This is a genomic window from Bacillus sp. FJAT-29937 (assembly GCF_001509555.1).
Classification (GTDB): Bacteria; Bacillota; Bacilli; order Bacillales; family Cytobacillaceae; genus Cytobacillus.
On sequence record NZ_LMAS01000013.1, the window covers coordinates 1 to 56,826 of the forward strand.

Consider the following 56,826-nt stretch of genomic DNA (forward strand, 5'->3'; position numbering starts at 1 on the left):
GATTACCTTTTAATTATTTGTTAATCCCTCTGACGTAAACAGTATACATCATGCATTATGTACATTTTATATTTTGTACATTTATATGTAGATACTTGCAACGATTCCTTCTCCATCATAAAGAGTAACTTTATCCCAAATTTTTTGAAACGTACGATAGAAGGGGATTAGCTGTACAAGCTTGGTGCTCGTTTCATCCGGTTGAAGAGGGAAAGAACAATGTTTAAACAGTTCAGCCAATTTCTTTTTTCTTGAAAGATAATCTAATTCCTTTAATGACTTCCCTTTAATTTCCAGGATGTCGAAAATTAACAGATGGCACGGTGAAGTGTTTGCTTTTTCAGAAATTCTTCTCTCAGACCTCATTCTTCCTCTAACTTGAATTTGTCCAAAATGAGCCTTATATGCATTTTCTAGAAAAACGAGTTCACCATCTAATGTAATGGGGAGAAAGGGACGGAATATATCTAAATTTGTCTCAAGAAAAGATTTAATTTCCGGAAAAATCTCCAGTAATGACTTCCCATTTCTGCTCTCTAAGGACATTTCATTCTGACTCCAATGTAAGATGGCTCGAAATCCATCATATTTCACCTCATAAAGCCAATCCTTTCCTTGTGGGGCTTCAAAAGATAAACTAGGCAGCATTGGTTTGATCATGATAGAACATCCTTTCCTCACAACTAAACATGTTAATGATTATAGAATTTCCCTTTTGTGTGGAAAAAATTAAATTGTCGTTGGTTTCAGCAGAACTTGTCCTTGATGTACGAAGTAATCACCAGCGCAGAGAAATGAAGCCAACGACATTTACATTCTATTCACTACTCCATTTCCAGAAGTTTAAGGGAATGAGTTGCTGTATTTCACACAAATTAAAGAAAAAGAAGAATGGAGTTTACTTATGCATACAATGTGGAAAGGAAGTATCAGCTTCGGTCTAGTCAATATCCCAATTAAGCTCCACACAGCAACAGAGGATAAAGATGTTAAGCTTCGGACTCTTCATAAAGAATGTCATTCACCAATCAAATACGAAAAAAAATGCACGGTCTGTGATGTGGAAGTAAAGAATGAGGACATCGTTAAAGCATTTGAGTATACAAAAGGGAAGTTTGTCGTTCTTGAGGACGATGATTTGGAAAAGCTAAAGAAGGAAAATGAAGATAAAGCCGTGGAAATTATGGACTTTGTCATGATGGAACAAATAGATCCTATCTATTATGATAGAACCTATTATATGTCTCCAGGTGATGGGGGAGGTAAAGCCTATTCTTTACTCAGAAAGGCTTTAGAAGACTCTGGAAAAGTTGGACTGGCGAAAATTATCATCCGTTCTAAGGAACAGCTTGCTGTTATTCGGGTTTATGAAAAAACGCTTGTCATGGAAACGATTCATTATCCGGATGAAGTTCGAAAGGCCGAGGATGTTCCAAATGTGCCAGCAGAGGATAAAGTAACGAAAAAGGAAATTGATACGGCCATTCTCCTAATTGATCAACTAACAACAGAATTTGAACCGGAAAAATATACGGACGAGTACCGAACTGCTTTACTGGAACTGATTGAATCGAAGCGTACTGGAAAAGAAATAGTTACCCCAACAGAAAAAGAGCCAGTGGCAAATGTTACAGATTTAATGGCGGCCTTACAAGCATCGATTGATAAAACAAAGCCTAAAAAACCAGCAGCCAAGAAAAAACGTGCGGCGACAAAAGCAAAAAAAGAAGCTTAATATTACACCTCACCGATTTTGTATTTACAAAATCGGTTTTTTATCGCAAATTAATTGTTTTTGCTAATATAGTAATAATAAGGAAAAAAGCTGCGGATTATTAAAATAGGGAGAGATGGAAAGTGGAAAAGTATATATTATCTCTAGACCAGGGAACGACAAGCTCCCGCGCGATTATTTTTGACCAAAAGGGTGCTGTTGTCCATATTGCGCAAAAAGAATTTAAACAATACTTTCCAAACCCGGGATGGGTTGAACATAATCCAAATGAAATATGGGGGTCCATTCTGGCGGTTATTGCTGCGGTTCTTTCAGAATCAAGAATAAGACCTGAACAAATTGCTGGAATCGGCATTACGAATCAGAGGGAAACGACTGTAGTATGGAATAAAGAAACAGGAAATCCCGTATATAATGCCATTGTGTGGCAATCTAGACAGACTAGTGATATTTGTGAACAATTACAAGCTAATGGATATAATGATCTTTTCCGTGAAAAGACAGGTTTATTAATTGATGCGTATTTTTCAGGCACAAAGGTTAAATGGATATTGGATCATGTTGAGGGTGCAAAGGAAGATGCTAAGCAAGGGAAATTATTGTTTGGCACAATGGATACATGGATTATCTGGAAGCTTACAGGCGGGAAATGCCATGTAACTGATTTTTCGAATGCTTCACGGACATTAATGTTTAATATATATGATTTAAAATGGGATGAGGAATTGCTCCGAATTCTTGATATACCAGATTGTATGCTTCCGGAAGTTAAGCCATCTTCTGAAATATATGGGCATACAGCGGACACCCACTTTTTTGGCAGAGAGGTGCCGGTTGCTGGCATCGCTGGGGATCAGCAGGCAGCCCTCTTCGGACAGGCTTGTTTTGAAAAAGGCATGGCAAAAAATACGTACGGCACAGGCTGCTTTATGTTAATGAATACAGGTGAAAAAGCTGTTCGTTCTGAGCATGGACTGCTAACAACGATTGCTTGGGGCTTAAATGGAAAAGTGGAATATGCTTTAGAAGGGAGTATTTTTGTTGCGGGGTCTGCCATCCAATGGCTTAGAGATGGGCTAAGACTGCTTAAAAATGCTAAAGATAGTGAGAAATATGCGAAAAAAGTAGTATCAACTGATGGGGTATATGTAGTTCCTGCTTTTGTTGGTCTTGGCACTCCTTACTGGGACAGCGATGTTCGCGGGGCCGTATTTGGTTTAACTAGGGGAACAACGAAAGAACATTTCATCCGCGCGACTTTAGAATCTCTTGCTTATCAAACAAAAGATGTCTTATCCGCTATGGAAGCTGATTCGGGCATTAATTTAAAAAAACTGCGTGTAGATGGAGGAGTGGTGAAAAACAATTTTCTAATGGAGTTTCAATCAAATATATTAAATGTTCCGGTCGACCGTCCAATCATTAATGAAACGACTGCACTCGGTGTAGCGTATCTAGCAGGACTTGCAGTAGGCTTCTGGAAAAGCCAGGAAGAAATCGCTGAGAAATGGGTGATTGATTGTTCCTTTAACCCCAATATGCATGAAGAGAATCGGAATCATCTATATAACGGCTGGAAGAAAGCAGTTCATGCGGCGATGGCTTTTAAATAATTTTTCGTACATCCTCTCCTTGTAGGCAACTTAACTGAATTTTGAAATGGAGGATGAAATATTAATGTTCTCAAATAAAAACCGAACCGAAATAATTAACAAACTGCAAAAGGATCCATTTGATGTTTTAATCATTGGCGGGGGAATTACCGGTGCGGGGATCGCCTTTGATGCCTCTTCAAGAGGGATGAAGACCGCTTTAGTTGACATGCAGGATTTTGCTTCGGGTACATCGAGCCGCTCAACAAAGCTTGTACATGGCGGTCTTCGCTATTTGAAAAACTTTGAGGTTAAACTCGTTGCAGAAGTTGGAAAGGAGCGAGCCATTGTTTATGAGAACGGCCCACATGTCACAACACCTGAATGGATGCTTCTGCCGATTTATCAAGATGGGACATTCGGTCGGCTAAGCACTTCAATAGGTCTTAGAGTTTATGATTATTTAGCAGGTGTAAGCAGTGATGAGAGAAGAACGATGCTGAATGTCCAAGAAACGATTGAAAAAGTCCCTCTTATTAAAAAGGAAGGTCTTCAGGGAGCTGGATATTACGTAGAATATCGCACGGACGATGCTCGCTTAACAATTGAAGTGATGAAAGCAGCCTATGAAAAAGGGGCCGTGCCAATAAATTATATGAAAGCTTACAAGCTTCTTTATAAAAACAGTGAAGTAGAAGGCATACTTGCAGTTGATCAGTTAACCGGAGATGAGTACGAGATTAAAGCACATACAATTGTCAATGCCTCAGGGCCGTGGGTTGACTTTATTAGGGATATGGATGGTTCAAAAATAGGAAAGTCAATGCAGCTGACGAAAGGCGTCCATATTGTTGTTGATCAATCTAAATTGCCTTTAAAACAGGCTGTTTATTTTGATACGCCAGATAAGCGCATGATTTTTGCGATTCCGAGAAATGGAAAATCTTATGTAGGGACGACTGATACTTTTTATAATCAGGATCCTCAAAATCCGAAAATAACGAAAGAAGACAGAGAATATCTCATTCATGCAATTACCGATATGTTTCCAGATGCAAGGGTAAGTGAAACAGATATTGAATCAAGCTGGGCGGGAGTTCGGCCATTAATTTCGGTAGAGGGGAAGGATCCTTCGGAAATCTCGAGGAAAGACGAAATTTGGGAAGCTCCATCTGGTCTCATTACAATTGCAGGCGGTAAATTAACAGGATACCGCAAAATGGCAGAAACCGTAGTTAATTTACTTGCAAGAAACTTAAAAGAGAAAAGTAACCTGGAATTTACGCGCTGTTTGACAAAGACTTTGCCTATTTCTGGCGGGGATGTGGGAGGTTCTAGGAATTATAATTCCTTCATCGAAAAATTATCTCGGGATGGGATAGAAATCGGATTAACACAAGGTGAGGCTTTCCATCTCGTTTCCATGTATGGGTCTAATACTCCAATTTTATTTAACATGATTGAAGCCAACAGCAATGAAGCAGAAAAATATGAAATGCCGCTTACTTTATGGGTTAAGCTGAAATATGCGCTTGATTATGAAATGGCTGCGACCCCTTCCGACTTTTTTACAAGAAGAACAGGTGACCTGCTCTTTGATATAAATTCGGTAAGGAACTATCAAAAGCTGGTAAATGATTATATGTCCGATTACTTTGACTGGAGCGAAGAGCGGAAACAACAATTTAATAGGGAGCTGGAGCAGGAATTAAACGATGCAACAAATCCCTAGGAATAAAAAGGGCTCATCAAACGATGGGCTTTTTCTCTTTAATATTTCTGTATTTAAAAGTTAGTTGACATACCGCGTTTATCCTGATAAGATTAATTCTTGCTTATTTGAGGTTTACTCGTAGAGTAGTGAATATTGATGTAACCCAATACATCATTCGTTTGTTTAAGGTTCGGAATAAAAAATTAAAATTGATCAATTAGCAGCTTATTTTGCAATTTCTTCTTAAATCTTCTTCTGAATACCCGAAACATCTCACTTCAGTTTTAAATTCTACAAAATGAAAAATCACAATTATTTTATTAATCTCGATAATGAACTGATTTTCTTTAATCCTAATTCCCACTGGCACGGTCTTGGAGCCGTAAGGATGGAAGAGAGGTAGGGCTTTCATTGTTTTAGGTGCTATACTAAGATTATGCGCTGAATCATAGCATAGTAAAGCCTCGAATAGGCCAAATAGTGTAATAAATGAATTTTATCCTTTTGTTATTGACAATATTAGGTTCCTCATTTATTATAAAGTTAACGCTGTAATGTTCGTTATATATATTTTGGATAAGTGGTCGTAGCTGCAATAAATTGTGGACGATTTTATTCCTCATTTATTGTGGCTGTGATCTTTTTATGTTAAAGCCTATATATTAAAGACTTATAGTGAAACAAATTTTTGGAGGTAATAACATGAACACAGGTAAAGTTAAATGGTTTAACGCAGAAAAAGGATTTGGATTCATCGAGTCTTCAGAAGGTCAAGACGTATTCGTACACTTCTCAGCTATCCAAACTGATGGCTTCAAAACTTTAGAAGAAGGCCAAGCTGTAACTTTCGAAATCGTTGAAGGTAACCGTGGACCACAAGCTTCTAACGTAAACAAAGCATAATATTGCTTGAAATGGAGTGGTGCATGTCATTCATGCATCACTTTTTGCTGTCTAGCGAAAGCGCCTACCCACTCGAGGTCGGGCTGGGCAAGGCGCTTTTGCTTTTCTATTTACGTTATTTTTTCTCCACTTTGTATATTCTTCATCCATTCCTCAAAAGAGAATCCATCCAACTTGCTTTTTAGGAATAATACTTTTCCTCATTTAATTGGAAAATACTATAAAGATCATTTTTTACAATGGGAAAATAAATTCTCATTCTAAAAATGTAAAAAAGAGATGCAAACTGGAAAACCTATTAACGTAGTTATTGATTAATATATCTGATTTAAAAAAGCAAACAGTGTAATGACAATAAGGAGGAACAAATATTTTGACAACATTCTCAGATTTTAACTTAAGTAATGAAATAGTAAAAGCATTATCAAATATGGGCTTCGAGGAACCAACACCTATTCAGGCCCAAGCAATACCGATTGGTTTAGAGGGCAAAGACATGATTGGACAGGCCCAAACTGGAACAGGAAAAACGACTGCATTCGGTGTTCCGCTTCTAGAACAAATCAATATTGAAGAAGGCATTCAAGGCCTAGTTCTTGCTCCTACTCGTGAGTTAGCAGTTCAAGTAGCAGAGGAATTAAACCGTATTGGTCAAGTAAAAGGTGTAAAAACTTTACCAATATATGGCGGCCAGGATATTAATCGCCAAATTCGTGCATTAAAAAATAGACCGCAAATCATTGCTGCTACTCCTGGAAGACTGATTGACCATATTGAAAGAAAAACGATTCGTCTTAGTAATATTAAAATGGTTGTCCTAGATGAAGCAGATGAAATGTTAAATATGGGCTTTATTGAAGATATTGAAAGAATTTTAGGTGAAATTAAAGGGGAGCGTCAAACCCTTCTATTCTCTGCGACAATGCCAAGAAGAATTCAATCACTTGCAGAAAAGTTCATGAAGGATCCGGAATTAGTAAAAATTAAAGCAAAAGAAATGACTGTAAAAAATATCGAACAGCATTACATGGAAGTTCATGAGAAACAGAAATTTGATGTGCTATGCAGTCTTCTTGATATTCAATCTCCTGAGCTTGCAATTGTATTCGGACGGACAAAAAAGCGTGTAGATGAAGTAGTTGAAGGATTAATTAAACGCGGCTATTCAGCAGAAGGAATTCATGGGGATATTCCGCAAGCGAAACGCGATCAAGTCATTCGCCGTTTTAAAGAGCAAACGATTGATATTATGGTTGCTACAGATGTGGCAGCAAGGGGTCTTGATATTAGCGGTGTTTCCCACGTGTATAACTTTGATATCCCGCAGGATCCTGAGAGCTATGTTCATCGTATTGGACGAACTGGCCGTGCCGGCAATAAAGGACTTGCAGTAACGTTTGTCTCTCCAAGAGAAATTGATCATTTGAAGATTATTGAAAGTGTAACTAAGAGCAAAATGATGAAGACCCCAGTCCCATCATTTAAGGACGTTCTTGCAGGAAATCAGCAGGCTACCATTAATCGCCTAATGGCTGTTATTGAGAAAAATGACCATAATGATTATAAACGTGCCGCTGAAAATTTACTCGAAGACACGGACTCTGTTTCATTATTAGCAGCAGCGTTAAAGTTATTAACTAAGGACATTGATGTGACTCCAGTTAAATTAACTGCTGTTGAACCAATTCGTGTAAGAAAACCGCGAACAGACAGAGGCGGCGATAGAAAACGCTATAGTGACAGAGGCAGAAGCTCAGGAAGTGCTGGAAGAGACAGAAGAGACGGCAGGGAAAGAAGAAGAAACCGTACAACGAATAAATAGTCAGCAGGGTATGATCGTCCGTTATTCTGCGATAAATCGGTAAATCTTTATTTTTCCATGTATTTCTTCTAGCGAAATTGGTTAAAATCCTAAATAATTGCCCATAATAAGTTTTGCAGGGTAATATATATTCTGTCACTGATTGATATTTAGGAGGATTAAAATGGCAACAGGTAAAGTAAAATGGTTTAACGCAGAAAAAGGTTTTGGTTTTATTGAGGTTGAAGGTGGAGAGGATGTATTTGTACACTATTCAGCTATCCAAAGTGAAGGCTTCAAAAGTCTTGATGAAGGCCAAGAAGTTAATTTTGACATAGAAGAGGGACAACGCGGACCTCAAGCAGTGAACGTAACTAAAGCATAATAAATGTAAAAGAGCCATATTATTTATAGGCTCTTTTATTATTTTTTTGTCTTTTGCAAGTTAATTGGTCATAATAAAATGGATACTGATAAAAGGGGGAAGAGCTGTGAAGGAATTTACTGTTCAATTTCATAAGGAAGATCAAGTTGAAGCGATGAAGGTTCAGAAATTAAGTGAAGACGATTTTGAAAGATTAACCGAGGGTGGAACAAGACATTTATTTGAATTGGACACCAATATTGGATTCTTTATTTTCTTTGATGCTATTGATAGCAGCGGCAAAGAATCGTATATGGTCCTTCAATACGAGGAAGAGAATGAAGACCCAAGTGCATGCTATGCTTTTGAACTAAAGGACTTTTACCAATTTGCTGCATTGCACTTAAATGATTTAGAGTTCCAGGAAGAGAATGAGAGCGATGATGACGAGGAAGAATATAGTCCAATCCATCATTTAGCGCATTTAATGTATCATATTGCTGAAGACGGAAAAGATATTCAACTATAAAAAAGTTTGAGAGCAGGGGCATATCCTGCTCTCATTGCTTAAAGATCTTCTGCTTCTATGTAATGATCCGTGCAAAACTTTGAGATTAGTTTCTCTTCTTCCTCTTCTAAAGCAAAGTCTAATATTTGCCCGGAACTTAAAAAGTGATAATTTAAAATGCGAAAATCATCTTCTTTCTTATAAAATAAAACTCGAAGCTGTAAGCCATTCTCATCGTATAAATCATCATCTTCATCAACGGCAATATCTAAAAAGAATTCATAACGTTCACCTAATAATATTCCTGTAGGGTCTTTTAGCTGCTCTACAGTATAACTTGAAATTTCCATCAGGTTTCACCCTTTCTTCATCAAACCTAAATCTGGTTAACGAGAACATTATACACCTTGCCCGATAAAAAGAAATAGTATTACTATTTTTTAAAAAAAGTTTCTACATTCTAAATTTTAAACTAATACTTGTTATTAAATGTTTAAAAAAGTATGTTAATTGTTCTTTTGACTGCCAAGGAAATTTATGTTATAATAATTAAAGAGCTTAATGAATATATAAAGTTTCCCATAATTCACTTGTTATGTAGAGTTGGTAAGTATTTCCCCTTTATTTAACAGGTGTTTTTATTTTTAGGGAAAAATAGGGGTCTACCCTTTGGGAGGTGCCTTAATATGGCAATGGGATTTGGGAGAAAAAACACAGAAGAAATCAAAATGGAAGAAGTAAAGGTTTGGGAATGCACATCAGATTCATGTAATGCTTGGGTCCGTGATAATTTTAAGAGCAGTCAGCAGCCTTCTTGTCCAATTTGTAAGAGTGAAATGAAAGAGGCAATAAGGGAGCTTCAAGTAGTGAATAATAATAGTATTTATTCCAATAATTAATATAATGGAGGGCGATCTTTGATCGTCCTCTTTCTTTTTGTATAGGTTATCCTAACATGAACAAAATAATGGAAAGAATATAATTTGGAAGTGAAGTGGCATTGGCAAACTCCATTTGGTATTTTTCATTAGTTTTCATAGGCCTAATCATCTTCATGTTTACATATTGGAATTCGAATCATTTTCGAAAAGATTTAGCTGTTTATTTTTTTGCTGCCGGTCTTTCGTTCATTGGAGAATTTGTCGTGCTTATTCTTCTGAATTCATACCATTATTATCCTCATGTTTTCAAGGAGAAATGGACCGATGATATATTTGGATCGTTAATTTCTCAAGGAGTTATTATTCCGATTGTGCTAATGGCGATAGCGGCATTTCGGTTAAAGACAAAATGGGTTATACTGATTATTTCGCTTATTGCATTTATTGAAGAATTGTTTTTACGGCTTCATATTTATGAGCATAATTGGTGGAAAACATGGTATACGATTGTTTTACTTTTGTTAGCTGCCTATATTATGAAATGGTGGAGAAGGAAATTAAATGACCCTTCCACTCTTATAAAATTTTTAACAATCTATATGTTATTTACAATAATTCTTCATACGAAAACCTTTTTATTATTAACTGTTTTCAAATTAAGCTGGTATTCCGTTGGTTTATTTGAATCGGTGTATAAAGATCATACTATCTTAAAAATTATCATTGATATCACTATGGCAATCCCGTTAACGGCTATCGTTCTCTTTTCATATAAGTATTTAACGTTGATTGGGCTTTTGGTTTTTTTGATCATTTTTGATTTTGTCCAAATTAAAATGGGTTTTCTTCATGTTGTTGATTACAATGTTGTCATTGGGATCGCTTTCATCAAACTGTTCACAGTATTTATTGTAAAAAGGACGAAGGATTACCTTTTTCCAATGGAAAAGGATTATATTTAATAGGCATAATTTTCACCTTCCAACAAAAAATATAATGATTAATAAGAAGGAGTGATTACAGTGGATAGTAATCGGGTAAAACAAATCCTTTCATCATCAGCAGATATTGAAGTCACATACAATGGGGCATCTGTGTGGATTGATCAGTTAAATGAAGATGGAAAGACAGCTACTGTACATTTAAGAGGGCCGCTTGAAGAAAGATCGATTGTAGATATTACAGAACTTCAAGAACAGTAAAAGACAACCACCCTAGGGTGGTTGTCTAGTTATTGCCGCCTATTCAATATTTTAAAAAACTTTAACATGTGGCAGCAGTTTCTGAAACAAAATCAATTTCAAAGCCGAGATCTTTTAACATTTGATGATCCGCTGAACCTTCCTGTCCTGCAGTTGTTAAATAATCTCCAACAAAAATAGAATTTGCCGGGTACAGTCCAAAAGGCTGAAGGCTTCTCAAATTAACCTCACGCCCGCCAGAAATGCGAATTTCCTTAGTTGGATTAATAAATCGCATTAAACACAATACTTTCAAGCAGTATCTAGGATTGAGTTCTTTCGTTCCTTCAAGCGGAGTTCCGTCTATAGCATGAAGAAAGTTAACAGGGATGGAGTCTGCATCTAGGGACCTTAAGCTTCTGGCCATTGACACGACATCTTCTTTCGTTTCGCGCATGCCGATAATAACACCCGAGCAAGGAGAAATTCCGTATTCTTTCACTAATTCAACGGTGTTCACCCGGTCTTCATATGTATGGGAAGTAGTTATGGATTCGTGATGATTTTCGGATGTGTTAATATTATGATTATAGCGGTCCACGCCGGCTTCTTTAAGCAAGGAAGCCTGTTCTGGCTTCAATAATCCAAGACATGCACATACGGTAAGGTTGTATTTATCTTTAATTTCTTTAACGGCGGAAACGACTTGGTCAATTTCTTTATTGCTCGGACCTCTTCCGCTGGCAACGATGCAATAAGTTCCAACATTCATATTAAATGCTTGTTCAGCACCTTTAACAATGGATTCCTTATCCATCATCCGATATTTTTCAATTGGTGCAGTTGATACGCTTGACTGTGAACAATAGCCGCAATTTTCAGGGCAAAGCCCAGATTTTGTATTTATGATCATATTAAGCTTTACTTTATTTCCATAATAATGGTGGCGGATTTTATAAGAACTTTGTAATAGATCTAGAAGTTCTTCATCAGGGCAATTTAATATGCTAACAGCTTCTTCATTTGTAAGCTCATATCCTTCCAATACTTGTTCAGCAAGATTCCTCCAGTTCCTCATTAATTCTCCTCCTTATGATTATGAAGCCCGTTGAATTTTTCTAAATTGGCTGCGGGCAAAAACTTTATGCTCAAGACGATTTGCCATGATCCCAGCACAAATGGCGAGAACAATATCCTTCGGCAATGGCACAACCATCCACAACCAAGCCATTTTATAAGTAAATCCATCTGGAGCAGCTGCCCAAAGCTTATAGGCAAAATACATCCAGTTTGTACCAATAACATAATTAATAACCATACCAATTAAGGCTGCAGTGATATAAATCGGGAGACTCTTTTTCGCTTCGATGATTTTTCCAGTAATATAGGCTGTAAGAATGTAAGAGAGAATAAAGCCAAAGGTAGGGCTAATTAAGGAAGACATACCACCGCCAAATTTAGCAAATACTGGCGCACCTGCGAGACCAACAAACATATAAACGGCCATTGTAATGGCTCCTAGTCGGCTGCCTAAGATAGCTCCAGATAAAATGGCAACAAATGTTTGCAACGTGATTGGTACACCGCCAATAACCATAAAGGGAACAAATGTAGTAATATTCGCACCTACACACATCAAAGCTACAAACATTCCAGCAAGCGTTAAATCAATCGTTCTTAATTTCTTTTTCATTTCCCCATCCTCCAAAGATTGTTAGTAAATATAAATAAAGGATAATGGCTAACGTAAGTATATGTCAACCTATTTTATTTTAAGTTAACATATAAATATTAAGATTAAAATATAGTGATTGTCAGATTTGTAAACGGATGTTCATCTTCTGTTCATATTAGGAGCTTAATATAGGAAAAAGCGGGGAAGCGATGTATATTATTAAATAGGCTTTGATTAGAAGAATACGGATAAAATGTAAATAGGAGAGGAAAACGATGAATTATAGCAAAGTATTATTACGATTATCAGCACTATTTGGCTTTATCGGCGCTTTTTTAGGGTCACATATGGCGGGAGCAGGGGATTATGCTTTTAGACCAATACATGCCCATATACTTGTTGTTGGATGGTTAACACTATTCGCATGGGCGGTATACTATAAAGTGTTTTCACCGAAAATTGGGATCCTTGCAAAGTTTCATGTATATACTGCTATTATCGGTTCTATCGGCTTAACAGGCGGGATGGCACTTTATATTTTTAAACCAGCCTTTCTTCCAAGTGCGGTCAACACGATTTTCTATATTGTTGGAGGGTCCATCCTTTTGCTTAGTTTCTTATTATTTTTATTAGTAACCTTTACAAAGGATGAAAAACAGGGAAAGGCAAGCTAATAGCAGCTTGCCTTTTAAATTGATTTGTCAAGAAATAATAGTGCATAATTTTGACTATTTTATGAATTATATCATTGAAGGGTGCGAATATTTGATTTATAATTATTATAAAATAATTGAAAATCGTATACGTAAACGATAATGAAAAGGTGGGAGAGGGATGGTTCGTATAGCAATAGCGGGCATTGTGGGCTTTATTTTAATTTTCATTGAGGCTTATATTGTTATGGCATTAAAAGGGTATTATTCCATTGAGTTTGGCGGCATGACACCTTTCATATCTGTTTGGGCAATGAATGCATTTCTTGTTTTTACAATCCTCACACATCTTAAGCTGTGGTATGAAAATAGGGAATCAGCAAATAGAGAAGCTTCAGTAGATAGATAATCAAAGCTAAGCAGATAGTGTCCAATAGGGGCATTTTTTTTTGCTTATAAAAAAATCCGCGAATTAATTATTCTGAAATAGGAAACAGTAGAAATTCTACACTATAAAAATACTGAATTTTTAAAGTTCTTCCTTTACATTATGGAAGAAATGGTGTTAAATTATAATATTATTTAGGAAAATTAAATAATATTAATCAACTAAAATATGTATAAATTTTAAAAAGAATTATGGAGGGATTATACGTGGCAGATCTACGCAGTAATATGATTAAACAAGGATTTGATCGTGCGCCTCACAGAAGCTTGCTTCGTGCAGCAGGTGTAAAAGAAGAGGACTTTGGAAAGCCGTTTATTGCGGTAGTCAATTCATATATTGATATAGTACCAGGACATATTCATTTGCAAGAGTTCGGAAAAATTGTGAAAGATGCTATCCGCGAAGCTGGCGGGGTGCCGTTTGAAATGAACACAATCGGTGTCGATGATGGGATTGCAATGGGACATATCGGAATGAGATATTCATTGCCAAGCCGCGAAATCATTGCTGATTCTGTTGAAACTGTTGTTGCGGCGCATTGGTTCGATGGCATGGTATGTATTCCAAACTGTGACAAAATTACACCTGGAATGATGATGGCAGCGCTGCGCCTCAATATCCCTACAATCTTCGTCAGCGGCGGTCCGATGAAGGCTGGAACGGATAGTGCCGGCAATCCGCTTGACTTAACATCTGTATTTGAAGGGGTAGGGGCTTTCCAATCCGGTAAAATTGATGAAGCAAGATTGCTCGAAATTGAGCAGCTAGCCTGTCCAACTTGCGGATCTTGCTCAGGGATGTTTACGGCAAACTCTATGAACTGTTTAGCAGAAGGGCTTGGCCTTGCACTTCCTGGTAATGGTACGATTCTAGCTGTCGCAGAGGAACGTAAAGAATTTGTTAAACAATCTGCTAAGCAATTAATGGAGCTAATCGAAAAAGATATTAAACCTCGTGATATCGTAACAATCGATGCAATCGATAACGCATTCGCTTTGGATATGGCGATGGGCGGTTCTACTAATACAGTTCTTCATACCCTTGCCTTAGCACATGAAGCTGAAATTGAGTATTCATTAGAGCGTATCAATGAAATTGCAACCCGTGTACCGCATTTAGCGAAAATCGCGCCTGCCTCAGACTATCATATTGAAGATGTGCATAATGCAGGCGGGGTTAGCGCTATTATCAATGAGCTTCTTAAGAAGCCAGATGCCTTTAATGGTGATTGTTTAACTGTATCAGGAAAAGCAATTCGCGAAAATGTTGCCGGCAGTGATATTTTAGACAAGAATGTGATTAGGCCATTAGATAATCCACATTCAGAGCAGGGCGGACTTGCTGTTTTATTCGGAAACTTAGCTCCGGACGGTTCGATTATTAAAGTCGGTGCGGTTGATGAGTCAGTTGGTGGCTATCACAGGGGGCCAGCGATTTGCTTTGATTCTCAAGAAGACGCACTTTCTGGAATCATTACCGGGAAAGTACAGGAAGGACATGTCGTAGTCATTCGCTATGAAGGCCCTAAAGGTGGTCCTGGTATGCCGGAAATGCTTGCACCTACTTCTCAAATTGTAGGAAGAGGACTTGGAGCAAAGGTTGGATTAATTACAGATGGACGTTTCTCAGGTGCATCGAGAGGAATTTCAATCGGCCATATTTCTCCTGAAGCAGCAGAGGGAGGACCAATCGCATTTGTAGAAGATGGCGATATCATTGAGCTTGATTTAAAGAAACGCACGATCCAGCTGGAAATTTCTGATGAGGAAATGGAAAGACGAAAAGCAAACTGGAAGGGCTTTGAATCGAAAGTGAAAAAAGGCTACTTAGCAAGATATTCGAAGCTCGTGACATCAGCCAATACTGGCGGAGTTATGAAATATTAAGAACATACTAAGACCTATAAATAGTCATTTAAGACTTTTTATAGGTCTTTTTTTGGTCTTATGTAATAGTGATTTCATCTTAATAGCTTGTTAAATCTAAAATTAACACCTACATGACACTTTCGCCATTATCATAATTGAATTGCCAGAAGATCCCAAACTTATCTGTTACTTGTCCGTAGCATTTGCTCCAGAAGGTTTCCTGAAGCTCCATGACTACTTTTCCGCCTTCTTTTATTTTGTTGAATTGAGATTTCACGTCGTCAAGATTCGTGCTGACGACAGCGAGGCTAATATTATTTCCTTCAATAAAAGGCATACCTGGAAAAACATCTGAAAACATAATATTGCTGCCATGAATGTTTAATCTTGCATGCATAACAAGATTTTTTGCTTCCTCAGGAAGTGGATATTCTGGATTTGGAGGGGCCTCACCAAACGTCATAATTTTTGGTTGTTCAGTTCCAAAAACATTAGCATAAAATTCAACTACTTCTCGGGTATTTCCATTAAAGTTAAGATATACATCAACAGCCATCTGCAACACTCCTTGTATTTTTTTGACATTGCTAAATATTTCTATTACATTTTATCATTTATCAATGCATTATCAAATTTTCAAGTCGATCCATAAATAAATCAACGAACTTTTTGCATTTCGTTAGATCCTGTTCTTGAGGCAATAATTCAACCTTTAAAGTGACCGATAACTCTGTTTTTACTTTTAATAGGTCTCTAAACATATCAACTGCTCCACAGTAGTGAGGGTAAAAACTGTCTCCTGTCCCGAATACGCCAGTTATCATGTATCTTCTGTCGACTTTTTCAAACTCCCGATAAAGGGGTATCATTTCATTAGGGATTTCCCCATTACCCCAGGTGTAGGTACCAACAACAAATGCATCAAATTGATCTAACCGATTACAGTCAAATTGTTCAATGTTATATAGATCAACATTTACGTTTCTTTGCATGAACTGCTCATATATTAATAATGCCAATTCATTTGTATTTCCGCTAATCGAGGTATAAATTAAGCCAATTCTCATAGCTCATCAAAACCGTTGTCTTGAGAAACCTTTGTGTACGTACGAGACTTTTGTTCAAAGAAATCGGACTTCGTTTCATTCATCATATCATCGCTAAAAACATGGATCCAAGGCATCGGATTTTCCCGTCCCTCATACAGGTTTTCAAGGCCTAATTGCCTAAGCCGTTTATTCGCTAGATATTCAACATAGCCTTCAAATTCATCTAAATCGATTCCTTGAATATCCTTCAATATATAATGAGCCCATTCCTTTTCGAGCTGGACTGCCTTTTGAATCGTCTCATACACATATTGAATATTCTCCTGGGTATTCAATTCAGGATTTTCAGTAAGAAGAATACGAATAAATTGTGCAATGAAGTAGGCATGCTGCATTTCATCCCGTTGAATATAACTAATCATGGAACTCGTTTTTAGCATTTTTTGCTGACGGGCTAGATGATAGAAAAAGGCAAAGCCCGCATAGAAATATATGCCCTCTAAATTAATTGAATTGATTCCAAGCGCGAATAAATTTTGCAATGTTGGATTGTGCCTAAAAGTTTCGTAGGATTCAAGTATTAGCTGATTCCGCTTGCGTACAATTGGATCATCCTTTGCTTCGTCAAAGCGGGCAATTTGTTCACTAATAGGGATGAGAGAACTCAGAATATAAGAATATGATTCATTATGAACCGCCTCCTGCTGCGAAATGACAGCAAATATCGCTTTAAAGCTTGGGTCTGTAACATAATCCATTACTTGTGTCATCATAGGCGTTTGTAAGCTATCAAGTGAAGCCAGCTGCGTGTTAATTCGTAAAAAAACATCTTGTTCAGTTGTGCTTAAGGAATCCCACTGTTTAATATCATCCTGCATATTTATTTCCCCGGCCTTCCAAAAGTTGGCTAATAAAGTTTGATACATTCGATACATTTGTGGATATCTAATGTCGTTCCAATTTAGGATCCCTGATGCTTGACCGTTTATTAGACTAGTAGATTTATTTGGGAACTCAGGATTTAGCAATTTTATTTTTGATAATAATTGTTGGTGTGCCATGGAATCGCTCCTTTTGAAAATGGTTTTCATTTTATTAAGGCTAGTCGCCAATATATCCGGAAAGTCGCTGATATAACGGAAAAATCGTTTCGTTGATATATTAACTATGGCAAGCTTCACAATCAGCAATTTCTGTTTGTGAAGTGCTGCGAACATAATAGGTCGTTTTTAAACCGTGCTTCCAGGCTTCTAAATGAAGCTGCAATAAATCTCTTGCTTTTATATCGTGGCGAACATAAAGGTTGAAGCTAATGGACTGATCGATATGCCGCTGCCTTGCTGCGTTCTGCTTGATGCTCCATAATTGGTTTAACTCGTGTCTCACACGGCGATAATAGTTGTAAGTATTATGATCTAAATCAGGTGCGGTCACTTTGAATTTGAAGTTTTTCTTTTCCTCCGCATATTCAATCGCATAAAGAGGATCGATTCCATCTGTGGAGCCCCCAATTTTTGCTGTTGAAGAGTTCGGAGCAACAGCCATCATCCAGCCATTTCTGACACCGTTATTTCGGATATCTTCTTGTAAATCCTTCCATCGATCAGATGAATAATCTTTCCGTTTAAAATACTCTCCTGAATGCCACTCAGAGCCATGAAATAATTTGTATGCGCCTTTTTCTTTTGCAAGCTCCATTGAAGCATGTATTGTAAAATAGGCGATATCCTCATAAAGGTCATTTGCATACTCAACCGCCTCGTCAGATTCCCAATGGATCCCCTTTATAGCTAGGAGATGGTGCCAGCCAAAGGTTCCTAATCCAACTGCCCGGTATTTTTGGTTCGTCCATTTTGCTTGACCTACTGAAATTTGATTAATATCAATTGTGTTATCGAGCATTCTCATTTGAATTTGGATGAGGCGTTCAAGCACGCCTGCTTTAACTGCATTTGGCAAATGAATAGAAGATAAGTTACATACAACAAAATCCCCAGGCTTGCGAACGATAATAATATTTCCATCCTCGTCTTGATATTCATTCTGAATAACAGTTGCTGACATGTTCTGCATAATTTCTGTACACAAATTGCTGCTATAAACGGAAGTTCTCCCATTTCCTTTTACATGTTTATTCGGATTTTGGCGGTTTACCTCATCTCTATAGAACATATAAGGTGTGCCCGCTTCCAATTGGGATACCATGATTCTAGCCATAACATCCATTGCACGGTAATTCTTCCTAGGCAGAAGAGGGTGATTTACTGCCTCCTCATATTTTTCTGTGAAAAGTTTCTTATCGGATTCATCATAAAAGTCCTCAAGTCCTAATGGGTTCCCATTCTCGTCCTTCCAGCCCATTATCTGCTTAACTTGATGTGGGCAGAACGTATGCCATTCGCCAATGCTTCTGCCTGTTCCGTCCACTTCTTCAAGTTTCTTCATGAATAGGTCAGGTATCGCGACTCCTGTAAATATGTCATGGGCTTTCCTGCGCTCATCTCCGTTATTTGTCTTTATATCTAAAAATCCATTCATAATATCTTTGTGGAAGACATCTAAATAGATCGCAATGGCTCCTTGTCTTTGCCCCAATTGATCGACACTGACAGCCGTATCATTAACAAGTCGAATCCAAGGAATAACACCGGATGAATTGCCCTTAAATTGCTTAATGTCTGACCCTAAAGCTCTAACTTTTCCATAGTAAATGCCAATTCCGCCGCCATCCTTGCTTAATCTGGCAATATCCCAATTATTCAAATAGATACTGTCCAATGAATCATCTACTGTATCAATGAAACAGGAGGATAGCTGGCCATAGCTTTTTCCTGCATTAGCAAGTGTTGGAGTGGCAACAGTCATGTATAGATTACTTAAAGCCCAATAAGCTTCCTTGACTAAAGACATTCGTTTTGCCTTATCTTCGTTTTTCATTAAAGTCATAGCAATAATCATGAATCGTTCCTGCGGCAGTTCATAAATATTTTTCTCATAATCTTTTGCAAGATAACGGTCAGCAAGGAGGAACAGACCAATATAGTTAAATAGATAATCTTTTTCAGGATCAATCAATATATCTAATTGATCTATTTCTTCCTTAGAATAGAAAGCCAGTAAATCTTCTGAATAAATCCCAATACTAGTCAGTTTCTTTATGAGGCTATAAAAATCCCCATATTTTACATTCATTTTATATCCTCTATTTTTCGATGCTTCTGCATACAATTCATTTAAGTATAGATGAGCCGCCAGAAAGGTCCAGTTTGGTTCGTCCATTGAGATTTTGTTTAATGAATAGTGAAGTGTATGCCGATTTACGGCTGCATCGTTTTGCTTTAGTTCTTCCAATTGCTGTATAAGTGGGTCAACGTCAATCTTATATAAGATTGAAGCTCTGTTTAACTCTTCTAAAACTGATTCCAAATTTGTATGAACATATGTATCCATATTCATATCCCCTTTACTTGTTTTTTTCAATAAAAAACCCATCGCTCTTTTAGAGGATGGGTAAAGTAAAACGCTGATATGATAATAGAATATATAAATAATCTATCAAAATACCCTCGTTTTACCTTCCCAACTCCCGAAGAAGATAACACGTTATAAATATGGCAGGTCTCCTGACTTGTGCTTTAGCCTACTTTAAGTCCTTCCCATCTTAAAAAAGACAGTGGTTTCTACTTATTTCGATAGCACTTACAGTTGCGGGAACAGCTCTGGATTTTCACCAGATTCCCTATTAAGTCCATAAAGGACACCATATTTATTGGTTTATCACTGTATATTGTGTTAGTGAATAAAAAAAACACTATATATATGTAACTTTTTCGATTATAAGCTAAACACTAGATTTTGACAACCTTTAAAAAATAGAGAAATATGTCGATTGAAAAAATTTAAAAGAAATTGATTGAATTTGCTAACGAAGGATCAAATGAAAATGCTAGGGCTGTTTAAATCGCCCTAGCAAGTTTGCTTAGCAATTATTGCCTTTATTAACATGCAGTGGAGGCGGGACAAGCCAGCCTTTTTCCTTATTCAGCCTTAATACTTTAGCTCCTAATGCAGCTTTTTGCATATGGAATTGACCGAACATCATGGCGACATCCTCACGAATTGATTTGCCAATGACCTGACTGCAAAGGACTAAACCTGAAGCAAGATCAGCAGAAAGTGCAGCAGCAATTTCAGGATCTTGCATTCTTGCACCAGGAGGTATGTCCTCCAAACATGCCTCAGGTCTTTCAGGAGGTGCTGGCGGCAAACCGACCCCATTTTCCTTTAGAATTTCTTCAATCTGTTTCTTATCCTGCTTCGTTATTTCTAAAGCTTCATGTAATAACTTTTTTAGATCATCATCGCCAGTATGATTGATCATCGTTTGATATCCAGCTACTTTTCCATTGGCCACTAATAATGAAGACCAAATATCAAATACTTCCCCGTAATGTAAAGGCTCATCTTTTGGATTTCCACTTAGAATGCCCATTGTTAACCTCCTCAAACTTGTAGATAATTTATTCATTTTGGTGCCACCTTTCAATAAGCGCACAAAATTAGTATGCGCATTTGCTTTATAAATATTTGCTAGTTGGTAAGGTACAAATCAAAATTCCTTAATTGAATAGGATAGGATGTATACATTTGGGTATTTCAAGTTTCCTAAAGAATAAATAATTCAATTGGGAAAATAATAAAATTGAAATCTTCTTTAATACTCATACTGGAGGGCATTCTATATGTCAGTTATGGTTTACCAAACTTTTGAGATAAAACAGGACAAATTTAAGGACGGGTTAGATAACTTACTTGAGATTAAGAAATACAGAAATGAAAATTATAATCACAAAGTAGAAATCTTAACACCAATCACGGGAAAGGACCATACATACGCTGTTATTTCAACTTACGAAGGCCTAGCAGAAATGGAGTTGCAGAACAAAAAGATGTTCGATGATGAAGAGTATTTAAAATTGATTGGTCAATTCTTTTTAGAGGATATTATTCAAGGCAGCATGAATACACAATTTTTTAGAACGATGAATGATAAACCAGAACCGAAAGAGAAAAAGAAATAATTATTATTTGACCATAAACTAAAAAGGAGATGATGTTGTGAAGCATTCAAAAGCATTTCTGTTAAAGTTTATTTCATGTTTAGTCCTGTTTTATATTATTCTTGGCCTATTTTATGGCATGTCCTTTGGAATGGTATTCTTAATTTCATTAGCATTAGGGGCATCCTCTTATGTTCTTGGCGACTTTCTTGTGTTGCCTAGATCTAATAATTTCATTGCGACAATCACCGATTTTGTTCTTGCTTTCTTTGTGATTTGGTCTTTAAGTATCAGTTTGACGCTTAGAGAAAATATTGTGATTATGTCTCTCGTTGCTGCAGCGGGTGTGGCCCTTTTTGAAATTCTCTTTCATAGATATATGGCCAATCAGATCATTACAAATATGAAAACTAGTCCTGTACATTCAAGACAGCTTCAGTACCAAACAGAAGCTTCAGAAGAACTAACTCCTTCTAAATCTGAATTACATATGGATAAGAATCATCATAGTTCTGAGGATGAATAGCCTCCTTGGATTTAAATCTGCTGATTTAATCGGAGGGAAATACATTGAACAGGGGGATGACTGGTATTATTGAATTTTGTCCAAATATTTGGCCCGAGGAACCAGTACCAGAGGATCAGAAGGATTGCCTTGACTGCAAACTTTATATGCATGGAACAAGGATGGTGTGGGGGGAGGGGAATCCGGATGCTCCTATTATGATTATCCTTGATAATCCCGGAGCACGAGAAGATCGTGAAGGGAACCCATATGTTTGCGGAACTAGGTTTACATTACAAAAAGCGGCTAACGAGGCAGGCATACCGCCTAGTAATTTATTTGTAACGTATATTTTAAAAAGAAGACCAGTCCGTGCCTATAATAAAGAGGAAGCTAGGAATTCTTGTATCCAGCATTTAAGAGTGCAGTTAGCAGAAAAGAAGCCAAATTTTATTTTTTGTTTAGGAAATATTGCAGTCCAATCATTTTTTGAAAATCCTGAAGCAGAAGTGAAAAAGCTCCGAGGCTCCTGGCACAATGTACATGGAATCCCGACAGCTGTTGCTTATCATCCACTTGCCATCAGAAGAAGGCCAAATTTATGGCCATTATTTATGAGTGACTGGGAGATGCTGGCACAACGATTTCATCACTAGGATGACAGTTTATTAATAAAAAGCCAAACGATATTTCATATTGAAATACAGGGTTTGGCTTTTTATATATCATTAATTAACATCTTATCTTATGAAACGTCACTGAAATATGCATAATCAGCAGATAGGTGATTAGTAGTGCAATAAACACCGAATGCTCAATAGAAAAGGCGACTATCTCAGATAGTCACTTTTCTATTGATCAGTCCAATTAGGCAATCTTTAACAGTAATTGAGCTAATAGGTTAATAGAAGCTTGAACTACTACATCTACCTGTACCTCTGTTTGGTTTACAATAACTTCTCCAGAATCCTCAATGACAATTGTTTGTTTCTGCATTTGACTAACATCTAGAGACTGAGCAACTTTTTGTAATTGCTTAATATTATTGTCTGAGTTACTGCCCAATACAACAATTGCCGCTTCGATCGCAGCTTGCAGTGCTGCTTGTACTAGAACTAATCCTTGAACCTCCGTTTGTGTAACCGTAACTGTATGAGAGTTACGGACGACTAAACCTTGATATTCTGACTGGTCTACATTTGTGGTATTTCTAACATTTTGTCTGCTTCTTTCTGACATTAATAATTTCTCCCTTCATGGTAAGTTCCTTAACAAGTTATTCATGAGGGGACAAAAAGTATGGACAAACTGCCTGATACAATAGTGGAATTTTGGATAATCAATTTCATAGCCCTTCATCTCAGCGTAATTGGATTGTATTAGAAAAAAACCGTAACATCTCTTAATTTAATCTTCTTCTCCAAACTAAGTCATGAAATAGGAAAATAAGAAATAATTGCTTATAATAATAGTTAATAAAGTATTTACAATATTCAATTTCAAACAAAGTGTCGATTTATTAAAGAATATTAAGGTGGCGTTAATGGTGAAAATTGTGATTGCACCAGACTCATTTAAAGGGAGCTTAACTGCTTTAGAAGCGGCGAAGGCAATGGAAAGAGGAATAAAAAGGGTAAATCCACATATTAATACGGTTTTAGTTCCAGTTGCGGATGGTGGGGAGGGAACGATGGCAAGCCTTGTTGCAGCATCAGCGGGAAGAATTGTAGGTTTTCAAGTTATGGGACCACTGCTTACACACGTTCAAGCTGCTTATGGAGTGTTAGGAGACGAGGAAACATGTGTCATTGAAATGGCTAGTGCTTCAGGAATAGGTCTCCTAAATCAAGAAGAGCTTAATCCTATGAAAACGACGACCATTGGAACTGGTCAACTTATAAAAAAAGCTTTAGATGACGGATACAGAAGGTTTATTTTAGCTATCGGAGGAAGCGCGACTAATGATGGCGGGTTAGGTATGCTTCAAGCTCTAGGAATGAAGTTTCTCGATGCTAATGGAGAGCCAGTCGGATATGGGGGATCAGAACTATTAAGGATTGTTGATATTGATGTTCAAGAATTTGATTCACGAATTGCAAATTGTGAATTTTTGATTGCGACTGATGTTCAAAATCCATTAGTAGGGGAAAATGGAGCAACTCATGTGTTTGGACCGCAAAAAGGCGCTACACCTGAAATGGTTGAAATTCTAGATAATAACTTAAGGCATTGGGCAGATTTAGTTGAACAAGAAACGGGAATAAGTCTCCATGACAAACCAGGAGCCGGAGCTGCAGGTGGCATAGGCGGAGCTTTTCAAGCCTTTTTTCCATCTAAAACAAAGCGCGGCATTGACATTGTCATCGAATATTCTAGGCTTGTTAAACATTTAGAAGGCGCCGATTGTGTATTTACCGGTGAAGGTCAGATTGATTTCCAAACCGCCTCTGGGAAGACACCTATGGGCGTGGCTGAAGCAGCTAAATCGAAAGGAATCCCTGTTTTTGCTCTGACCGGGTCCATTGGCCGTGGAATTGAGGTTTTGTATGAACACGGTATTACAAGTGTTCATAGTATTATTAATTCCCCTATGACACTCCAGAAAGCCATTGAGGGCGCTGCTATTTTACTCCAGCAAACAGCTGAACAAGTGATGCGGACTTATATGGCAGCCAAAAGATGACCATGATTTTTCTTCGCCTAATTGGAAATAATAACTTTATCATTCAATCATAGATTATTTTTTCAGATGAAGGCATCTCGAATGAAGGAGTTATGAAATATGCAATCTTTCTTATCCGAAGAACGTTATTCCCCAACATATAATTGGTTAGTGATGTCCAAAAGCCCTTATTTAAAAAAGAATGAGCAGAGTCCTGTAAATTGGTTAGAGTGGTCAACAGAAGGATTTGATAAAGCGCAAAGGGAAGGGAAGCTGGTGTTGATCAGTATTGGGGATCATCATTGCCATTTGAGTGCGGACATGGAACAGGAGTCGCAGAAAGATGGGGAGACAGTCCAGCTTTTAAATGATAAGTTTGTTTGCATGATGGTTGACAAGGAAGAGCGTCCGGATATTGCTTCTTTATATTTGAGCAAGTGTCAGAAGCTGGAGGGAAAAGGGAAGGGCCCGCTAAATATTTTTTTAAATTCGGATCAGGAAATTCTTTATGCTGCGATGTATTTACCGAAGGAAAGTCTTGTTGATGGCATAATAGGATTTAAAGAATTAATCACCCAGGTGTATGATCAACATGTCATAAATCGTGATTAGAAACAAATATATAGGGAATTTAGTAACAATTGCAGCTCTTGCCTTCATGCAAGAGCCTTTTTTTGCAAAAAAAATTCCGCCCTTGCTGGAGCGGATAAAAAAGAGACCTTGGATCAAATAAGAATTAATTCATAGTGGAAACAATATATAGTATTTGCGTGAATATAATAATACTATATATTGTTAGAAAGATTCTACCACATTTATTTTTTTAGAGCAAATTATTTATTATATTATTGGATATTTTCGTCCTGCCATACTAAAAATTTAATTTTCGGAATGAATTGAAAAAGAATGAGAGATTATGTAATCTAATAGTAAGGAGAATTGTAGTGAAAATTTAATAGTTTTGTAATGAAATAGTGAAAATTGACAACTTTTCTTAATATAAAACTACGTAGGACCTATACTTTTACAAGAAGAATAGAGATGGAAAGGTGAACATCATGAGGAGTAAACGGAAAAGAACAACAACATTTTCAAAAGGAAAGTTACTAATTTCACTAATGATTTGTATGACATTCGTTTTTACAACGGGCAGTACAAACTATCATAGTGAAGCATTGGCTGTTTCTAGTTTATCACAGCCGATTAATATTATGTATTCCTTACTTACAAAGAGTCATTTTGATCATACGGATGAGATGAATGGGTATGTAAATAATAAAATTCAAGCTTTTTACATATTAAAGAAAAAAATGGATCAAGAACAAGAAGTGAGAAATAATCCAGAAAATCATGCCCTAGTAAAAAATGATAAAATTAATGCAGAAACTAATCTAAAAGATAACGGTTCTTCAAAACAAGAAAACTCCCAAATAAAGAAGCAAAATGAACAAAAAGTTATATATTTAACCTTTGATGATGGACCTTCCGCCTTTACATCAGACATACTTCAAACAATGAATACATTTGACATGAAAGGCACTTTTTTTATGCTTGAGCCTAATATGAGAAAGTATCCGGAAGAATTGCAAGCTATTATCGATAACGGTCACGTCCCCGCATTACACGGCGTTTCACATAATGTCTCCAAAATCTATCGGTCGGAAAAGACAGTAGTAGATGAAATGACAAAAGCGCAGGCAACTTTAATGAAAATGACGGGTACAGGAACATCTTTAATTAGAACACCATATGGTTCCGCACCATATATGAAACCTTCCTATTTGAAAGCCGTGGAAGCAGCCGGATTTCAACTTTGGGATTGGACCGTAGATAGTGAAGATTGGAAATACCGCAATGGTGAATATGTTGAAAGAGTTATTCAACAAATCGAAAATTTCAAACATAAAGATCGACCTATTGTCATTTTACTGCATGATAGAAAATCAACAGCAGAGCATTTGCCCTCTTTGCTTACCTATTTACAAACAAACGGGTATAAAGCAGAGATATTGAATGAGCAGCTTTCTGCTTTTCACTTTTAATAAAAGCTGGACAATTAATCCGGCTTTTTTTTATGTCCAAAAAAGAGTTAAATGATTTCCATGTCATAAAAGTCTCGAATCTCCGATAAGCTTTTATGAATGAACTGTCATAAGGGGGAGATTGTTTGGCTGCTGGCTACGAAAAGGCTGCAAAATTTGAGCATGGATTTTGGCTGCAAGTATTAGGAGATCATGCAAGGTTTATCCATGATTCCCTTGCACCGTCGGAAAAAGAACTTATTCATGAAGCTAATTATTTTATTCATGTTTTTGATCAGCTCCTTGGAAGAGTAGGAGCAGAGAATTTACAGGATTTAAGCATGAAGGCAGATGAAGAAGCCAAAAAAATCAGGCAGTTTAAGCTGACTATACTCGAGCGCCATCTCGTTGGAAAAGTAAAGATTCATCTCGGGCCGACTTTTATGAATCATATGGTGAATGAGGTAGATGAGTATCTGCTTCAGTTAACGTATTTGAAAAACGGGGAGGCGCCGCCTGTATTTCATGAGCTGCATCACCATTTGCTATGGCTTTTAGATGCTGCGGGGCATGCAGGGGCAATATCAGATGGTATGGAACTTCCGGAAAAAGCGATCAATAAATTGAGTGATGAGTTTGCAAAGGATTTTGAAGCCTTTTATTTAAAGGCTGTTGAATTGACGGGATTTCTTCGCACAAACCTTTCCGAATTTCCTGCATTGAAAAAATTTAATAAAGATGTGTCATTAGAAATGAAGGTATTTATGAACTTTTTAAATGAAATTGAAGAGTTAAGATTAAATAAAGAGGCATTGGGAACATTCTCTGCTTTAATGGCAGACCATATGTTCAGAGAAGAATGCTATTATTTAACAAAGCTTGCAGAATCAACACAGGCAGAAAAACCTGATTGTAATCCTGGTAAGCCTAGATTGAAGGAATAGAAAAGTGAAACACCACCTTTTTGGTGGTCATTTTTTTGTAGATATTTAAAGATTTACTTAATTCTAGTTAGAAAGCATCATTTTTACAAATATAGAACATACGTTCTTTTTCCGGGACAAGTTTGTGTTATAATAGAGAAGCAATAGGGAGTTTTCTCAAGGGTGGTCGGCTAACCCCGTTTGAAAGGGGGTGATGCCTATGACAGTTTTCGAAACGATTATGATTATGATTTCATTTTCAAGTCTAATCCTTGCTGTCTTATCTTTTAACCACAAAAAATAGACCTCCCTTGACCTGATAATTGAGGAGAGGTCTAGTCTTTGGACTGGCCGCCGCTCAGGGAACGACAAACTATTGCGGATGACCGTGGGTGCTCCAACACCTGCGGTCATTCATTTAAATGTTATTTACAACTATAGGATAACATATGCGATTAAGAAAGTCATCCCGAAGTTCTGTACTTAAGCATCTTCCTCATCTGGCTTTATTGCCATAAATGTGGCAATGATGGCTATGACAGTAAGGCCGCTTAAGAAATAAAATAGTATCTTTTCGGTATGTTCTAAAAATAAAGCCACAGCAGGCGGACCTGCGGCAACTCCAATAAATCTCATTGAACTAAATATGGATGTAATGGTTCCTCTTTCTTCCTTTTCAATTCCACATGTTATTAAGGCATCTAAACAGGGAAGTGCTACACCTATTCCGATCCCGCCAAAGGTAAATAATATAAGCATGAACCATAATCCATTGGAAAAACTTAAAATGCCAACGGAAACGGCGGTCAATACAGTCCCTCCAAAAATGATCCATTTCATTAAAACTTTATTTTCCTTTATTATTTTTCCGGTTACAAAAGAGGCAATACATAATGCCCCTAATGGCAGAGCAAGAAACAACCCCTTCTTAATATTTATGATGTCATATTTTTTCTCGAGCACATCAGATAAGTAAAACAAAACTCCAAATAATACAAACATCATAATGACGCCAATGACAAAGATGGCATTTAGCCACTTTCCATTGTGTGTAAATGTATTTTTGATATTTTCTAAAAATTGCTTAAATGGAACGGGCTCCTCGCGTTCTCTAGGTGTTTTGACTAAAAGCCATACAAGCAATATTGCAAGTGTACAAAATACTGGAAAGGCAAAGAATGGGAGAAACCAAAAAAAACTAGCTAGAAAAGCTCCAAGTATTGGACTAAGTACTTTACCAAATGTGTTTGAAGTTTCGATTACACCGAGCGAACTGCTAACTTCATCATCGTTTTTAAACATATCTCCAATGAGTGGCATGACAATGGGAGCTGCTCCCGCTGCACCAACTCCTTGTAAAGCACGGCCGCAAAGTATGAGCCAATAAGCATCATTAGCCTTCCAAGCTGCCCATCCAGAAATAAGACCTCCGATTCCGGCAATTAGGAGGCTTGGGATTATAACCTTTTTCCGTCCTATATAGTCTGATAATCCTCCAGCAATCGGGATTAGGATGATGGCAACAATTGAATAAACGGTCAGTATCAAACTAGTTTGCAATGAGGAAATTTTAAGGTTTTTCTCCATTGCAGGCAGGACAGGAATTAGCATGGAATTTCCTAGTGTCATTACAAGAGGAATAGAAGCGAGCGAAAGAACAGCCCACTTTTTGTTATGGACGTTGCCTTTAGACTTTTTCTTAGCCTTTTGGCCTCCAATTTCTAATTTTTCAACATGCTCCATTGAACATACCATCCCCTTAATCATCATACCTAATATTAATATGTCTTTAAAAAGAGAAAGTAGTAGGGACTTTTTATGGTAAATTGTAATTGGAATACATTGACATGAATTATAATGGTTATAAAGACTGAATTGAGGAAGAAAATAATTATTTTATTCGAGGTGTTATAATGGGGAATCAAATTTTGACATTAAATATTGGCAGGCCAAATCTTCAGCTGTGGAATGGTGTAACATATAATTCCGCTATTAGAAAAAAGCCAGTGAGTGAGGTTTTACTGACAAAAAATGGATTTAAGGGGGATTCAGTTGGCAACCGTGATGTTCACGGGGGACCAGAAAGGGCTGTTTGTTTATATCCGTCTGAGCATTATATGCAATGGGAAAAAGAATTTCAAAAGCCGTTTCAAATGCCGGCGTTTGGGGAGAATATTTGTGCAGCTAATCAACTGGAGAAAAATGTTTATATTGGTGATATTTTTTCACTTGGTGAAGCCATTATCCAGGTTTCGCAAGGGAGGGTGCCATGTGCATCTATTTCTATGCATAACAAAGCAGAGAACCTGCTTAGCAGGGTGGTGGAGACTGGGTATACCGGCTATTTCTTTAGGGTTCTGCAGGAAGGTATAGTGAAGGAAGACTCTTCACTGAGATTAATGGAACGTAAGCAGGAGAAGTTCTCTGTTTTAGCGGGAAATCAACTAATGTTTCATGATCGAAAAAATCGTGCAGCAATTGAAGAGCTGATCCAGGTGGAGGAGCTTGCAGAAGCTTGGAGAAATAGGTTAAAGAAGGCTCTTTAAAAAAAATGAAAATTTCCCCTTGACTTATTTTATAATTAAGAATAATATAAAAAGCAACATAACGTACGGCGTTGACGAAGAGTAGTAACTTTTGCAGATACTTTAGAGAGCTGATGGGTGGTGCAAATCAGTGTAAATGCAATTGCGAATGGACTTCCGAGCCTCCAAACCCAACCTCCTTGGAGTAGTAGGCTTTGGCGAACGGTCTCATCGTTACAAGAGACAGGTATTCAAATGATGAACATTTTGGATATCTGTTAAGTGAGCTAATTTTTAGCTAATGAAGGTGGCACCACGGGTCTCTCGTCCTTTTTTTGGAGGGAGGCCCTTTTTGTATTTCAAAAAAAGAATAACTAAATCGCTGAGTAAGAGTAGTACAATGTTCAGAAGTATGACAGAGAGCCGGAAAGGGTGAGACCCGGTATGTGGAGAACATTTGGAATGGACTTGCGAGAGGCTTCTTGAAGGACAGTAGGGAAGCACGGAATTCCACCGTTATATGGATAGGGTATCGATTTACGTCCGTACCTGAACAAGGGAGCAGAATTCTGTTCTAAATTTGAGGTGGCACCACGGTCAAAGATACGTCCTCTATACGCACAACTATTGTGCGTATAGTGGACTTTTTTTATTTATATAACTTTTAAGGAGAGTGTAGCATGCCGAAAGTAAAGGAAATCATTATTAGCGAAATTGAAGGGGACACATTAACCCCTATTCTTATTTACCAGCGTCTTAAAGGAACAAAAAAGTTTCTATTTGAAAGCTCGCTTAAACATGAAAAGGCTGGCAGGTACTCTTTTATTGGAACAGATCCCTTTATTGAATTAATTGGTGAAGAAGATGCCAGTACAATCCTTTCAGCAAGCGGGAGGAAACAGATTCAGAAGCATCCGCTAGAAGTATTAAAAGATATACTGCCCCCGATTGAACAGGCTGAGATTCATCATTTCCCATTTTGCGGAGGGGCTGTAGGATATGTAGGCTATGATGTCATCCGCCAATATGAAAATATCGGGAAGGCTCCAAAGGATGAATTACATATTCCAGATGTTCATTTAATGTTTTTCGAGGAAGTGGTCGTGTTTGATCATCTTGAACAGAAAGTGTATTTAATCTCTATTCCACTATTTAGCGAGTTATCTGAACTGCAAACTTTACATGAAAAGAGGCTGCATGAAATTCAGCATGGCAATGTGAACAGTGACCCAGATGAAGTTTCACTTTCAACTTTTAAAGCATCCATAAAGCGGGAAGAGTTTATCGAAAAAGTGAAGCGAGCGAAAGAACATATTGTAGAAGGTGATATCTTCCAAGTGGTCCTGTCTCAGCGTTTGCAAGGAACAATTACAGGTGATCCATTTTCATTCTATCGAAAGCTTAGAGTGCAAAACCCATCCCCTTATATGTATTATTTGGACTTCGATGGCTACAAAATCGCAGGCACTTCACCGGAAAGCTTAATTAAAGTAAATGGCGGGAAGGTAACAACCAATCCAATAGCGGGAACAAGGCCTAGAGGGAAATCAGAGGTAGAAGATCAATCCAATGAAAAAGATTTATTGATTGATGAAAAGGAGCTTGCAGAGCACAGAATGCTGCTGGATTTAGGCAGAAACGACCTTGGCCGTGTGTGTGAGCTTGGTTCAATTGAAATTGAGAAGTATATGAAGATTGAGAAATACAAGCATGTCATGCACCTAGTTTCAGAAGTGAGCGGAACTTTAAAAAAGGATTTATCAGCGATCGATGCTTTAATCGCTTGTTTGCCGGCAGGAACGGTTTCTGGGGCTCCGAAAATTAGGGCGATGGAAATTATTAACGAGCTGGAGGAAGTAAAAAGAGGTGTTTATTCGGGAGCAATCGGATATTTTTCAGCGAATGGAAGTATGGACTTTGCTCTTGCCATTCGAACGATGTTAATTAAGGATCAAAAAGCATTTATACAGGCGGGTGCAGGGATCGTTCATGATTCTGTGCCAGAAAAAGAGTTTGAAGAAACGATTCATAAATTAAGAGCTTTTTTGGAGGGCCAAGATGATATTACTTATTGATAATTATGATTCATTTACTTATAACCTATATCAATATTTAGGAGAACTTGGGGAAGAAGTACATGTCGTTAGGAACGACAGGATTTCAATACAGGAGATTAAGGGAATGAAACCGGATGCCATTGTCTTGTCACCTGGGCCCGGCAGACCGGAGGATGCAGGCATTTGTTCTGCCATTATCCAATCCTTCTATGAGACGACGCCAATATTGGGAATTTGCCTTGGACATCAAGCAATCGGTTATACATTTGGAGCAAATATAACGAAAGCCAACAATATTATGCACGGGAAGATTTCTAAATTAAAACATAATGGATCAGATTTATTTGAATATTTGCCGCAGCCAATTGATATCATGCGATACCATTCTCTTGTGATTTCCGAGGAGACAATGCCTGACAGCTTCTTAGTCCTAGCAAAATCAATGGATGACAATGAAATAATGGCGATCAAACATAAGAAATTCCCGTTATTTGGCCTTCAATTTCATCCTGAGTCAATTGGCACTGCATTAGGAAAAAGAATTTTGGGAAATTTCTTAAATCATATCGGGAGGGGAAGTAACCATGAAAAGGATCTTACAGAAAATTTCTAATGGGGACTCATTAACAGAACAAGAAATAACGGAAGCAACCGAGCTTCTATTTACTGAAGATATTACGGATAGTGAAATTGCCGGTCTATTAATCGGCCTGAAAACGAAAGGAGAAACAGTTGAAGAAATTGCCGGCTTAGCTAAAGCGTTAAGGGGAAAATCACTGACGTTTAATACGAGAATTCCGAATGTTATGGATAATTGCGGAACGGGAGGAGATGGGTCGAAAAGCTTTAATATTAGCACAACTTCTGCTTTTGTTCTTGCAGGTGCTGGAATTCCAGTGGCCAAGCATGGAAACAGAAGTGTATCAAGTAAAACGGGAAGTGCGGATGTATTGGAACATCTTGGAGTGGATTTAAATTTGGATGCTGCACGCACAGAGGAAATTCTGCAAAAGGTTGGGATTGCTTTTTTATTCGCTCCACATGTACACCCGCAGCTAAAAAGGATTATGAAAGTGAGAAAAGATTTGCGAATTCCGACTGTCTTTAATTTAATCGGACCTCTTACAAATCCTGTTGAATTAGAGACACAGCTCCTCGGGATTTATCGCCGCGATTATCTCGTCCTTTTTGCAGAAGTGTTAAAGACATTAGGAAGAAAACGTGCAGTTGTCCTAAATGGGGCAGGGTTTATGGATGAGGCATCACTTCAGGGAGAGAATCATTTAGTCATTTTGGAAAATGAAAACTTGACTGAAAGGGTGCTCCATCCAGAAGAGGTAGGTCTATCTGTATACAAGAATGATGCTATTCGCGGCGGCGATTCCAAAGAGAACGCACGAATCCTTTTAGATGTGTTAAATGGAAGGAAAGGAGCTTATCGAGACACCGTTCTCCTTAATGCAGGAATTGGAATCTTCACAGCTGGAAAGGCGCAGACGATTCAAAAAGGGATTGAATCCGCAAAAGAAAGCATTGATTCGGGAGCAGCATTAAATAAACTGGAACAGCTCATTCACGAGAGCAAATTTATAAAGGAAAGGGTGATCTGAAATGACAACGATCTTAAATATCATTTTGGAAGAAAAAGAAAAGGAGGTATTGAAACTAAGGGATGAAGAATTGGACATTCATGACCAGCCGCTTAGAAAAAAGCGATCCTTTTTAAAAAAGCTTCAACAGCGGGATTCACTTGCGATTATCGCTGAATTTAAAAGAGCATCTCCTTCAAAAGGGGATATAAATCTCGGTGCTGATCCTAAGGTGCAAGCTCAATCTTATATAGAATTTGGAGCGGATGCTATTTCTGTTCTGACTGATACTCCCTTTTTTAAAGGAGGTTTTGAGGATTTATCGTTAGTTAGGGAAGCGGTTGATGCCCCGTTGCTCTGCAAGGATTTTATTATCGATGAAGTTCAGATTCTGAAGGCGAAAAGCTCTGGGGCAAATCTGATTCTGTTAATTGCTGCAGCATTAGAGGAGGAGCGTCTGAAAGAGCTATACACTTTTGCAATAAACAACGGGCTTGAAGTGCTTATGGAGGTTCATAACGAGGATGAATTATTAAAGGTCCTGCGTACAGGTGCACAAATAATCGGTGTTAATAATCGGGATTTAAAAACTTTCACAGTTGATTTAGCTATAACGGAAAAGCTTGCTCCAAAAATTAAAGCAGCAGGTGCTTTCCTCATCAGTGAAAGCGGCATTAAAACAGAAGAGGATGTTCAAAGGGTAATAGATGCTGGCGCCGACGGGATCCTTGTTGGGGAGGCATTTATGAAATCTGATAATCTCGAAAGATTAATGAAACGAATGAAACAGCCAATAAAAGAGGTGACGAACAAATGAAGGTGAAAATTTGTGGAATTAAGGACGTTGAAACCGCGTTAACAGCGGTTGAATCGGGTGCAGATGCGCTTGGGTTTGTTTTTGCAGAGAGCAAGAGGAAAATCACTTCTGAGCAAGCAAGGGAAATTATTAAAGAACTACCTGATGAGCTTCTTAAAGTTGGCGTGTTTGTGAATGAAGATCCAGATCACATCCGAAAGATTGTCGATGAAGCAGGAATTAATGTTATTCAGCTTCATGGGGATGAAACTCCAGAATATTGTGCGCAATTTTCTGTACCGGTCATTAAGGCGTTAAGCATTGAATCTCAAGACGATTTTAATCAAATGGGTAAGTATTCATGTGATTACTACCTTCTGGATAGCCCAAAAGGGAAATATCGCGGGGGGAACGGGGTCACCTTTGATTGGAATGTATTAAACGGTGAAAAATTGGACGGGAAAAAAATCATTCTTGCCGGCGGATTGTCCATTGATAATGTCGAGGAGGCCATTGAGATCGCTGCACCTTATATGGTCGATGTCAGCAGCGGGGTAGAAACAGTCGGTAAAAAGGACGTAAATAAGATAAAAAAATTTATTGATCAGGCTAAAAAGAGGTCGATGCTTGAAATTAGCTGATAAAGGACTGGAATTGGCTGATAAACGTAGAAATTTGGCTGACAAAGGACTGAAATTGGCTGACAAACGTATGAAATTGGCTGATAAAGGACTGAACTTGATTTGATAAACACAAAAACTTGCTAAGGACAGACCTGAAATAGCTGATAAACATGAAAATTACCTGACAACGGGAGGAACTATGATGACAACCTATACATTACCTGATGAACGTGGACATTTTGGTGTATTTGGGGGAAGATTTGTGCCAGAAACGTTAATGCAAGCCGTTCTTGAACTGGAATCAGAATATAAAAAGGCGCTGGAAGATCCAAAGTTCCAAAATGAGCTTAATGATCTTCTGAAAGATTATGTTGGACGGGAAACACCGTTATATTTTGCCAAAAACTTAACAAAGCATCTTCAAGGGGCCAAGATTTATTTAAAGCGAGAAGATTTAAACCATACAGGCGCACACAAAATTAATAATTCATTAGGTCAGGCTTTACTTGCAGCCCGAATGGGGAAACGAAAGATTGTCGCTGAAACAGGGGCCGGACAGCATGGAGTGGCTACTGCAACAGCCTGTGCGCTACTTAATTTAGAATGCATTATTTATATGGGAGCAGAGGATATTCGGAGGCAGCAGCTGAACGTGTTTCGAATGGAGCTTTTAGGAGCGAAGGTTGTGAGTGTTGAGTCAGGCAGTGCAACTCTTAAGGATGCTGTCAATGAGGCATTGCGCTATTGGGTAACGAATGTAGAGGATACCCATTATATTCTTGGATCTGTAATGGGACCTCATCCATTTCCAATGATTGTCCGTGATTTCCAAAGTGTCATTGGAAAGGAAACGAGGCAGCAATTTTTAGAAAAAGAAGGAAAGCTTCCTGAGGCAGTTGTAGCGTGTATCGGCGGCGGAAGCAATGCGATGGGGATGTTTTACCCATTTATAAAAGATGAAGCGGTCCGGCTGTATGGGGTGGAGGCGGCAGGATTAGGATTAGATACTTCAAAGCACGCAGCATCAATGACAAAAGGAAAACCGGGAATCCTTCATGGCGCACTCATGTATTTGCTTCAAGATGAGGATGGGCAAATTCAAGAGGCCCACTCTATTTCAGCTGGGCTTGACTACCCGGGGGTTGGACCAGAGCACAGTTATTTAAAGGATAGCGGCAGAGTAAATTACGAATCAATCACGGATGAAGAAGCAATGGAAGCCTTACAGCTCCTTTGTCAGTTAGAAGGAATTATTCCTGCCTTAGAAAGCTCACATGCAGTCGCTTATGCATTAAAGCTCGCTCCAACAATGAAGGAAGATGAAGGATTAGTCATCTGTCTATCAGGCAGAGGGGATAAAGATGTTGAAACGGTAAAAGCAAGACTAGGAGGGAATGAGTAATGAACCGAATTGAAAATGTGATGCGGACGTTGGCGGAGAATAAAGAGAAGGCATTTGTTCCTTATATAATGGCTGGAGATGGCGGATTGAGCAGTTTGGCGGAGCGGATTACTTTTTTAGAAAAAGCAGGGGCTACGGCGATTGAAATTGGCATTCCCTTTTCTGATCCTGTAGCTGACGGACCCGTTATTCAGCAAGCTGGCATAAGAGCTCTTGAAAGCGGAACGACATTGAGAGGAGTATTGGCTACAATTGCGGAAATACGCCCAATTGTACATATTCCTTTAATATTTATGACTTACATGAATCCGATCATGGCTTTCGGCATTCAAGAGTTTATTGATGAGTGTCTTCATTCAGGTGTAGATGGATTGATATTACCTGATTTGCCGATAGAAGAGGAAGATATTATAGCTCCTTACGCGGAGAAGGCTGGTATTGAGATCATTAGGCTCGTTACACTAACAAGTCCGTTAGAGCGGGTTCAAGAAATATCCAGCAAAGGGCACGGCTTTCTATATGCCGTAACTGTTAATGGGATAACTGGAGCAAGAAAAGGGTTCAATGAACAGCTTGGGGAGCATTTGAAAAAGGTAAAAAGCGTAAGCCATTTGCCTGTTTTGGCCGGCTTTGGGATAGCATCCCCATCACATGTCCGAGAAATGAACCAATTTTGTGATGGCGTTATAGTAGGAAGCAAAATCATTGAACTTTTTGAACAAGGGGATCTTGATGGAATTAAAGAGCTGATTAAAGCTTCCAAAATTGCTCATGTTGAGAATTAAGAAGGGTTTTGTTTATTAGAAAGTGAAAACGCTCGTCATGAAATGCTCATGGCGCTTGTTTTTGCCATGAGTCAATGAAAACGGTCGTTATGAAGTGTTCATGGAGCTCGTTTGTGTTAAGAGTTGGGAAAAATGGTCGTTATGAAGCGTTCATGGCTCGCGTTTTTGCTAAGAGCTAGTGAAAAGGGTCGTCATGAAGTGTTCATGGCTCGCGTTTTTGCTAAGAGCTAGTGAAAAGGGTCGTCATGAAGTGTTCATGGCTCGCGTTTTTGCTAGGAGCTAATGAAAAGGGTCGTCATGAGGTGTTCATGGCTCGCGTTTTTGCTAAGAGTTAGTGAAAAGGGTCGTCATGAAGCGTTCATGGCTCGCGTTTTTGCTATGAGTTAGTGAAAAGGCTCGTCATGAAGTGTTCATGGCTCACGCAAGAAGATTACTTAAAAAATACCGCTTCGATGACATTTATCGAAGCGGTCTTCTTATTATTTCATTTTCTTCATATTTACCTGTTTCCCACTTTTTTTCTGACTCTGTGAAGAATCATTTCCGATTTGGAATTCCTCACCTAGTTCGATATCGTTCCTTTTATCTTGTTTTTCAATTTGAGCGCGGGTTTGATTTGAATTATGTCTTCCTTGTTTAGTCACAATCATGCCTCCTTAAATAAGTCCTGCTGACAATGTTAATATGTACATCCTTCAAGTATTTTATCCTATATTTTTACCGCAAAAAAACAGACTAGCAATGGCAGCAAGTCTGTTTTAATCTTTACTTCATTATTTATGACTTATGTAAAGCGGCAGGTCCGTATGTCCCATTGCTCTGACGTAGACAAATAAATTACCCTTATGATGGATTTCATGTTCAATGGCCATTTGCACCATTTGATGACCCGTCACATTCATTCCGAAAATTTTCGACATGTCGATTTCGCGGTCTAGCTCTTCATTCGTAAGTGAAGCTAGAAGTTCTTTTGTTTTCTCTGTGAATTCTTCACCTAGCTTCGATAGGGACAATTGCGTATTCTCGAACTTCTCCATAAACGGAGATCCATTTCCCTCTTTAACTGTTTTAATGAACTTATAATAGGATGTGTAAATATGTGTCACTAATTTTTGTGCACTCATCGAAGTTTCAGTGGGCTTAAACTCGTAATTGGATTTTTCAATTTTTTCAACTAAGGCATTTGTAACATTGCGATGTGATAAAAAATGATTAACAGGGTTCATGCTTTTACCTCCAAATAAATTTATGTATACTTCAATAACTACATCCTCTTATACTTTTAACAAAAATGCAATTAAGATGCGTTCCTTTTGATATTATTCCTTACCCTATTCATAAGACTTCTCCATTCCTTTCTAAAAAAGAATGGCCGAAAATGCTGCGATTAACAAAAAAATAAATCCCTTCTTCAATCAGTATCCAAACAATGATGATCATGATAAATATATGTAACCAGGACCACATGAAATTCCCCCTTACTAACTTCAATTCTTCTTTGTATCTATATTCAAAATATTCATATGATTTCACCTTTTTAATTTCCAAAGGTGAATAATTTTTGTATAATAATATGAAGATAAGTACTAAGTCTCAGGTCCTACCAAAATATAAATCTCTAGTGTCTTATGAATTAAATCATTATTTGTTTTAATGGAAGCAGAAGAGTTGCGGAATAGATTTAGGGATTCCAATTTGAATTGTTTTGCAGGAGGGTTATTCATGGGGGACAGAAAGGTGTATCTTCTGCTTACCGATACAGGAACGTTATTTACTAGAATGATTAAGTTATATACGAAAGAATGTCATAACCATGCTTCGATTGGCTTCGACTGTGAACTGACTGAAGTGTACAGTTTTGGCAGAAAAAGACCAAGGAATCCCTTTGTTGGCGGATTTGTAAAGGAAGATATTCGGTCGGAGTTATTCAAGAATGCATCTTGTGCAGTATATGTATTTACAGTAAGTGAAAAGAAATATATTCAAATGTTAAATTTAATAAAAGAAATCGATGAAAATAAGCAAAAATATCGCTACAATTTGCTTGGCTTATTGGCCATTGCTTTAAATAAAAGAATTCATAGAAAGCACGCCTTTTTTTGCTCGCATTTTGTTGCAATGGTGTTACAAGAAGGCAGGCTCCTCGATATAAATAATAAGCATCTTTGCATGATCACCCCACAAGACCTTAAGGAAGCATCCTCTCATAGACTTATTTATCAAGGAAGTTTACAATCCTATATCACCTATAGGGAAAAATATTTAAAAGCCCAATAATATAACAAAAAAGAACCATCACTTCCTTTAAACGAGTGATGGTTCTTATGTTTTTCTCGGAATATTTTTCCCCTCACAAGATAAGGGGATTTCCCCCACAAGATAGGGAAGTTCCCCGATAGGTTAAAAATCTCCTAACTCTTACAATAAGGGTAAGTTAATCGTTTGGAATGAGGAGGAATAAACATGCAGGTAAAAGCCGCGGTTGAAGAAAAGCGCGTCAATACAATTAATAATGCATTTGCATCAAATTTTGCTAAATCTATGTTTCTATCAGTTCTTGGCTTAGTCATCCTTTCCTTTATTGGAACAAGAATGTTCACACATGTTGATTTAAATCTTTATGGTTATATGGTTGGAACAATCGTGTTTATCGGCGGGTTCTTCTATCGATTTATCGCTTGGGGCGAAAGACCGCCAACAAAGATCTTTATCAAAAAAGGCATGAAGCTGCTTTTTAGAAAATCAACGCCAAAAACATCTGTAGAGCACTTAGCTACATACAATTTCATCTGGAATAGGGGAATTTACCGATGGACCCAACACGTTCTAATCGGATGGGGATGTGTCCTTTCTTGCTTAGTAACCTTTCCTCTTGTATTCGGATGGATGTATTTCACGATGGACGACAATGGTTACTACAATATTATCGCAATGGGCATGAAGGTTATGACAGTCCCGGCAAACGGAATCATTGCAAACCTATCCTATAATGCCTTAAATATAACGGCCGTCATGGTAATCGCAGGTGTTTGCATGGCGCTTTACCGCCGCTTAAAAAATATGCAGGCTAGAGCCGAACAGAAATTTCTATACGATTTCCTTCCACTATACATGTTGTTACTAGTAAGTATTACCGGATTAGCTCTTACATTTATGAACATCTTTTTACACGGTGCGGGTCAGCCGGCAATGTCACTGATTCATCAATGGTCAGTCATCATTACACTCATTTATCTTCCATTTGGAAAGCTTGCTCATATTCCTTTCCGCCCAATGAGTGTGTTAGCGAGAAACTACAGAGAACATTATGCAGAACAAGAAACGAAAAAATGTAAGGTTTGTGGAGAAGGCTTCGTATCAGCAGAACAATCAAAGGATGTCGTCGAGGTACTCGGCGTGAATGATATCGAATTTATGACAAAGGAAGGGCATCATCTTGCAGAAATGTGCCTCCCTTGCCGAAGAAAATACCGGATTGCACAATTCTCCGGTTTCCCAACCCATGAGGTAAAAGTGAAGGAGGCAAACCAAAATGCAAAAGGTTAGTTTTAGAAATGAAAGGGATCAGTTCTTTAAAGAAGTTGAAAACCTGAATCACCCAAATGAAACTTTAATCAAAACACACTGCAGCTATTGTGCTATGCAATGTGGAATGAACTTGAGGGTAAATACAATAACAAACAAAATTATTGGGGTAGAGCCCCGTTATGATTGGCCGGTAACTTTAGGAAAAATGTGTCCGAAAGGAGTTACTGCTTATCAGCAGGTTAACAATAGCGATCGTTTACTTAGACCGTTAATTCGTGATGATCAATCGTTGAAAGGTACGAAAAATGGCTTCCGTGAAGCAAGCTGGGAAGAGGCATACAATCTTATCGTTAAAAAATTCACCGAGCTACAAGAGAATTATGGAAAAGATTCACTATCAGTGTATAGCGGCGTTTCCATGACAAATGAAAAGTGTTACTTAACCGGGAAGTTCGCTCGTGTTGGACTCCAAACACGTTACATTGATTATAATGGCCGATTCTGTATGGCTAGTGCAGCAGGTGGTTTAAATCGGTCATTAGGTATAGATAGAGGTTCAACCATTCCTTGGACTGATGTACAGGATACCGATTGTATTTTTCTTGCTGGCAGCAATACAGCAGAATGCCATCCAACGATGATGTTCCGGGTTTGGGCCATTCAAGAACGGGGCGGCTATGTGATTGTAGCCGATCCAAGAGAGACACCTGTAGCTAGAAGAGCGGATCTCCACCTTGATTTAAAAGCTGGTACTGACCTTGCACTTGCAAATGGGATTTTAAATTTACTCATTCAGAATGGCTATACGGATGAAGAATTTATTAAAAATCATACAAATGGCTTTGAAGAAACAAAGGAACTAGTTAAGGAATTTACACCAGAGTATACGAGTGCGATTACAGGTGTGGCACCTGAGAAAATTATACGTGCTGCAGAATTGTACGGGAAAGCTCCTAATGCAATTGTCATGTTTGCCAGAGGAATCGAGCAACAAATTAAAGGGGTCGATAACGTTTCTGGTTATACGAATATGGCGCTTGTTACAGGGAAAATCGGCAGGGCTAAATCGGGTGTTGCGACTATTACCGGTCAAGGAAATGGTCAGGGCGGACGTGAACATGGGCAAAAAGCCGATGCACTGCCAGGCTATCGAAAAATAGCGAATCCCGATCACGTAAAATATGTTTCAAAGGTGTGGGGAATTGAACCCGAAGAAATGCCAAAAGAGGGTGTATCCGCATTTGAAATGTTTGGATTGATGGAACAAAAGACGATTCGTGCTTTATATCTATTATGTTCTAATCCAGCCGTATCAGCACCTGATCAAAATTATGTTCGAGAGCAACTAAAAAACTTAGACTTCATGGTTTGTGTTGACTTTTATCTTTCAGAATCAGCTGAATATGCCGATGTTGTGCTGCCTACAACAACTTGGGCAGAAGATGAAGGGACAACGACAAACGTTGAAGGACGGATTATCAAGATTAATCAAGCCCAAAAACCTTTAGGCGAATCAAAGCCAGACTGGCAGATTCAAGTGGAATTAACCGAGCGGTTGGGGCGCGGAAAATACTTTTCTCACTTAAAAAACCCTGAAGACATATTTAATGAACTTCGTGTTGCTTCTAAAGGCGGAACAGCTGATTACTACGGAGTAACATGGGAAAAAATCGACAAGCAAGACGGCGTGTTCTGGCCATGTAAAGATGAAGATGATCCTGGAACACCACGATTATTTTTAGATAAAAAGTTCAATCATCCAGATGGAAGAGCAAAAATTTTTGCATTGCCATACAGGCCGTCTGCAGAAGAACCAGATGAAGAGTACCCATTACGCCTAACAAATGGCAGGGTCGTCTACCATTATTTATCAGGTAATCAAACGAGAAGAATTCAATTCCTTCACGATATGTGTCCTGATCCATATGTAGAGGTTCATCCAGAAACTGCAGCCAAGTACAATATTGAACATGAAGAATCGGTCCGTCTTTATACTCGTAGAGGCGAAGCCATTTACAAAGTGAAAATAACAGAGGCCATTCGGAAGGATACTGTCTTTGTTCCGTACCACTGGGGCCATGAAAAATCTATTAATCTCTTAACAATTGGTGCACTTGATCCAATTTCAAGAATGCCAGAATTTAAAACATGTGCCGCACAAATTGAAAAACTTGAACTAAAGAAGGTGCAGTAAATGAAAAAGAGGCTTTATTTAGAATTAGAAAACTGTATCGGATGCCGTTCCTGCCTTGCCGCATGTACACAATGCGGCGGGCATGAGGAAAGAAACAGGAACTATGTTTACGATGTAAACCCGCTTGTGAACAGGCAGACCATGCCTCTCATGTGCCTTCACTGTGTGAATCCGGCATGTGCAAGAAGCTGCCCGGCGCAAGCGATTCAGATACATGAAACCGGGGCTGTTTTATCAGCATTAGTCGAGAAATGCATTGGCTGCCAAAACTGTACGATTGCCTGCCCTTATGGAATACCGAAATTTGATACAGAACAGAACTTAATGTATAAATGTGACCTATGTATTGATCGTACGAAGGATGGCATTCCTCCAATGTGTGCGAGTGTTTGTCCATCTAATACGCTTCAATGGCTGACAGATGAAGAAATTGAAAATAAGAAAAAGCAATTCAATCTTGATAATGGCAAATGGGTAACGAGCCTGCCTTATCTTGAAGGTGATACGAACGTGAAAGTCAATCTGCCTGGTATTTTACAAGGCGTAACTAAGTTGTTTTAGGAGGGATTCAAGTGCCATCAGATAAAAATAATAAAATCCCCTTTCAAGAAGATAATTACACTCACAATATTAATCAGAATAATGAACGGAAGCTCGACCGACGCGGCTTCATGAAAACGTTAGTGGGAGCAGCAGGGGTGTTCGCTGTTTCCTCCCTTCCTTGGGGTGCGGTTGCAGCAAAAGAATTATTGGGTCTTGGAGAGAAGGAATATCCTCATAAAAAAATTATCGATATTGAAAAGCTCCCAATTGGAGATGCCGTGGATTTCAAATTTCCAGGAGAGCATGATGATGCGATTCTAATAAGATTATCTGAAAATAAATATGTTGCCTACCAAAATGCATGCACACATTTACGCTGTCCCGTTTTTTGGGTGAAGGATCAAGGAGAAATGGTTTGTCCTTGTCACCACGGAAAATTTGATGTTCAAACAGGTGCCCCAACTGCTGGACCACCAAGACGGCCTCTTCCGGAAATTCAAGTAAAAGTTGAGAAGGGTGCTGTATATGCAGTAAAGGTGAAAAGATATGAAGCGTAGTTACGTTGGAGTCTTTGTCCTAGCTGCCGTATTGTTTCTCAATATCGTATTTACGCAATACATGGTCCATCAATTCTTTTACGAAAACTATGTGAATACGTTAATATTTTGCGGATTGAATATGATCCTATTTCCAATTGCTTGGTTAGCTTATAAAAAGATGAAAAATGTAAAGGCGTGAAGCATATGAACAGTGAAACATATCTTGATTTTTGTTTTATGAGAATGCCTTCAGGAAATTTTACTGGTGAAATTGATCAAATGCTGACAAAGCTTTTTGCTGGTGTCCGTTTGAACTGGTATTTAGAAGAAAAAATCGAAAATGATGTAGAAATCGTTATTGCTGAAGTAAAGGGTATGAGTAAATGGAATTCAGAGGATGAAACAGCTGCCTTTATCGAGGATCATGCAGATTTGGCTTTCTGGGAATACCTTCAAGGCTATAAAATGTTTATCTACCCTGCAAAGAGAGGATGCTCAAGCTGTGGAGCCCATTGAAATGGAAACTTTAGATTCATTTGTAAAAAAGAGAGTAAATGTAGCAATTTTAGATCAGGAGAATGGGAATCAAGCCCCATTTGTGGAAAAAACGATTGCAAGAACGGGGCTATGCCCAGATGGGACACATCTTCGGATTTATTTTGATGACAGATATTTCTTCGCGGTCCCGCTAACGGCGAAAGTTATTTTAAATGATAGTGAATGGTCAGCCTTGGATGAGCAATCAGGTTTAAATTATGTGATTAGAAGAGAGAGTGGTTTGAATGGTTAAAAAAATACAGCTTCCATTACAAACATTAAACCTAGTCGTCGGTTTCATGGTCTGGGTATTAATTTCATCATTAATGCCTTTTATTAAAGAGGATATTGCCATACCTGCAAATCAATTGGCACTTGTAACAGCTGTTCCTGTTATCCTTGGCTCCATTCTTAGAATTCCATTAGGTTATTATGCGAATCAATTTGGTGCCCGAACAATTTTTTTAATCAGCTTTGTTTTGCTGATTTTCCCAGTGTATTATATTAGTATTGCTAAAACGATTACTGATTTATTAATTGGCGGCTTATTCCTAGGATTAGGAGGAGCGGTTTTCTCTGTTGGGGTAACCTCTCTGCCAAAATATTATCCAAAGGAGCGCCATGGATTTGTAAACGGTATTTATGGAGCTGGTAACCTTGGTACGGCGGTATCAGCATTTGGAGCACCAGTACTTGCTTCCAAGTTTGGCTGGTCTACTACAGTTCAGTTTTATCTAATTATTTTAGCTATTTTCATCATTGCCAACTTCTTTTTAGGAGATAAAAAAGAACATCGCGTCAAAACACCTTTACTAGAACAAATTAAGGGTGTATACAAAAATGAAAAGCTATGGCTATTAAGTTTATTTTACTTTATTACTTTCGGTTCATTTGTTGCCTTTACTATTTATCTGCCAAACTTCCTAGTTGCCAACTTCGGGCTTGATAAAGTAGATGCCGGTTTAAGAACGGCCGGGTTCATCGTGATTGCTACTATTATGAGACCACTTGGCGGCTGGTTAGCTGACCGTTTTCATTCTCTCATTTTATTAATGTTCGTTTTTGGAGTATATACAGTTTCTGCAATGATTCTATCCTTCGCTCCATCCATTGGCTGGTACACATTTGGCTGTTTAACGATTGCCCTATGTGCAGGTGTCGGAAACGGTGTAATATTTAAACTCGTTCCAATGTATTTTCATAAGCAGGCAGGAATCGTCAATGGGATTGTTTCTGCGATGGGCGGACTTGGAGGATTTTTCCCTCCATTAATTCTAACAATTCTGTTTAATATTACAGGCCATTATGCTATCGGGTTTATGGCGTTATCTGAAGTCGCTTTAGCAAGTTTAATATTAGTTATCTGGATGTATTACCAAGGAAAAATGGGGATCGCTAAAGAGGTAATTGATCATACAGTTGAAGGGATCCTTGTAACGGATACTCATGGAAAAATTATTTCAGTAAACCCCGCTTTTTCTAAAATTACAGGGTATACAGAGAGTGAAGTCATCGGCAAGAATCCGAATATCTTAAAATCAGGCATGCAATCGAAAGAATTTTACGAAAGCCTATGGAGATCGATTGAAGCAAACGGATTCTGGCAAGGAGAGGTTTGGAATAAACGCAAGGATGGAGAATCATATCTGCAATGGCTAACGATTAGTGCCATTAAAAATGATGCAGGCGAAATTGTGCAGTATGCGGGAATGTTTAGTGATATGTCGAGCAGAAATGTGAAAGAAGCTTAAGTGAGTGAGGAGGGTAGGTATGGATACAAAATCAGCTAAAAGAAATATTAGTTCCTATATCATTCAGTCCCAAGAAGATGAAATCAAGCGGATAGCCGTTGAACTTCACGAAGGTGTTGGGCAAAATTTGTATAGTATTTATACAGGTATGCAATTCATTCAATCAGCTGTTGAAGAAGATACGATAAAAGGCTATGTCGGCGGCATGGTTGAATTACTGGAAAGAACGATTCAAGAAATTAGGCTGATCTCGGTTGAATTACACCCTCCCACTTTAACAACGCTCGGACTTCTGCCGGCAATGAAAAGCTATATAAAGCTTTATACTTCTACCTATGGGATCGAGGTTCATTTAAAGAGTTTTGGCGAAGAGGTCCCTCTTGATGAGAAGAAAAGGATTACATTATTCCGAGTTTGTCAGGAGGCCTTAGCTAATATTGCCAGATATGCGGACACAGTAAATGCGGAGGTAACCTTTATTTGGGAGCAAAGCCATTTGCGGATCCTCATTAAAGATGCTGGAAAAGGCTTTGATATGGAAAAAGGAATGAATCAATCGACTGGCCTAGCCGCCATGCAGGAGCGCATGCTTTTAATTGGCGGACAATGGTTTCTTTCTTCAAAAATAGGGGAAGGCACACAGATTGAACTGCAGTTGCCAATATAATAGTTCAGACATTAGAGGGATTTGCTGCATGCAATCCCTTATTATATTTTTGGCACACTAAACTAGGAGTCTTGTGAATATTTTTATATAATGGATTACATAGAAAAATGAAAACGAATGGGGGAGATGACTTGATTAAGATTCTTCTTTGTGATGATCATGCCGTTGTCAGAATGGGATTAAAAATGCTTTTAAATAATCATCCGGACATAGAGGTTGTCGGTGAAGCATCTGAGGGAAATGAGGGGATCCAAAAATCACTTGAGCTTAATCCGAATGTTGTGGTCATGGATTTAAGTATGCCACATGGCAGAGATGGATTATCGGCTACTACTGAATTAAAAAAACTATTGCCAAATACGGCTATCCTCATTCTTACTATGCATGATGATGAAGAGTATTTGTTTAGAGCTATCCAAGCAGGAGCTTCAGGCTGCATATTGAAAAGTGCCCCACATGATGAACTGCTGGCGGCTATTCGTTCCGTTGCTAATGGCAATGCATATTTGCATCCATCAGCCACGAAAAGATTAATGGAGGAGTACCTATTCGGAGTTAAACAAGGGAATACAGATACTTTTAACCTGTTGTCTGATCGGGAAAAGGAAGTTCTTACCTTTATTGCCAAAGGATTTTCAAATAAAGAGATTGCGGAGCAGCTAGTCATTAGTGTGAAAACAGTCGAAACACATAAGAGTAACTTAATGGAGAAGCTTCAAATGAAAACAAGGCCAGAGCTTGTTGAATTAGCTTTGAAAAAGGGGTTATTAGGATATGGAATTTAAGGGATGGTCAAAACCTTGTTAAACTCATTGGGAATTGCCAATCAATGTGAAAAAATATTAACAGAGATGAATGTTGATTTTGTTGGACTGGCTTTGCAAAATCAGGAGGGGCCAGATGTCAGCTGGCATTTTGCAGCTGGCAATAGTAATGAGAAGTATAAGAGAATTACTGTTCGTTATGGAAAAGGAATCGCTGGTAAAGTGATTTCTACAGGAAGCCCGATCACAATAAAAAGCTTTCCGGAAGGGATTACTGGCAAGGTACTCGAATATCCTATTATGCTTGCTGAAAAACTTGTATATGCATTCGCAGTCCCTTTATTTATAAATAGTGTTCCGAAAGGTGTGTTATTAGTTGGGAGGAGATCAAATATCCCGCTAACGGAAAAGGAACAATTAACTGTTAAACAAGCAGCAATAGCTTTTGAAAGTTTGTTTTAGCAGCCCACAGGAGGTTAATAATGAACCGGAATTTACCCGCTCCTGATTCGAGTGAAGCGACTATTCTCGTCAATGAATCAGGCGTCATTTCGTACGCCAACTATAAAGCCTGTGAAAGCTTTGGATATCCAGAAAGTGAAATGGTCGGAATGAATGTTAATGTTTTATTCCCTGAAACGAACTTAAGAGAAACTAATGAAGGTGTTGTTACTCATCAAAAGGGAAAGCATTTGGATGGTCAATGCATTTCGCTTATATTCAGGGTGAACACATTTTCTTTAAATCAAGAGAAATACTATCTAGTTATTTTCCATCATGCGATGGATCAATCCAGAATTAATAACGAGCAATCTTATCATCATCATGAACTTGTCGATTTACAATTTGCATTAGACGAGTCAACGATTGTCGCATTTACTAATCATAGAGGCATCATTACATATGTTAATCAGAAATTCTGCGAAGTATCTAAATATTCAGCAGAGGAGCTTATTGGGCAAGATCATCGAATCATAAACTCAAATTATCATTCTAAGGAGTTTTTCACTGAGCTTTGGCGGACTATTTCTTCTGGGGATGTATGGAAGGGTGAAATAAGGAATCGTGCAAAGGATGGTTCTTTATACTGGGTAGATACGACAATCGTTCCCTTCCTAGGGGAAAATGGCAAACCCTATCAATATTTAGCTATTCGTCATGAAATTACAAACAGGAAGCAGATAGAAGATGAGCTCCAAAATATGATGACAAAAATCATCGACATTCAAGAAGAAGAAAGAAAGAGATTATCAAGAGAGCTGCATGATGGGGTGGGACAAAATTTATATAGCCACTTAATTACGATAAACAGGCTGCAGACAGAAATGGAACATCCATTACTGGAACAAATGCAGGATGAAGCAAGAGAAATTATTGAAGACCTTCGTGATCTTTCATGGGAGCTGAGACCGTCCGTACTTGATGATCTAGGACTAATTCCGGCAATACGGTCCTATTTAGTGAGGTTTTCAGATAATTATCTCATCAATGTACATTTTGATGTGTTTTTAAATAGCCGTCTTAGTCCCAGTACGGAAATTTCTATCTATCGCATCATTCAAGAAAGTCTAACGAATATTCGGAAATACGCGGAAACAGATGAGGCTACAATAATCATTCGAAAGTTAGATGATGTAATTAGAGTGGTAATTGAAGATAAGGGCATAGGATTTGATATTGAAGAAATATCACGTGGAGTTGGACTTTTCAGTATGGAGGATCGGGCACGTGCGGTGGGTGGTTCATTAACGATCCATTCTGAAAAAAGTAAGGGAACAAAAGTCATTTTAGAGATCCCATTATAAAAAGGCTGCCAACTTGGCAGCCTTTTCTGTCAAATATATTCCAGCAAGATTCCGCCCAATGCTCCAGTTAAAACAATGATCCATGGCGGAAGCTTCCAATAATTAAGCATACTAAAAAGGATGGCGGCGAATGCGAAATCTTTAGGTGCTAAAATCGTACCCTTCGAAATAGTATAAAATGCTGCCACTAAAATGCCAACTACGGCTGCATTTACACCCATTAAAGCTCCTGCTATCTTCGGATTTGAACGGAGCTGGTTCCAGAAGGGCAATGTTCCTAAAATGAGCAAAAACGCAGGTAGAAATATGGCTAAAGTTGCAAGCAAACCACCTTGCCAGCCGTTAATAACCGCACCAATATAGGCAGCGAATGTAAATAAAGGCCCAGGTACAGCTTGTGTTGCCCCATATCCTGCTAGAAACGCTTCTTCACTAAGCCATCCTGCCGGAACAAATTCACGCTCGAGCAGAGGCAAAACTACATGTCCTCCGCCAAAGACGAGAGAGCCAGAACGATAGAAACTGTCAAATAAAGCGATCCAGTTTAAATGAGTCATCTCTCTCAATACAGGTAACCCTACTAACAGCATAACGAATAATAGGAGGCATCCTATAGCCAATCGTTTGGATAATGGAAACTGAATTTGTTCCTTAACTTGATCAATAGAGCTTTTATATAGTAAGAAGCCTATAGCACCTGATAATAGAATGATGCCGATTTGTGTATAAGCTGTTTGCCATAAAAGGGTGGAAACAATGGCCATTAGGGCAATCATCTTTCTTTTTAAATCAGGTGCAAGCTTTTGGGACATGCCGAGAATGGCGTGGGCTACTACTACAACTGCTACAATTTTTAGCCCATGAATCCAAGTGGAAGCCCCGATTTCTTGGTTATTAAGCAGTTGGGCAAACAAAATTAAGGCAATGACAGAAGGCATTGTAAATCCAAGAAAGGCAATGATTCCGCCAATCAATCCGCCGCGAATAACCCCAATGCCAATGCCCACCTGACTGCTCGCAGGTCCCGGAAGAAATTGGCATAATGCAACTAAATCAGCATAGCTTTTTTCATCCACCCATTTTCTTTTATTTACATATTCATTATGAAAATACCCAAGATGGGCAATCGGTCCTCCAAAGGATGTTACCCCGAGCTTAAATGCTACAGTAAATATTTCAAATAAAGATTTTAGGCTGTGTTGAGTCATTCTATTTACTCCTTAGTGAAATCATTATTATCATAACAAAAGTTTTATAAGTTTAGGGTGTCATTTATGGTGAAATTACAAAACCTTAACAATTGATATTGCAAAATCATAAGATTAATCTTATATTGTTTAAGCAATTCGTAAATCACACATAATTACAGAAAAAATACATATCCACAAATATTAGGAGATTATCTGTGAGGAGGTTAAAGGATGGAGAATAAACTTGCGCAAAACTTGGAAGTAATCAATTTATGCTTACTGGCAGGAAAGATCATGCTGCAGTGCGGGGCAGAAACGTATCGGGTAGAAGATACGATGACGAGAATCGCGGCTGCATTGGGCATTCCTCATTCACATAGTTATGTGACCCCAACAGGGATCATTTTCTCTCTAGATGGGACGGAGCCTGCTAAGTTCATTCGAATTTCGGAGAGGTCGACTGACCTATATAAAGTGACTTTAGTTAACAGCATCTCTCGTAAAATAAGCAGCGGCAATTTAACAATGACAGAAGCTTTCCAAAAACTGCATGAAATTGAAAAAGCAAACTTTGCATTCCCGATTTATCAGCAAATTTTAGCCGCAGCGCTTTCCAGTGGCTGCTTCTTATTGATGTATTTGGGTTTATGGGGAGATTTTATCCCAGCCATTATTTCAGGCGGCCTCGGCTTTATATGCTTTGTTTATGTCCATAGATTAGTCAAAGTTAAATTCTGCTCGGAATTTTTAGCTGCATTAACGATAGGTTCAAGTGCTTTTTTATTTGTGGCAACGGGGATAGGGACACAGCTTGATAAAATAATTATCGCTTCGGTCATGCCATTAGTACCTGGGCTTCTCATTACAAATGCAATCAGGGATTTAATGGCCGGACATTTAGTAGCGGGATTATCAAAAGGAGTAGAAGCTTTTTTAACAGCCTGTGCGATAGGTACTGGAATAGCGGTTGTAGTTGCTTTTTATTAAAAAATGCATAGGGGGGAGAAATATTATATGATTGTACATTTAGTGACTAGCTTTATTGCTACCGCGGCGTTTGCGATTCTATTTAATGCACCTAAAAAATCCCTCATTAGCTGCGGATTTGTTGGCATGACTGGCTGGTTTATCTTTAGACTGCTTGTCGATTATCGGTTTGATGCGGTTGTTGCATCATTTATCGCTGCCTTCTTTGTTGCAGTGATTAGTCAAATCTTCTCAAAAATATATAAAACACCTGTCACCATTTTTAGTATTTCGGGAATTATTCCGCTCGTACCCGGAGGAAGCGCGTATGATGCGATGCGTCATTTTGTCTTCAATGACTATAGCACCGCCATGCAGCTGGCGGCGAAAGCTTTCATGATTTCTGGAGCTATCGCAGTTGGAATTGTTATTTCTGAAGTATTGAATCAATTGGGTGTAAAGATTAAGTTTAGATGAAAATGAAAAAGGTAAGCCCCAATCAAATAACACAAATGAACACGTAGCACCTTGATTACACCTGTAAAGGATTCTAAACACTTAGTTGTTAAAAAACTGCTCATAGTGAGTGTTTGTACCGGAAAATCTAGAAAACCCGTTCTATGACCCGGTCATAGTGCTCGTTTGCGGTGGCAAATCTAGAAAACCCGTGCTATGACCCGGTCATAGTGCTCGTTTGCACAGGAAAATCTAGAAAACCCGTACTATGACCCGGTCATAATGCTCGTTTGCGATGGCAAATCTAGAAAACCCGTGCTATGAATTGCCTATAGTAAGCGATGAACCGGCATTTTTAAAAATCGAGAAGCAGGAGCAATGCGCGATTAAAAAATCACTCTGAGTGGATTTTTTATGCTTCAAATAAAACAGATCTAACAAACAAGGCATCCAAGCATCTCTGTTACCAAATTTCCACTCTTTTTTAACCATTTCGTAAATCCTTAAACTCGGAGCTGGAGTACAATTCAGATAGAAACAAAGCAAAACGAGTTGATGGAGGAATTTAAAATGAATGCAAAAAAATGGTTATATTCAGGGTTAGCCGTAACAATATTAAGTTTACCAGTATTCACTTTAACGGACGGAGCAATGGCGAAAGAGCAGCCAAATAAAATCGTTCAAAATGTGAAGCAGGAAAAGGCGATAACTGAAAAACAAGTAGTAGCTTTAGTAAGTAAATGGAAGAAAAGTGAATCGTATGTACAAAGTGGCGGGAACTATAAAGATGGAGAATACAAATCTTTTCAATACGAAAATATGTCTTACCGATATTTATCAAGTGATATTGGCACAAAGAAAAAGCTCCTAAAATACTTGACTAACACATTGACTCGGTCACAGGCTAATCAGTTTATCGAGGAACGGGGACTAATCGAGCATAAAGGGAAGATGGCACAGCCTGAAGCGGATGGCGGATCTCTCCTGCAATGGGATAAGGCAAAGGCAATTTTCTTAGAAAAGAATGACAAGAAAAGAACATATAAGTTAGAGGTTCCGGTAGGCGAGTTAAAAGAAACTGAAGCATTTCATACTGAGGTTATCTACTTGCAAGGCAAAGGGTGGAAAATTAGTGAAAGACCGTATATGCCAGTGAACTTAGATATTCCAGGTAATATTAATCCTGCCTTTATCTTTTTTAAATTCTTGCTTGTAGACCAAAAACAGGCTGCAGAACAATTCTTGTATGGGGATTTTAACACGGAAGCATTTAAAAAAGGGATTAAAAAAATTGAAATAAAAACGTTAGAAGAGCGTGCCAGATCGAAAACTCAAGTTGAATTTGTCGTATCCTTCCATGCAGAATTAGAAAAGGGCTATAAGGGCCAATTGAAAAATGGTCAAAATAAAATGTACTTTCTAATCGAAAATACAGGGGAAATGGAATTCAAAATTGTAAGTGCTGGGATGGAGCCGCATCTTGATTAATTGAAGGATTTCATTTTAAAAATAACCAAAGGCGCTGCTTCTTTAAGCATCGCTTTTTTTCTTTGTAAATGAAAACTTTTCAATTGAGTATTGTTATTTATTGTGAAATATCTGATAATCAATAAAGATTGAGTTAACCACTCATCTCTATTATTTACTGATAAGGGGGATGACATTGAAATTACGTGTTTCTGCGGTGCAGTATCATCTGCATACCATTCATTCATTCGAGGAATTTGCTAAACAATGTGAACATTATATTAAAACAGCACAGGAGTTTGGTTCGGAATTTATTTTGTTTCCTGAATTTTTTACAACCCAGCTTTTATCTATTGGGAACGAGCAAGGGACAAGTTTAACGATTAATGAACTTCCTAACTTTACAGAACAATATAAGAATCTTTTTACAAAGTTTGCTAAAGAAACGAATACACATATTATAGCTGGTACACATGTGATAGAAAAGGAAGGCCGTTTATACAATGTGGCACATATGTTCTATCCGGATGGCCGGGTTGTTGAGCAGGCTAAATTGCATATTACCCCAACAGAGGTAGAAGAATGGAACATGTCTGCAGGAGATGGACTTGAGGTCTTTGATACCGATAAGGGGAGAATTGCTATTTTGACATGCTATGACATTGAGTTTCCCGAAATCGTTAGAATGGCTAAGGCTAAAGGAGCAGATGTCATTTTCTGTCCATCTTGTACAGATGACCGTCACGGCTTCCATCGCGTTCGTTATACAAGTCATGCACGTGCAATTGAGAATCAACTGTATGTTGTCTTAACAGGGACTGTCGGTTCGCTTCCGACTGTTGATTTCATGCGGGGGAATTTTGGCCAAGCAGCGGTTATTACACCAAATGATGTCCCATTTCCTCCGAAAGGAATTATGGTTGAAGGGGAAATCAATGATGATATGATTGTTACGGCAGATCTTGATTTAACACTTTTACATGAAGTGAGAGAAAGAGGTTCAGTGACAACTTGGCGTGATCGACGTGTCGATCTATATCCGGATTGGGAAAAATAAATAGTAAAGAGGGATGAAAATGGCTTATCGCAGCGAATTTTATGCCTTTGATCAGGAAAAACCAGTCCCGATTGTCATTCGGAATTACAAGGAAACTGACTTTGATGAGCTGATCCAAATTCAGGCTGAATGTTTTCCGCCGCCCTTTCCTTCCGATTTATGGTGGAATAAAGAACAATTGCATAATCATGTTACGTTATTTCCAGAAGGGGCGCTTTGCGCCCAGGTAAATGGAGAATTAGCTGGATCGTTAACAGGAGTTTGCGTTCACTTTGATCCGAAACATCCTTCACATACGTGGGAAGAGGTCACGGATAACGGATATATTCGCAATCATGATCCGAAAGGAAACACCCTTTATATTGTTGACATAAGTGTTAGACCAAAGTACCGGAAGCTCGGACTTGGAAAAATGATGATGCAATCGATGTACCAGGTTGTCGTTCAGTTTGGCCTTGATCGTTTGCTTGGAGGCGGGAGAATGCCAGGGTATCACAAAGTGGCAGAGACGATGTCGCCAAACGAATATATCGATGCTGTTGTCAATGGGGTTCAGCGTGATCCCGTTATTTCCTTTCTTTTGCGATCAGGCAGAAAACCGATTGCACTCATTGAAAACTACTTAGAAGATGAAGAATCCCTTCATCATGCTGTCTTAATGGAGTGGAAAAATCCCTTTAAATAGAAAGGAGAAAGATTATGGAATACAAAAGAATAACAAGCATTGAAGATCCATTGTTTGTCAAAATGCATGATTTAATGAAAGAGGTATTTCCACCTGAAGAGGTGCTGGAATTTGAATTGTGGAAAGAGCCATTAGAAGATCCAGGAATCAGGGTATTTGTCGCTGTTCATCAAGATGATGTTGTAGGTGCGACGGAATATCGCTACTATGCAGACTGGAATATTGCTATGACTGATTTTACAATTATTGGCCGTCCTGGGCTTAGCCTTGGCCGTTTCTTAGCACAAAACCGGGAAAAGGACTTAAATGAATTAGCTCAAGCCAATGGCAAACAATTATTTGGCATGTTCGCAGAAATCTATGATCCTTACCAGCTTGATGATCATGAATTTGGCGGAGTAAAGCCAATGAATCCATTTGTTCGCCGTGAAGTCTTGTCCCATCTAGGCTATAAGCGTTTAGATTTATCTTATATTCATCCGTCATGGAAAAATGATGGGGAAGCAGTAAAAGGACTTGATTTCTGCTTTATGCCGACAGATGACAATGTTTCCGAAATACCAGCACAATTAGTATCAGATTTCTTAACAACCTATTATTCCGTGCTTTCGAACAAGCCTCAGGAATGGGTGCAAATGATTGAAGAAATCAAAAACAAATCTCAAATAAAATTATTACCATTGTAATTGAAAAAAAGCTTTCCTAAAGGGGACTAGCCTTATTAGGAAAGCTTTTTTTACTTATATATTTTGTGCATAACGCTCATCGGGTATTTTATTTAACATGACATAAAGGCTTACATTTTCATTTCCGCTGTTTGTAAAAGCAAATTCTTCTTCTCCATCTGCACGGATGACATCTTTCTCTGCAACCTCGATTGGTTCTCCATTAATGACGAGTGTTCCGTTGCCTTGAAGGACCATTAAATACACATTTGTTCCAGGATGTTTATGTGCAGGAAGCTTCTGACCAGGCATGAAATTTAAGACGAATACTGTGCTTTCGCCCTCGCGAAAAATAATCCTTTTTGTAAACCTTTCTTCGCTAAATTCAATTGCATCTGTAATTGATTTCTTTTCCATTAATATGACCTCCAACTATTGAAGTATCTCTTACACTTTAATCATAACCAATTTTAGAAAAGAAGTATTGATATAAATCACATCATTCATATTTGTTGCTTCCAATTAGTTTCCAAAAATAGATAATTATAAAGAACAGGAATTAAGCAATAATACGTATTGTAAGTTATTTTCAAAGAAAAGAGGGAACAGAATGACAGTTGGTACACAGGTTAAACAAGCAATTGCAGGTCTAAAAAGTGCTCAGGCAAGTTTTGAGGGTTTTGCATTAGCCA

Annotated in this window: 65 protein-coding genes, 1 riboswitch and 2 other annotated features (1 of these 68 only partly in view); of the genes, 49 read left to right on the forward strand and 16 right to left on the reverse strand. The window is 38.2% G+C overall.

All coding sequences use genetic code 11. The features are described 5' to 3' along the window. Positions 1–81 precede the first annotated feature (81 nt). Entirely contained in the window at positions 82–660 is a 579-nt protein-coding gene (locus AR328_RS19690) for an ATP-dependent DNA ligase (protein WP_066300484.1), read from the reverse strand. Positions 661–904: 244 nt separating this feature from the next. Here AR328_RS19690 and ku point away from each other — a divergent pair, with 244 nt between their 5' ends. The 7 genes from ku to AR328_RS19725 all read left to right on the forward strand — a co-directional run bounded on the left by ku (position 905) and on the right by AR328_RS19725 (position 8,638). Continuing rightward, positions 905–1,735 carry a non-homologous end joining protein Ku gene (ku, locus tag AR328_RS19695; protein WP_066300487.1) on the forward strand — a complete coding sequence of 277 codons (831 nt, stop codon included), beginning with the start codon at positions 905–907 and terminating at the stop codon, positions 1,733–1,735. Positions 1,736–1,857: 122 nt separating this feature from the next. Next, entirely contained in the window at positions 1,858–3,348 is a 1,491-nt protein-coding gene (gene glpK / locus AR328_RS19700; protein WP_066300490.1) for a glycerol kinase GlpK, read from the forward strand. A gap of 64 nt (positions 3,349–3,412) precedes the next feature. After that, positions 3,413–5,059, forward strand: coding sequence for a glycerol-3-phosphate dehydrogenase/oxidase (locus AR328_RS19705; protein WP_231735036.1), 1,647 nt, complete (start codon positions 3,413–3,415; stop codon positions 5,057–5,059). A 684-nt stretch (positions 5,060–5,743) separates the two neighbouring features. Continuing rightward, a complete protein-coding gene (locus AR328_RS19710) occupies positions 5,744–5,944 on the forward strand; it encodes a cold-shock protein (protein ID WP_066300496.1) in 201 nt (66 codons plus the stop codon). Positions 5,945–6,317: 373 nt separating this feature from the next. After that, positions 6,318–7,766 carry a DEAD/DEAH box helicase gene (locus AR328_RS19715; RefSeq protein WP_066300499.1) on the forward strand — a complete coding sequence of 483 codons (1,449 nt, stop codon included), beginning with the start codon at positions 6,318–6,320 and terminating at the stop codon, positions 7,764–7,766. A gap of 163 nt (positions 7,767–7,929) precedes the next feature. Further along, positions 7,930–8,130, forward strand: coding sequence for a cold-shock protein (locus AR328_RS19720; RefSeq protein ID WP_066300509.1), 201 nt, complete (start codon positions 7,930–7,932; stop codon positions 8,128–8,130). 106 nt (positions 8,131–8,236) lie between these two features. Continuing rightward, a complete protein-coding gene (locus AR328_RS19725) occupies positions 8,237–8,638 on the forward strand; it encodes a cytosolic protein (protein ID WP_066300512.1) in 402 nt (133 codons plus the stop codon). A 38-nt stretch (positions 8,639–8,676) separates the two neighbouring features. On the opposite strand, the gene AR328_RS19730 is transcribed toward AR328_RS19725, so the two are convergent. Next, positions 8,677–8,967: a DUF6509 family protein gene (locus AR328_RS19730; protein ID WP_066300518.1), complete on the reverse strand. Its 291-nt coding sequence runs from the start codon at positions 8,965–8,967 to the stop codon at positions 8,677–8,679. Between the two features lie 336 nt (positions 8,968–9,303). Between AR328_RS19730 and AR328_RS19735 the strand changes: the two genes are divergently transcribed. The 3 genes from AR328_RS19735 (at position 9,304) to AR328_RS19745 (ending at position 10,700) form a co-directional block, all read left to right on the forward strand. Continuing rightward, a complete protein-coding gene (locus AR328_RS19735) occupies positions 9,304–9,516 on the forward strand; it encodes a cold-shock protein (protein WP_066300520.1) in 213 nt (70 codons plus the stop codon). Positions 9,517–9,611: 95 nt separating this feature from the next. Beyond that, a complete protein-coding gene (locus AR328_RS19740) occupies positions 9,612–10,460 on the forward strand; it encodes a hypothetical protein (protein ID WP_156422754.1) in 849 nt (282 codons plus the stop codon). 60 nt (positions 10,461–10,520) lie between these two features. After that, the gene (locus tag AR328_RS19745) at positions 10,521–10,700 is read left to right on the forward strand and encodes an H-type small acid-soluble spore protein (protein ID WP_066300525.1); all 180 of its coding nucleotides are present in this window, start codon (positions 10,521–10,523) and stop codon (positions 10,698–10,700) included. Positions 10,701–10,761: 61 nt separating this feature from the next. Here AR328_RS19745 and bioB read toward each other — a convergent pair whose 3' ends face one another. Together bioB and AR328_RS19755 are read right to left on the reverse strand one after the other, a co-directional pair. Further along, the gene (gene bioB / locus AR328_RS19750; protein ID WP_066300531.1) at positions 10,762–11,757 is read right to left on the reverse strand and encodes a biotin synthase BioB; all 996 of its coding nucleotides are present in this window, start codon (positions 11,755–11,757) and stop codon (positions 10,762–10,764) included. An 18-nt stretch (positions 11,758–11,775) separates the two neighbouring features. Continuing rightward, entirely contained in the window at positions 11,776–12,372 is a 597-nt protein-coding gene (locus AR328_RS19755; RefSeq protein WP_066300534.1) for a biotin transporter BioY, read from the reverse strand. A gap of 257 nt (positions 12,373–12,629) precedes the next feature. On the opposite strand from AR328_RS19755, the gene AR328_RS19760 reads away from it, so the two are divergent. The 3 genes from AR328_RS19760 (at position 12,630) to ilvD (ending at position 15,341) form a co-directional block, all read left to right on the forward strand. Next, positions 12,630–13,028: a hypothetical protein gene (locus tag AR328_RS19760; protein ID WP_066300538.1), complete on the forward strand. Its 399-nt coding sequence runs from the start codon at positions 12,630–12,632 to the stop codon at positions 13,026–13,028. Positions 13,029–13,188: 160 nt separating this feature from the next. Further along, positions 13,189–13,416, forward strand: a complete 228-nt coding sequence (locus AR328_RS19765) for a hypothetical protein (protein ID WP_066300545.1) — start codon at positions 13,189–13,191, stop codon at positions 13,414–13,416. Between the two features lie 245 nt (positions 13,417–13,661). After that, a complete protein-coding gene (gene ilvD / locus AR328_RS19770; RefSeq protein WP_197414500.1) occupies positions 13,662–15,341 on the forward strand; it encodes a dihydroxy-acid dehydratase in 1,680 nt (559 codons plus the stop codon). Positions 15,342–15,450: 109 nt separating this feature from the next. Here the strand turns inward: ilvD and AR328_RS19775 are convergent, their stop codons facing one another. From AR328_RS19775 to AR328_RS19795, 5 genes are all read right to left on the reverse strand, one after another. After that, on the reverse strand, positions 15,451–15,879 hold the full coding sequence (locus AR328_RS19775; protein ID WP_066300549.1) for a VOC family protein: 429 nt from the start codon (positions 15,877–15,879) through the stop codon (positions 15,451–15,453). A gap of 61 nt (positions 15,880–15,940) precedes the next feature. Further along, complete coding sequence (locus tag AR328_RS19780) at positions 15,941–16,390, reverse strand: flavodoxin domain-containing protein (protein ID WP_066300554.1); 450 nt, start codon at positions 16,388–16,390, stop codon at positions 15,941–15,943. Further along, positions 16,387–17,433, reverse strand: coding sequence for a ribonucleotide-diphosphate reductase subunit beta (locus tag AR328_RS19785; protein WP_066300559.1), 1,047 nt, complete (start codon positions 17,431–17,433; stop codon positions 16,387–16,389). The genes AR328_RS19780 and AR328_RS19785 overlap by 4 nt, the downstream gene beginning before the upstream one ends. Positions 17,434–17,533: 100 nt before the next feature. Further along, entirely contained in the window at positions 17,534–19,828 is a 2,295-nt protein-coding gene (locus tag AR328_RS19790; RefSeq protein ID WP_269433536.1) for a ribonucleoside-diphosphate reductase subunit alpha, read from the reverse strand. A gap of 140 nt (positions 19,829–19,968) precedes the next feature. After that, positions 19,969–20,152, reverse strand: a riboswitch (cobalamin riboswitch). Positions 20,153–20,351: 199 nt separating this feature from the next. After that, positions 20,352–20,864 (reverse strand): DUF3231 family protein, encoded by a 513-nt coding sequence (locus AR328_RS19795; protein WP_066300566.1) that lies wholly within the window; start codon positions 20,862–20,864, stop codon positions 20,352–20,354. Between the two features lie 250 nt (positions 20,865–21,114). Between AR328_RS19795 and AR328_RS19800 the strand changes: the two genes are divergently transcribed. Genes AR328_RS19800 through AR328_RS19810 form a run of 3 tightly spaced genes read left to right on the forward strand, consistent with a single transcriptional unit; the run spans position 21,115 to position 22,593 of the window. Beyond that, positions 21,115–21,453: a hypothetical protein gene (locus AR328_RS19800; RefSeq protein ID WP_066300569.1), complete on the forward strand. Its 339-nt coding sequence runs from the start codon at positions 21,115–21,117 to the stop codon at positions 21,451–21,453. A 37-nt stretch (positions 21,454–21,490) separates the two neighbouring features. Next, positions 21,491–21,958: a YndM family protein gene (locus AR328_RS19805; protein ID WP_066300572.1), complete on the forward strand. Its 468-nt coding sequence runs from the start codon at positions 21,491–21,493 to the stop codon at positions 21,956–21,958. Between the two features lie 44 nt (positions 21,959–22,002). Then, positions 22,003–22,593, forward strand: a complete 591-nt coding sequence (locus tag AR328_RS19810) for a uracil-DNA glycosylase (protein WP_442854470.1) — start codon at positions 22,003–22,005, stop codon at positions 22,591–22,593. Positions 22,594–22,804: 211 nt separating this feature from the next. Here the strand turns inward: AR328_RS19810 and AR328_RS19815 are convergent, their stop codons facing one another. Next, positions 22,805–23,176, reverse strand: coding sequence for a spore coat protein (locus AR328_RS19815; RefSeq protein ID WP_066300574.1), 372 nt, complete (start codon positions 23,174–23,176; stop codon positions 22,805–22,807). 307 nt (positions 23,177–23,483) lie between these two features. On the opposite strand from AR328_RS19815, the gene AR328_RS19820 reads away from it, so the two are divergent. The 5 genes from AR328_RS19820 to AR328_RS23590 all read left to right on the forward strand — a co-directional run bounded on the left by AR328_RS19820 (position 23,484) and on the right by AR328_RS23590 (position 27,847). Then, entirely contained in the window at positions 23,484–24,620 is a 1,137-nt protein-coding gene (locus AR328_RS19820) for a glycerate kinase (RefSeq protein WP_066300847.1), read from the forward strand. A gap of 99 nt (positions 24,621–24,719) precedes the next feature. After that, on the forward strand, positions 24,720–25,211 hold the full coding sequence (locus tag AR328_RS19825) for a DUF255 domain-containing protein (RefSeq protein ID WP_066300582.1): 492 nt from the start codon (positions 24,720–24,722) through the stop codon (positions 25,209–25,211). 446 nt (positions 25,212–25,657) lie between these two features. Further along, entirely contained in the window at positions 25,658–26,641 is a 984-nt protein-coding gene (locus AR328_RS19830; RefSeq protein WP_066300584.1) for a polysaccharide deacetylase family protein, read from the forward strand. Positions 26,642–26,766: 125 nt separating this feature from the next. Further along, positions 26,767–27,564 carry a DUF2935 domain-containing protein gene (locus AR328_RS19835; RefSeq protein WP_066300586.1) on the forward strand — a complete coding sequence of 266 codons (798 nt, stop codon included), beginning with the start codon at positions 26,767–26,769 and terminating at the stop codon, positions 27,562–27,564. Between the two features lie 226 nt (positions 27,565–27,790). After that, positions 27,791–27,847 carry a hypothetical protein gene (locus AR328_RS23590; RefSeq protein WP_442854472.1) on the forward strand — a complete coding sequence of 19 codons (57 nt, stop codon included), beginning with the start codon at positions 27,791–27,793 and terminating at the stop codon, positions 27,845–27,847. A gap of 179 nt (positions 27,848–28,026) precedes the next feature. Here AR328_RS23590 and AR328_RS19840 read toward each other — a convergent pair whose 3' ends face one another. After that, entirely contained in the window at positions 28,027–29,286 is a 1,260-nt protein-coding gene (locus AR328_RS19840; RefSeq protein ID WP_066300588.1) for an MFS transporter, read from the reverse strand. A gap of 170 nt (positions 29,287–29,456) precedes the next feature. On the opposite strand from AR328_RS19840, the gene AR328_RS19845 reads away from it, so the two are divergent. The 8 genes from AR328_RS19845 to trpA all read left to right on the forward strand — a co-directional run bounded on the left by AR328_RS19845 (position 29,457) and on the right by trpA (position 37,320). Continuing rightward, positions 29,457–30,089: an MOSC domain-containing protein gene (locus AR328_RS19845; RefSeq protein ID WP_066300591.1), complete on the forward strand. Its 633-nt coding sequence runs from the start codon at positions 29,457–29,459 to the stop codon at positions 30,087–30,089. Between the two features lie 62 nt (positions 30,090–30,151). Then, positions 30,152–30,403: a binding site (T-box leader), on the forward strand. A gap of 38 nt (positions 30,404–30,441) precedes the next feature. Then, positions 30,442–30,684, forward strand: a binding site (T-box leader). A 64-nt stretch (positions 30,685–30,748) separates the two neighbouring features. Continuing rightward, positions 30,749–32,143, forward strand: a complete 1,395-nt coding sequence (gene trpE, locus AR328_RS19850; RefSeq protein ID WP_066300594.1) for an anthranilate synthase component I — start codon at positions 30,749–30,751, stop codon at positions 32,141–32,143. After that, positions 32,127–32,738 carry an anthranilate synthase component II gene (locus AR328_RS19855; protein ID WP_066300598.1) on the forward strand — a complete coding sequence of 204 codons (612 nt, stop codon included), beginning with the start codon at positions 32,127–32,129 and terminating at the stop codon, positions 32,736–32,738. Before trpE ends, AR328_RS19855 begins: the two co-directional genes overlap by 17 nt. Then, on the forward strand, positions 32,710–33,735 hold the full coding sequence (gene trpD, locus AR328_RS19860) for an anthranilate phosphoribosyltransferase (protein WP_066300601.1): 1,026 nt from the start codon (positions 32,710–32,712) through the stop codon (positions 33,733–33,735). The genes AR328_RS19855 and trpD overlap by 29 nt, the downstream gene beginning before the upstream one ends. A 1-nt stretch (position 33,736) precedes the next feature. Next, entirely contained in the window at positions 33,737–34,531 is a 795-nt protein-coding gene (gene trpC, locus AR328_RS19865; protein ID WP_066300604.1) for an indole-3-glycerol phosphate synthase TrpC, read from the forward strand. After that, complete coding sequence (locus tag AR328_RS19870) at positions 34,528–35,151, forward strand: phosphoribosylanthranilate isomerase (RefSeq protein ID WP_066300610.1); 624 nt, start codon at positions 34,528–34,530, stop codon at positions 35,149–35,151. The genes trpC and AR328_RS19870 overlap by 4 nt, the downstream gene beginning before the upstream one ends. Before the next feature lie 184 nt (positions 35,152–35,335). Beyond that, positions 35,336–36,535: a tryptophan synthase subunit beta gene (gene trpB, locus AR328_RS19875; protein ID WP_197414504.1), complete on the forward strand. Its 1,200-nt coding sequence runs from the start codon at positions 35,336–35,338 to the stop codon at positions 36,533–36,535. Then, positions 36,535–37,320, forward strand: coding sequence for a tryptophan synthase subunit alpha (gene trpA / locus AR328_RS19880; protein ID WP_066300622.1), 786 nt, complete (start codon positions 36,535–36,537; stop codon positions 37,318–37,320). Before trpB ends, trpA begins: the two co-directional genes overlap by 1 nt. A gap of 479 nt (positions 37,321–37,799) precedes the next feature. Here trpA and AR328_RS22935 read toward each other — a convergent pair whose 3' ends face one another. The 3 genes from AR328_RS22935 to AR328_RS23360 all read right to left on the reverse strand — a co-directional run bounded on the left by AR328_RS22935 (position 37,800) and on the right by AR328_RS23360 (position 38,787). Beyond that, positions 37,800–37,964, reverse strand: a complete 165-nt coding sequence (locus AR328_RS22935) for a hypothetical protein (protein ID WP_197414501.1) — start codon at positions 37,962–37,964, stop codon at positions 37,800–37,802. Positions 37,965–38,093: 129 nt separating this feature from the next. After that, complete coding sequence (locus AR328_RS19885) at positions 38,094–38,546, reverse strand: DinB family protein (RefSeq protein WP_066300624.1); 453 nt, start codon at positions 38,544–38,546, stop codon at positions 38,094–38,096. 109 nt (positions 38,547–38,655) lie between these two features. After that, positions 38,656–38,787, reverse strand: coding sequence for a hypothetical protein (locus AR328_RS23360; RefSeq protein ID WP_269433534.1), 132 nt, complete (start codon positions 38,785–38,787; stop codon positions 38,656–38,658). A gap of 255 nt (positions 38,788–39,042) precedes the next feature. On the opposite strand from AR328_RS23360, the gene AR328_RS19890 reads away from it, so the two are divergent. The 13 genes from AR328_RS19890 (at position 39,043) to AR328_RS19950 (ending at position 49,648) form a co-directional block, all read left to right on the forward strand. Beyond that, positions 39,043–39,597: a hypothetical protein gene (locus AR328_RS19890; RefSeq protein WP_066300627.1), complete on the forward strand. Its 555-nt coding sequence runs from the start codon at positions 39,043–39,045 to the stop codon at positions 39,595–39,597. A 186-nt stretch (positions 39,598–39,783) separates the two neighbouring features. Beyond that, entirely contained in the window at positions 39,784–40,866 is a 1,083-nt protein-coding gene (locus AR328_RS19895) for a hypothetical protein (protein ID WP_066300634.1), read from the forward strand. After that, the gene (locus AR328_RS19900; protein WP_066300637.1) at positions 40,853–43,042 is read left to right on the forward strand and encodes a molybdopterin oxidoreductase family protein; all 2,190 of its coding nucleotides are present in this window, start codon (positions 40,853–40,855) and stop codon (positions 43,040–43,042) included. The genes AR328_RS19895 and AR328_RS19900 overlap by 14 nt, the downstream gene beginning before the upstream one ends. After that, complete coding sequence (locus AR328_RS19905; protein WP_066300640.1) at positions 43,043–43,603, forward strand: 4Fe-4S dicluster domain-containing protein; 561 nt, start codon at positions 43,043–43,045, stop codon at positions 43,601–43,603. It abuts the gene before it with no gap. Between the two features lie 11 nt (positions 43,604–43,614). Then, positions 43,615–44,142, forward strand: a complete 528-nt coding sequence (locus AR328_RS19910; protein WP_066300643.1) for a Rieske (2Fe-2S) protein — start codon at positions 43,615–43,617, stop codon at positions 44,140–44,142. Next, entirely contained in the window at positions 44,132–44,323 is a 192-nt protein-coding gene (locus AR328_RS19915; protein WP_066300646.1) for a hypothetical protein, read from the forward strand. Before AR328_RS19910 ends, AR328_RS19915 begins: the two co-directional genes overlap by 11 nt. Positions 44,324–44,328: 5 nt before the next feature. Further along, on the forward strand, positions 44,329–44,640 hold the full coding sequence (locus tag AR328_RS19920) for a hypothetical protein (RefSeq protein WP_066300649.1): 312 nt from the start codon (positions 44,329–44,331) through the stop codon (positions 44,638–44,640). Between the two features lies 1 nt (position 44,641). Further along, entirely contained in the window at positions 44,642–44,914 is a 273-nt protein-coding gene (locus AR328_RS19925; RefSeq protein ID WP_231735039.1) for a hypothetical protein, read from the forward strand. Continuing rightward, positions 44,907–46,412: a nitrate/nitrite transporter gene (locus AR328_RS19930; protein WP_066300660.1), complete on the forward strand. Its 1,506-nt coding sequence runs from the start codon at positions 44,907–44,909 to the stop codon at positions 46,410–46,412. The genes AR328_RS19925 and AR328_RS19930 overlap by 8 nt, the downstream gene beginning before the upstream one ends. A 19-nt stretch (positions 46,413–46,431) precedes the next feature. After that, the gene (locus tag AR328_RS19935) at positions 46,432–47,079 is read left to right on the forward strand and encodes a sensor histidine kinase (protein WP_066300662.1); all 648 of its coding nucleotides are present in this window, start codon (positions 46,432–46,434) and stop codon (positions 47,077–47,079) included. Between the two features lie 131 nt (positions 47,080–47,210). After that, positions 47,211–47,864 (forward strand): response regulator, encoded by a 654-nt coding sequence (locus tag AR328_RS19940; RefSeq protein ID WP_066300665.1) that lies wholly within the window; start codon positions 47,211–47,213, stop codon positions 47,862–47,864. Between the two features lie 15 nt (positions 47,865–47,879). Next, on the forward strand, positions 47,880–48,305 hold the full coding sequence (locus AR328_RS19945; protein ID WP_231735042.1) for a GAF domain-containing protein: 426 nt from the start codon (positions 47,880–47,882) through the stop codon (positions 48,303–48,305). Positions 48,306–48,325: 20 nt separating this feature from the next. Continuing rightward, a complete protein-coding gene (locus tag AR328_RS19950) occupies positions 48,326–49,648 on the forward strand; it encodes a PAS domain S-box protein (RefSeq protein WP_066300668.1) in 1,323 nt (440 codons plus the stop codon). A gap of 29 nt (positions 49,649–49,677) precedes the next feature. On the opposite strand, the gene chrA is transcribed toward AR328_RS19950, so the two are convergent. Continuing rightward, a complete protein-coding gene (gene chrA, locus AR328_RS19955; protein ID WP_066300671.1) occupies positions 49,678–50,856 on the reverse strand; it encodes a chromate efflux transporter in 1,179 nt (392 codons plus the stop codon). A gap of 213 nt (positions 50,857–51,069) precedes the next feature. Here chrA and AR328_RS19960 point away from each other — a divergent pair, with 213 nt between their 5' ends. The 6 genes from AR328_RS19960 (at position 51,070) to AR328_RS19985 (ending at position 56,155) form a co-directional block, all read left to right on the forward strand. Beyond that, positions 51,070–51,825 carry a threonine/serine exporter family protein gene (locus tag AR328_RS19960; RefSeq protein WP_066300674.1) on the forward strand — a complete coding sequence of 252 codons (756 nt, stop codon included), beginning with the start codon at positions 51,070–51,072 and terminating at the stop codon, positions 51,823–51,825. A 3-nt stretch (positions 51,826–51,828) separates the two neighbouring features. After that, positions 51,829–52,281: a threonine/serine exporter family protein gene (locus tag AR328_RS19965; protein WP_082677329.1), complete on the forward strand. Its 453-nt coding sequence runs from the start codon at positions 51,829–51,831 to the stop codon at positions 52,279–52,281. A gap of 549 nt (positions 52,282–52,830) precedes the next feature. Beyond that, complete coding sequence (locus AR328_RS19970) at positions 52,831–53,748, forward strand: DL-endopeptidase inhibitor IseA family protein (protein ID WP_066300688.1); 918 nt, start codon at positions 52,831–52,833, stop codon at positions 53,746–53,748. Positions 53,749–53,923: 175 nt separating this feature from the next. After that, positions 53,924–54,784: a carbon-nitrogen hydrolase family protein gene (locus AR328_RS19975; RefSeq protein WP_066300693.1), complete on the forward strand. Its 861-nt coding sequence runs from the start codon at positions 53,924–53,926 to the stop codon at positions 54,782–54,784. Between the two features lie 19 nt (positions 54,785–54,803). Further along, positions 54,804–55,469: a GNAT family N-acetyltransferase gene (locus AR328_RS19980; RefSeq protein WP_197414502.1), complete on the forward strand. Its 666-nt coding sequence runs from the start codon at positions 54,804–54,806 to the stop codon at positions 55,467–55,469. A gap of 14 nt (positions 55,470–55,483) precedes the next feature. After that, complete coding sequence (locus AR328_RS19985) at positions 55,484–56,155, forward strand: GNAT family acetyltransferase (RefSeq protein ID WP_066300701.1); 672 nt, start codon at positions 55,484–55,486, stop codon at positions 56,153–56,155. A 54-nt stretch (positions 56,156–56,209) separates the two neighbouring features. Here AR328_RS19985 and AR328_RS19990 read toward each other — a convergent pair whose 3' ends face one another. After that, positions 56,210–56,551 carry a cupin domain-containing protein gene (locus AR328_RS19990; protein ID WP_066300704.1) on the reverse strand — a complete coding sequence of 114 codons (342 nt, stop codon included), beginning with the start codon at positions 56,549–56,551 and terminating at the stop codon, positions 56,210–56,212. 193 nt (positions 56,552–56,744) lie between these two features. Here AR328_RS19990 and AR328_RS19995 point away from each other — a divergent pair, with 193 nt between their 5' ends. Beyond that, a protein-coding gene (locus tag AR328_RS19995) for a DUF1657 domain-containing protein (RefSeq protein ID WP_066300711.1) crosses the window boundary here: on the forward strand, positions 56,745–56,826 show its start. 122 nt of this gene lie beyond the right edge of the window; 82 of the gene's 204 nt are visible here — the first part of the coding sequence; its start codon is at positions 56,745–56,747; its stop codon lies beyond the right edge, outside the window.

What these genes read in the sequence shown, in the direction of transcription:
- AR328_RS19690 (WP_066300484.1), bottom strand. Translation starts at nt 660, where the DNA reads ATGATCAAACCAATGCTGCCTAGTTTATCTTTTGAAGCCCCACAAGGA.
- ku (WP_066300487.1), top strand. Translation starts at nt 905, where the DNA reads ATGCATACAATGTGGAAAGGAAGTATCAGCTTCGGTCTAGTCAATATC.
- AR328_RS19705 (WP_231735036.1), top strand. Translation starts at nt 3,413, where the DNA reads ATGTTCTCAAATAAAAACCGAACCGAAATAATTAACAAACTGCAAAAG.
- AR328_RS19710 (WP_066300496.1), top strand. Translation starts at nt 5,744, where the DNA reads ATGAACACAGGTAAAGTTAAATGGTTTAACGCAGAAAAAGGATTTGGA.
- AR328_RS19720 (WP_066300509.1), top strand. Translation starts at nt 7,930, where the DNA reads ATGGCAACAGGTAAAGTAAAATGGTTTAACGCAGAAAAAGGTTTTGGT.
- AR328_RS19730 (WP_066300518.1), bottom strand. Translation starts at nt 8,967, where the DNA reads ATGGAAATTTCAAGTTATACTGTAGAGCAGCTAAAAGACCCTACAGGA.
- AR328_RS19735 (WP_066300520.1), top strand. Translation starts at nt 9,304, where the DNA reads ATGGCAATGGGATTTGGGAGAAAAAACACAGAAGAAATCAAAATGGAA.
- bioB (WP_066300531.1), bottom strand. Translation starts at nt 11,757, where the DNA reads ATGAGGAACTGGAGGAATCTTGCTGAACAAGTATTGGAAGGATATGAG.
- AR328_RS19755 (WP_066300534.1), bottom strand. Translation starts at nt 12,372, where the DNA reads ATGAAAAAGAAATTAAGAACGATTGATTTAACGCTTGCTGGAATGTTT.
- AR328_RS19760 (WP_066300538.1), top strand. Translation starts at nt 12,630, where the DNA reads ATGAATTATAGCAAAGTATTATTACGATTATCAGCACTATTTGGCTTT.
- AR328_RS19765 (WP_066300545.1), top strand. Translation starts at nt 13,189, where the DNA reads ATGGTTCGTATAGCAATAGCGGGCATTGTGGGCTTTATTTTAATTTTC.
- AR328_RS19775 (WP_066300549.1), bottom strand. Translation starts at nt 15,879, where the DNA reads ATGGCTGTTGATGTATATCTTAACTTTAATGGAAATACCCGAGAAGTA.
- AR328_RS19780 (WP_066300554.1), bottom strand. Translation starts at nt 16,390, where the DNA reads ATGAGAATTGGCTTAATTTATACCTCGATTAGCGGAAATACAAATGAA.
- AR328_RS19785 (WP_066300559.1), bottom strand. Translation starts at nt 17,433, where the DNA reads ATGGCACACCAACAATTATTATCAAAAATAAAATTGCTAAATCCTGAG.
- AR328_RS19790 (WP_269433536.1), bottom strand. Translation starts at nt 19,828, where the DNA reads ATGAATATGGATACATATGTTCATACAAATTTGGAATCAGTTTTAGAA.
- AR328_RS19795 (WP_066300566.1), bottom strand. Translation starts at nt 20,864, where the DNA reads ATGGGCATTCTAAGTGGAAATCCAAAAGATGAGCCTTTACATTACGGG.
- AR328_RS19800 (WP_066300569.1), top strand. Translation starts at nt 21,115, where the DNA reads ATGTCAGTTATGGTTTACCAAACTTTTGAGATAAAACAGGACAAATTT.
- AR328_RS19815 (WP_066300574.1), bottom strand. Translation starts at nt 23,176, where the DNA reads ATGTCAGAAAGAAGCAGACAAAATGTTAGAAATACCACAAATGTAGAC.
- AR328_RS19825 (WP_066300582.1), top strand. Translation starts at nt 24,720, where the DNA reads ATGCAATCTTTCTTATCCGAAGAACGTTATTCCCCAACATATAATTGG.
- AR328_RS19830 (WP_066300584.1), top strand. Translation starts at nt 25,658, where the DNA reads ATGAGGAGTAAACGGAAAAGAACAACAACATTTTCAAAAGGAAAGTTA.
- AR328_RS19840 (WP_066300588.1), bottom strand. Translation starts at nt 29,286, where the DNA reads ATGGAGCATGTTGAAAAATTAGAAATTGGAGGCCAAAAGGCTAAGAAA.
- AR328_RS19845 (WP_066300591.1), top strand. Translation starts at nt 29,457, where the DNA reads ATGGGGAATCAAATTTTGACATTAAATATTGGCAGGCCAAATCTTCAG.
- trpE (WP_066300594.1), top strand. Translation starts at nt 30,749, where the DNA reads ATGCCGAAAGTAAAGGAAATCATTATTAGCGAAATTGAAGGGGACACA.
- AR328_RS19855 (WP_066300598.1), top strand. Translation starts at nt 32,127, where the DNA reads ATGATATTACTTATTGATAATTATGATTCATTTACTTATAACCTATAT.
- trpD (WP_066300601.1), top strand. Translation starts at nt 32,710, where the DNA reads ATGAAAAGGATCTTACAGAAAATTTCTAATGGGGACTCATTAACAGAA.
- trpC (WP_066300604.1), top strand. Translation starts at nt 33,737, where the DNA reads ATGACAACGATCTTAAATATCATTTTGGAAGAAAAAGAAAAGGAGGTA.
- AR328_RS19870 (WP_066300610.1), top strand. Translation starts at nt 34,528, where the DNA reads ATGAAGGTGAAAATTTGTGGAATTAAGGACGTTGAAACCGCGTTAACA.
- trpB (WP_197414504.1), top strand. Translation starts at nt 35,336, where the DNA reads ATGACAACCTATACATTACCTGATGAACGTGGACATTTTGGTGTATTT.
- trpA (WP_066300622.1), top strand. Translation starts at nt 36,535, where the DNA reads ATGAACCGAATTGAAAATGTGATGCGGACGTTGGCGGAGAATAAAGAG.
- AR328_RS19885 (WP_066300624.1), bottom strand. Translation starts at nt 38,546, where the DNA reads ATGAACCCTGTTAATCATTTTTTATCACATCGCAATGTTACAAATGCC.
- AR328_RS23360 (WP_269433534.1), bottom strand. Translation starts at nt 38,787, where the DNA reads ATGTGGTCCTGGTTACATATATTTATCATGATCATCATTGTTTGGATA.
- AR328_RS19890 (WP_066300627.1), top strand. Translation starts at nt 39,043, where the DNA reads ATGGGGGACAGAAAGGTGTATCTTCTGCTTACCGATACAGGAACGTTA.
- AR328_RS19895 (WP_066300634.1), top strand. Translation starts at nt 39,784, where the DNA reads ATGCAGGTAAAAGCCGCGGTTGAAGAAAAGCGCGTCAATACAATTAAT.
- AR328_RS19900 (WP_066300637.1), top strand. Translation starts at nt 40,853, where the DNA reads ATGCAAAAGGTTAGTTTTAGAAATGAAAGGGATCAGTTCTTTAAAGAA.
- AR328_RS19905 (WP_066300640.1), top strand. Translation starts at nt 43,043, where the DNA reads ATGAAAAAGAGGCTTTATTTAGAATTAGAAAACTGTATCGGATGCCGT.
- AR328_RS19915 (WP_066300646.1), top strand. Translation starts at nt 44,132, where the DNA reads ATGAAGCGTAGTTACGTTGGAGTCTTTGTCCTAGCTGCCGTATTGTTT.
- AR328_RS19920 (WP_066300649.1), top strand. Translation starts at nt 44,329, where the DNA reads ATGAACAGTGAAACATATCTTGATTTTTGTTTTATGAGAATGCCTTCA.
- AR328_RS19925 (WP_231735039.1), top strand. Translation starts at nt 44,642, where the DNA reads ATGGAAACTTTAGATTCATTTGTAAAAAAGAGAGTAAATGTAGCAATT.
- AR328_RS19930 (WP_066300660.1), top strand. Translation starts at nt 44,907, where the DNA reads ATGGTTAAAAAAATACAGCTTCCATTACAAACATTAAACCTAGTCGTC.
- AR328_RS19935 (WP_066300662.1), top strand. Translation starts at nt 46,432, where the DNA reads ATGGATACAAAATCAGCTAAAAGAAATATTAGTTCCTATATCATTCAG.
- AR328_RS19950 (WP_066300668.1), top strand. Translation starts at nt 48,326, where the DNA reads ATGAACCGGAATTTACCCGCTCCTGATTCGAGTGAAGCGACTATTCTC.
- chrA (WP_066300671.1), bottom strand. Translation starts at nt 50,856, where the DNA reads ATGACTCAACACAGCCTAAAATCTTTATTTGAAATATTTACTGTAGCA.
- AR328_RS19960 (WP_066300674.1), top strand. Translation starts at nt 51,070, where the DNA reads ATGGAGAATAAACTTGCGCAAAACTTGGAAGTAATCAATTTATGCTTA.
- AR328_RS19965 (WP_082677329.1), top strand. Translation starts at nt 51,829, where the DNA reads ATGCATAGGGGGGAGAAATATTATATGATTGTACATTTAGTGACTAGC.
- AR328_RS19970 (WP_066300688.1), top strand. Translation starts at nt 52,831, where the DNA reads ATGAATGCAAAAAAATGGTTATATTCAGGGTTAGCCGTAACAATATTA.
- AR328_RS19980 (WP_197414502.1), top strand. Translation starts at nt 54,804, where the DNA reads ATGGCTTATCGCAGCGAATTTTATGCCTTTGATCAGGAAAAACCAGTC.
- AR328_RS19985 (WP_066300701.1), top strand. Translation starts at nt 55,484, where the DNA reads ATGGAATACAAAAGAATAACAAGCATTGAAGATCCATTGTTTGTCAAA.
- AR328_RS19990 (WP_066300704.1), bottom strand. Translation starts at nt 56,551, where the DNA reads ATGGAAAAGAAATCAATTACAGATGCAATTGAATTTAGCGAAGAAAGG.